The sequence below is a fragment of the Xanthocytophaga flava genome, assembly GCF_030068545.1.
GTDB lineage: Bacteria > Bacteroidota > Bacteroidia > Cytophagales > 172606-1 > Xanthocytophaga > Xanthocytophaga flava.
This window is the reverse complement of record NZ_JASJOR010000039.1, coordinates 1-57,671: the sequence shown is the minus strand read 5'-3', so window position 1 is coordinate 57,671 and position 57,671 is coordinate 1. Positions and strand designations below refer to the sequence as shown.

Annotated in this window: 45 protein-coding genes and 1 tRNA gene (1 of these 46 running past the window's edge); 33 read left to right on the top strand and 13 right to left on the bottom strand. The window is 38.1% G+C overall.

Annotated elements, in window-relative coordinates:
- Both QNI15_RS34515 and QNI15_RS34510 read right to left on the bottom strand, forming a co-directional pair.
- Positions 1-495, bottom strand: partial view of a xanthine dehydrogenase family protein molybdopterin-binding subunit gene (locus tag QNI15_RS34515; protein WP_314036390.1) — the start only. 1,662 nt of this gene lie to the left of the window's left edge; the window shows 495 of its 2,157 coding nt (coding positions 1-495); its start codon is at positions 493-495; its stop codon lies off the left edge, out of view.
- Between the two features lie 37 nt (positions 496-532).
- Positions 533-1,042 (bottom strand): (2Fe-2S)-binding protein, encoded by a 510-nt coding sequence (locus QNI15_RS34510; RefSeq protein ID WP_313988010.1) that lies wholly within the window; start codon positions 1,040-1,042, stop codon positions 533-535.
- 509 nt (positions 1,043-1,551) lie between these two features.
- Between QNI15_RS34510 and secA the strand changes: the two genes are divergently transcribed.
- The 10 genes from secA to QNI15_RS34460 all read left to right on the top strand — a co-directional run bounded on the left by secA (position 1,552) and on the right by QNI15_RS34460 (position 17,154).
- Positions 1,552-4,920 carry a preprotein translocase subunit SecA gene (gene secA, locus QNI15_RS34505; RefSeq protein ID WP_313999312.1) on the top strand — a complete coding sequence of 1,123 codons (3,369 nt, stop codon included), beginning with the start codon at positions 1,552-1,554 and terminating at the stop codon, positions 4,918-4,920.
- A gap of 141 nt (positions 4,921-5,061) precedes the next feature.
- Positions 5,062-5,595 carry an SPOR domain-containing protein gene (locus QNI15_RS34500; RefSeq protein WP_313999310.1) on the top strand — a complete coding sequence of 178 codons (534 nt, stop codon included), beginning with the start codon at positions 5,062-5,064 and terminating at the stop codon, positions 5,593-5,595.
- A gap of 278 nt (positions 5,596-5,873) precedes the next feature.
- Positions 5,874-8,117, top strand: coding sequence for a GH92 family glycosyl hydrolase (locus tag QNI15_RS34495; protein WP_314036388.1), 2,244 nt, complete (start codon positions 5,874-5,876; stop codon positions 8,115-8,117).
- A gap of 183 nt (positions 8,118-8,300) precedes the next feature.
- The gene (locus tag QNI15_RS34490; protein WP_314036386.1) at positions 8,301-10,415 is read left to right on the top strand and encodes a glycoside hydrolase family 3 N-terminal domain-containing protein; all 2,115 of its coding nucleotides are present in this window, start codon (positions 8,301-8,303) and stop codon (positions 10,413-10,415) included.
- 98 nt (positions 10,416-10,513) lie between these two features.
- On the top strand, positions 10,514-11,617 hold the full coding sequence (locus QNI15_RS34485; protein WP_314036384.1) for a carbohydrate-binding family 9-like protein: 1,104 nt from the start codon (positions 10,514-10,516) through the stop codon (positions 11,615-11,617).
- 230 nt (positions 11,618-11,847) lie between these two features.
- On the top strand, positions 11,848-12,960 hold the full coding sequence (gmd, locus tag QNI15_RS34480; RefSeq protein ID WP_313999300.1) for a GDP-mannose 4,6-dehydratase: 1,113 nt from the start codon (positions 11,848-11,850) through the stop codon (positions 12,958-12,960).
- 160 nt (positions 12,961-13,120) lie between these two features.
- Complete coding sequence (locus tag QNI15_RS34475; protein ID WP_313999298.1) at positions 13,121-13,501, top strand: co-chaperone GroES; 381 nt, start codon at positions 13,121-13,123, stop codon at positions 13,499-13,501.
- A gap of 143 nt (positions 13,502-13,644) precedes the next feature.
- Positions 13,645-14,805: a glycosyltransferase family 2 protein gene (locus tag QNI15_RS34470; protein WP_313999296.1), complete on the top strand. Its 1,161-nt coding sequence runs from the start codon at positions 13,645-13,647 to the stop codon at positions 14,803-14,805.
- A 16-nt stretch (positions 14,806-14,821) separates the two neighbouring features.
- Entirely contained in the window at positions 14,822-16,468 is a 1,647-nt protein-coding gene (locus tag QNI15_RS34465; protein ID WP_313999294.1) for a hypothetical protein, read from the top strand.
- On the top strand, positions 16,465-17,154 hold the full coding sequence (locus QNI15_RS34460) for a methyltransferase domain-containing protein (protein WP_313999291.1): 690 nt from the start codon (positions 16,465-16,467) through the stop codon (positions 17,152-17,154). The genes QNI15_RS34465 and QNI15_RS34460 overlap by 4 nt, the downstream gene beginning before the upstream one ends.
- Before the next feature lie 64 nt (positions 17,155-17,218).
- Here QNI15_RS34460 and rseP read toward each other — a convergent pair whose 3' ends face one another.
- The 3 genes from rseP to QNI15_RS34445 form a co-directional block, all read right to left on the bottom strand.
- The gene (gene rseP, locus QNI15_RS34455; RefSeq protein WP_313999288.1) at positions 17,219-18,622 is read right to left on the bottom strand and encodes an RIP metalloprotease RseP; all 1,404 of its coding nucleotides are present in this window, start codon (positions 18,620-18,622) and stop codon (positions 17,219-17,221) included.
- 164 nt (positions 18,623-18,786) lie between these two features.
- Positions 18,787-19,950: a 1-deoxy-D-xylulose-5-phosphate reductoisomerase gene (locus QNI15_RS34450; protein ID WP_313988043.1), complete on the bottom strand. Its 1,164-nt coding sequence runs from the start codon at positions 19,948-19,950 to the stop codon at positions 18,787-18,789.
- A 77-nt stretch (positions 19,951-20,027) separates the two neighbouring features.
- Positions 20,028-21,530, bottom strand: coding sequence for a GH3 auxin-responsive promoter family protein (locus tag QNI15_RS34445; protein WP_313999285.1), 1,503 nt, complete (start codon positions 21,528-21,530; stop codon positions 20,028-20,030).
- 86 nt (positions 21,531-21,616) lie between these two features.
- On the opposite strand from QNI15_RS34445, the gene QNI15_RS34440 reads away from it, so the two are divergent.
- Positions 21,617-22,513 carry an archaemetzincin gene (locus tag QNI15_RS34440; protein WP_313999283.1) on the top strand — a complete coding sequence of 299 codons (897 nt, stop codon included), beginning with the start codon at positions 21,617-21,619 and terminating at the stop codon, positions 22,511-22,513.
- 5 nt (positions 22,514-22,518) lie between these two features.
- On the opposite strand, the gene QNI15_RS34435 is transcribed toward QNI15_RS34440, so the two are convergent.
- The gene (locus tag QNI15_RS34435) at positions 22,519-23,244 is read right to left on the bottom strand and encodes a hypothetical protein (protein ID WP_314036382.1); all 726 of its coding nucleotides are present in this window, start codon (positions 23,242-23,244) and stop codon (positions 22,519-22,521) included.
- Positions 23,245-23,486: 242 nt separating this feature from the next.
- Here QNI15_RS34435 and QNI15_RS34430 point away from each other — a divergent pair, with 242 nt between their 5' ends.
- The 5 genes from QNI15_RS34430 to QNI15_RS34410 all read left to right on the top strand — a co-directional run bounded on the left by QNI15_RS34430 (position 23,487) and on the right by QNI15_RS34410 (position 31,717).
- Positions 23,487-24,899 (top strand): trypsin-like peptidase domain-containing protein, encoded by a 1,413-nt coding sequence (locus QNI15_RS34430; RefSeq protein WP_314036380.1) that lies wholly within the window; start codon positions 23,487-23,489, stop codon positions 24,897-24,899.
- A 317-nt stretch (positions 24,900-25,216) separates the two neighbouring features.
- A complete protein-coding gene (locus QNI15_RS34425; protein WP_314036378.1) occupies positions 25,217-26,557 on the top strand; it encodes a TolC family protein in 1,341 nt (446 codons plus the stop codon).
- 39 nt (positions 26,558-26,596) lie between these two features.
- Positions 26,597-27,715, top strand: coding sequence for an efflux RND transporter periplasmic adaptor subunit (locus tag QNI15_RS34420; protein ID WP_314036376.1), 1,119 nt, complete (start codon positions 26,597-26,599; stop codon positions 27,713-27,715).
- Between the two features lie 121 nt (positions 27,716-27,836).
- The gene (locus QNI15_RS34415; RefSeq protein ID WP_314036374.1) at positions 27,837-31,019 is read left to right on the top strand and encodes an efflux RND transporter permease subunit; all 3,183 of its coding nucleotides are present in this window, start codon (positions 27,837-27,839) and stop codon (positions 31,017-31,019) included.
- A 179-nt stretch (positions 31,020-31,198) separates the two neighbouring features.
- Positions 31,199-31,717, top strand: a complete 519-nt coding sequence (locus tag QNI15_RS34410; protein WP_313988063.1) for an energy transducer TonB — start codon at positions 31,199-31,201, stop codon at positions 31,715-31,717.
- Positions 31,718-31,769: 52 nt separating this feature from the next.
- Here the strand turns inward: QNI15_RS34410 and QNI15_RS34405 are convergent, their stop codons facing one another.
- The 7 genes from QNI15_RS34405 to rpmG form a co-directional block, all read right to left on the bottom strand.
- On the bottom strand, positions 31,770-32,615 hold the full coding sequence (locus tag QNI15_RS34405; protein ID WP_314036372.1) for an SDR family oxidoreductase: 846 nt from the start codon (positions 32,613-32,615) through the stop codon (positions 31,770-31,772).
- An 89-nt stretch (positions 32,616-32,704) separates the two neighbouring features.
- Positions 32,705-33,604, bottom strand: coding sequence for a helix-turn-helix domain-containing protein (locus QNI15_RS34400; protein ID WP_314036370.1), 900 nt, complete (start codon positions 33,602-33,604; stop codon positions 32,705-32,707).
- Between the two features lie 86 nt (positions 33,605-33,690).
- Entirely contained in the window at positions 33,691-35,010 is a 1,320-nt protein-coding gene (gene rimO, locus QNI15_RS34395; RefSeq protein WP_313988069.1) for a 30S ribosomal protein S12 methylthiotransferase RimO, read from the bottom strand.
- A 72-nt stretch (positions 35,011-35,082) separates the two neighbouring features.
- Positions 35,083-35,403: a hypothetical protein gene (locus tag QNI15_RS34390; RefSeq protein ID WP_314036368.1), complete on the bottom strand. Its 321-nt coding sequence runs from the start codon at positions 35,401-35,403 to the stop codon at positions 35,083-35,085.
- Positions 35,404-35,757: 354 nt separating this feature from the next.
- Positions 35,758-36,720 (bottom strand): signal recognition particle-docking protein FtsY, encoded by a 963-nt coding sequence (gene ftsY, locus QNI15_RS34385; protein ID WP_313988075.1) that lies wholly within the window; start codon positions 36,718-36,720, stop codon positions 35,758-35,760.
- Between the two features lie 121 nt (positions 36,721-36,841).
- Positions 36,842-36,994, bottom strand: coding sequence for a DUF4295 domain-containing protein (locus tag QNI15_RS34380; protein WP_313988078.1), 153 nt, complete (start codon positions 36,992-36,994; stop codon positions 36,842-36,844).
- Between the two features lie 94 nt (positions 36,995-37,088).
- Positions 37,089-37,271 (bottom strand): 50S ribosomal protein L33, encoded by a 183-nt coding sequence (gene rpmG, locus QNI15_RS34375; RefSeq protein ID WP_313988081.1) that lies wholly within the window; start codon positions 37,269-37,271, stop codon positions 37,089-37,091.
- A 272-nt stretch (positions 37,272-37,543) separates the two neighbouring features.
- Between rpmG and QNI15_RS34370 the strand changes: the two genes are divergently transcribed.
- The 17 genes from QNI15_RS34370 (at position 37,544) to QNI15_RS34290 (ending at position 57,362) form a co-directional block, all read left to right on the top strand.
- Positions 37,544-37,618 (top strand) — tRNA-Val (locus tag QNI15_RS34370).
- A 138-nt stretch (positions 37,619-37,756) separates the two neighbouring features.
- A complete protein-coding gene (locus QNI15_RS34365; RefSeq protein WP_314036412.1) occupies positions 37,757-38,149 on the top strand; it encodes a GNAT family N-acetyltransferase in 393 nt (130 codons plus the stop codon).
- 251 nt (positions 38,150-38,400) lie between these two features.
- Positions 38,401-38,748, top strand: a complete 348-nt coding sequence (locus QNI15_RS34360; protein ID WP_313988086.1) for a hypothetical protein — start codon at positions 38,401-38,403, stop codon at positions 38,746-38,748.
- Between the two features lie 305 nt (positions 38,749-39,053).
- Positions 39,054-39,413, top strand: a complete 360-nt coding sequence (locus QNI15_RS34355; RefSeq protein ID WP_313999263.1) for a hypothetical protein — start codon at positions 39,054-39,056, stop codon at positions 39,411-39,413.
- 430 nt (positions 39,414-39,843) lie between these two features.
- Positions 39,844-41,226, top strand: a complete 1,383-nt coding sequence (locus QNI15_RS34350; RefSeq protein WP_314036366.1) for a mercuric reductase — start codon at positions 39,844-39,846, stop codon at positions 41,224-41,226.
- A gap of 36 nt (positions 41,227-41,262) precedes the next feature.
- Positions 41,263-41,754, top strand: coding sequence for a DUF4126 family protein (locus QNI15_RS34345; protein WP_313999259.1), 492 nt, complete (start codon positions 41,263-41,265; stop codon positions 41,752-41,754).
- Between the two features lie 375 nt (positions 41,755-42,129).
- Positions 42,130-42,792: an RNA polymerase sigma factor gene (locus tag QNI15_RS34340; protein WP_313999257.1), complete on the top strand. Its 663-nt coding sequence runs from the start codon at positions 42,130-42,132 to the stop codon at positions 42,790-42,792.
- Between the two features lie 290 nt (positions 42,793-43,082).
- On the top strand, positions 43,083-44,087 hold the full coding sequence (locus tag QNI15_RS34335) for a FecR family protein (RefSeq protein ID WP_314036364.1): 1,005 nt from the start codon (positions 43,083-43,085) through the stop codon (positions 44,085-44,087).
- Positions 44,088-44,161: 74 nt separating this feature from the next.
- A complete protein-coding gene (locus QNI15_RS34330; protein WP_314036362.1) occupies positions 44,162-47,716 on the top strand; it encodes a SusC/RagA family TonB-linked outer membrane protein in 3,555 nt (1,184 codons plus the stop codon).
- 16 nt (positions 47,717-47,732) lie between these two features.
- Positions 47,733-49,625 (top strand): RagB/SusD family nutrient uptake outer membrane protein, encoded by a 1,893-nt coding sequence (locus QNI15_RS34325; RefSeq protein ID WP_314036360.1) that lies wholly within the window; start codon positions 47,733-47,735, stop codon positions 49,623-49,625.
- 11 nt (positions 49,626-49,636) lie between these two features.
- The gene (locus QNI15_RS34320; RefSeq protein WP_313999251.1) at positions 49,637-50,344 is read left to right on the top strand and encodes a DUF3823 domain-containing protein; all 708 of its coding nucleotides are present in this window, start codon (positions 49,637-49,639) and stop codon (positions 50,342-50,344) included.
- A gap of 78 nt (positions 50,345-50,422) precedes the next feature.
- The gene (locus QNI15_RS34315; protein ID WP_314036358.1) at positions 50,423-52,927 is read left to right on the top strand and encodes a glutaminase family protein; all 2,505 of its coding nucleotides are present in this window, start codon (positions 50,423-50,425) and stop codon (positions 52,925-52,927) included.
- Between the two features lie 233 nt (positions 52,928-53,160).
- Positions 53,161-53,499: a PadR family transcriptional regulator gene (locus QNI15_RS34310; protein ID WP_314036356.1), complete on the top strand. Its 339-nt coding sequence runs from the start codon at positions 53,161-53,163 to the stop codon at positions 53,497-53,499.
- A 2-nt stretch (positions 53,500-53,501) separates the two neighbouring features.
- The gene (locus QNI15_RS34305) at positions 53,502-54,302 is read left to right on the top strand and encodes a hypothetical protein (protein WP_314036354.1); all 801 of its coding nucleotides are present in this window, start codon (positions 53,502-53,504) and stop codon (positions 54,300-54,302) included.
- An 11-nt stretch (positions 54,303-54,313) separates the two neighbouring features.
- Positions 54,314-55,018: an ABC transporter ATP-binding protein gene (locus QNI15_RS34300; RefSeq protein WP_314036352.1), complete on the top strand. Its 705-nt coding sequence runs from the start codon at positions 54,314-54,316 to the stop codon at positions 55,016-55,018.
- 5 nt (positions 55,019-55,023) lie between these two features.
- The gene (locus tag QNI15_RS34295) at positions 55,024-55,815 is read left to right on the top strand and encodes an ABC transporter permease (RefSeq protein ID WP_313988114.1); all 792 of its coding nucleotides are present in this window, start codon (positions 55,024-55,026) and stop codon (positions 55,813-55,815) included.
- Complete coding sequence (locus QNI15_RS34290) at positions 55,812-57,362, top strand: serine hydrolase domain-containing protein (protein ID WP_314036350.1); 1,551 nt, start codon at positions 55,812-55,814, stop codon at positions 57,360-57,362. Before QNI15_RS34295 ends, QNI15_RS34290 begins: the two co-directional genes overlap by 4 nt.
- Positions 57,363-57,671: the final 309 nt, after the last annotated feature.

Below are 57,671 nucleotides of genomic sequence, written 5' to 3'. Positions count from 1 at the left end.
TTCTCCATAACTCAGGCTTTTATTGGAAGGTTTATGGTAAATTTTTCCTTCTTTGGCATAACATTCACTCACTGGTACTTTCCATATATTGGCTGCTGCCTGAGTCAGCATCTCTCGAGCCGCAGCCCCTGCTTTACGCAGAGGTTCCCACTGTGCTCTAATTGAACTGGAGCCACCAGAAAACTGCATTCTGTGTTTAGCCAAACCTGCTGTCTGTCGTATTTCAACATCTGTAAGACTTACTTCCAGTTCTTCTGCTAATAATGAAGGAACAGACTGCCATGTTCCTTGTCCCATATCCGGACTGGTATTAAATAGGGTGATTTTGCCTTCTTTGGTTAGCAGAATAAACGGAGTCAGTTCAAGCTCTGCTGCCATATGTTCAACTTTATTCAATACTGAACTGGCTTGTCCCGGAAGAGAAAAACCAATGGCTAGCAAGCCTGTAAGTTTCAAAAAATGGCGGCGGGATGTATCAACAGTGAGAGTATCCATAGGCATAAAATTTAAGGTAGAAAGCAAATACTACATCTTATTTATAAGACGTTTTTTGAACAGGCGTTGTTTGGCCTGACTTATCCTGAGCTTGTTTAGCTGCTCGTTTTATTGCTTTGCGTATACGTGGATATGTTCCACACCGACAGATATTACCGCTCATAGCGGCATCAATATCATCGTCTGTGGGATTGGGATTACTTTTAAGTAATGCTACTGCTGACATAATTTGCCCGGATTGGCAATAACCACATTGAGGAACCTGCTCTTCTATCCAGGCTAGTTGCACAGGATGATCTGTGTTGGTAGAGATACCCTCAATGGTTGTAATCTTTTGACCGGATTGAACTACAGATATAGGAGTAGAGCATGACCGAATAGGATTTCCATCCAAATGGACTGTGCAGGCACCACATAGTGCCATACCACATCCGAATTTTGTTCCGGTGAGCCCAACAAAATCTCTGATTACCCATAATAAAGGCATTTGAGGATCTACATCAACCGTATGCGATTGGTTGTTGATAGAAAGTGTGAATGATGCCATATGAAAAGAGGTTTTATGTTATCTTAACTAATTAATTTGTTTGTATTTATCTTTCTGATAATGAGGTGTGATATCTTAATGTATACATGGCAAGAGTGCTTGGGATTGGCTCTCAATTATGAGAGATTTTGAGATAAAGTTAGATTTTTTGATAAAACTATGAAACAGATTGCCAGGTATATTTCACGAATGGTTGGAAAAACACTATGACTGGAACGAGAGAGTGTAGTAAACTGTCACTTTTGGCAACATTGCAGTTATCTGTATTGGTCTAGTTCCTTTGATTTATGCTGTTTCATTATGAATTTTCATGGAAGATTCTATTCTTACTATTTTAATCACAATAGATTCTTCCTCTCAATCTTTCGAAAAAAGCTTTACCTTTGTTGTATTCATGACGATAAGCAGTAGTGTCTATTGAAAAGATATCTGTCGACCTGTCAGATATTTGGTTGTTGGCACAGCTATTGTCAGTAAATCAGAATCAATTACATATCACATCATAAAATATGTTGAATTTTCTAACTAAATCCGTTACCAAATTTTTTGGTACCAAGTCGGAGCGGGATGTAAAGGAGCTAACCCCTTACATAGGAAAAGTGAATGCAGAGTTTGAGAAGCTTAGCTCCCTTACGAATGATCAACTTCGCGAGCAGACTTTTGAGCTTAAGAATATAATCCGTGAAAGACTGAAGTCTACCGAAGATGAGATTCAATCTTTGCGTCAGAGAGTGGCTGAGGATTTTACCATGGGACTGGATGAAAAAGAAGCTATTTTTAGTAAGATAGATGAGTTAGCTAAAGAGGTTAATAAGCAGCTGGAAGTTGTTTTGCTGGAAATTTTACCACGTGCATTTGCTGTAATTAAAGAGACTGCCCGTCGTTTTACAAATAATGAGGAACTGGTTGTTACGGCACTACCTTATGATCGCGAGATTGCGGCAAAAAAGGCTCATGTAAGTATTGAAAATGGAGATAAAGCTGTATGGAAGAACCGTTGGCTGGCAGCAGGAAGTGAGATTGTGTGGAATATGGTACATTATGATGTACAGATTATAGGTGGTGTGGTATTGCATCAGGGAAAAATCTCAGAGATGGCTACCGGTGAAGGTAAAACGCTAGTTGCTACATTTCCTGCATTCCTCAATGCCTTAGCTGGAAAAGGTGTACATATTGTAACGGTTAACGATTATCTGGCTAAGCGTGACTCGGAGTGGATGGCTCCTTTGTTTGAGTTTCATGGCTTAACTATTGATTGTATAGATAAGCATCAGCCAAATACAGAGGCTCGTCGCAATGCATATGCTGCAGATATTACGTATGGTACCAATAACGAATTTGGTTTTGACTATCTGCGTGACAACATGGCACGTGAAGTAGGAGAACTGGTACAACGGAAACATCACTATGCAATGGTCGATGAGGTTGACTCCGTTTTGATTGATGATGCCCGTACTCCATTGATTATTGCAGGTCCTGTAAGTCGTAGTGATGAACAGATTTTTTATGATCTGAAACCTCGTGTACATTCTCTGGTAGAAGCTCAGAAAAAAATCACTCTTGATTTCCTGAATGATGCAAAGAAAAAGATTGCTGCCGGAGATGATAAAGAAGGTGGAGTATCGTTGTTCCGGGCATTCCGTGGTTTGCCTAAGAATAAGCCATTAATTCGCTATTTGGGTGAACAAGGAACAAAAGCTGTATTACAAAAGACAGAAAACTACTATTTGCAGGATAACCAGCGTTTGATGCCTGAAGCAGACGAACCGTTGTTATTTACTATTGATGAGAAAAACAATCAGGTAGAGCTTACTGAGAAAGGGATTGATTATATTACCCGCTCAGGAGAAGATCCTCACTTTTTTATACTACCCGATTTATCTATTGAGTTAGGTAAGATTGAGAAAAATGCCAGCTTAACTGATAGTGAGAAATTACAGCAGAAAGAGGCATTGATTTCTGATTATTCTGCCAAATCTGAACGTATTCACGTTATTAGCCAATTGCTGAAAGCATATACTCTTTTCGAAAATGAGGTAGAGTACATTATCCAGGAAGGTAAAGTGAAAATCGTAGACGAGCAGACTGGTCGTATCATGGAAGGTCGTCGTTATTCTGATGGATTGCATCAGGCGATTGAAGCAAAAGAAAATGTGAAGATTGAAGAAGCAACCCAGACATACGCAACTGTAACTTTACAGAACTACTTCCGGATGTACCATAAATTGGCTGGTATGACAGGTACTGCGGAAACAGAAGCAGGTGAATTCTGGCAAATCTATAAACTAGATGTAGTTGTTATTCCAACTAACCGTGCTATCACCCGTGAAGATCGTGAAGATAAAGTATATCGCAGTGTTCGTGAGAAATATAATGCAGTTGTAGATGAAATTGTTGGGCTCGTTGAAAAAGGGCGTCCTGTGCTTGTAGGTACTACTTCTGTTGAGAATTCTGAGATTCTGAGTCGTCTGCTTACTTTCCGAAAGATCAAACATCAGGTATTAAATGCTAAGCAACACCAACGCGAAGCAGAAATTGTAGCTGAAGCAGGTAAGCCAGGTACTGTTACCATTGCAACTAACATGGCTGGTCGTGGTACCGATATAAAACTGACTCCTGAGTCCAAAGCTGCGGGTGGACTAGCGATTGTAGGTACAGAACGTCATGAAGCTCGTCGGGTAGATCGTCAGTTACGTGGTCGGGCTGGTCGTCAGGGTGATCCAGGTACATCACAATTCTTTGTGTCATTAGAAGATAACCTAATGCGTTTGTTTGGTTCTGACCGGATTGCTAAACTGATGGATCGTATGGGACTGGAAGAAGGAGAAGTGATTCAGCACTCTATGATTACTAAATCCATTGAAAGAGCACAACGCAAAGTAGAGGAAAATAACTTTGGTATTCGTAAGCGTTTACTGGAATATGATGATGTGATGAACTATCAGCGGGAAGCTATTTACCGTCGTCGTCGCAATGCCTTATTTGGTGACCGGGTGCAATTGGATATTCTGGATAGCTTACACTTTATTTGTGAGAATATTGTAGAAAATACGGCAGGTAATACAGACAACTTCCGCCTGGAAGTATTGCGTACCTTAGGCTTTGAAACTACTATTGCAGACGACGAATTCCGCCGTTTGAAAGCAGAATTACTGGCAAACAAATTATATATTGAGGCTGAAAAGCATTATTTCAGCAAAGAAGCGCGTATTGCTGAGAAAGCAATGCCTGTGTTACGGGATGTATATCAAACCCGGGGTCAACATATCCAGGATGTGGTAGTGCCATTTACCGATGGGGTCCGCCAGATTGCAGTATCTGCTGATCTCAAAAAAGTGGTGGAGAGCGATGGTCGTGAACTGATTCGTGCTATGGAAAAGATTACTACTCTGGCTCTTATTGATCAGGAGTGGAAAGAGCACCTGCGCGATATGGACGATTTGAAACAATCCGTTCAGAATGCAGTGTTTGAACAAAAAGATCCTTTGTTGATCTATAAGTTTGAAGCAGTTGAATTATTCCGCAAATTTGTAGCGCGTGTAAATGGGGATGTGATATCATTCCTGATGAAAGCTGAAATTCCTGTGGAAGATAGCAGTGAAGTACAGGAGGCTCGTCAGCCTGTGCGTAAGCAACAGCCTAAGCTACAGGTAAGCAAAGAAGAGTTTCATTCTCCGATAAATCCTGAATATAGTGGTGGACCTGTTGTAGAAGAACCGTTACCCGTAGAAAAGATCAATCCTATTCGGGTGCAGAAGCTTCCTAACAGAAATGATGTAGTAAGTGTCAAATACAAGGATGGAAGTATCAAACGGGATGTAAAGTTTAAGAAAGTAGAAGATGATCTGCGTAATAATCTGTGTGTATTGATTGACTAATCATCATCTCTATAGGTAAAATAAAAACCTGACAGTTATAAGTAACTTCTGTCAGGTTTTTTCGTTTGAAAAGATAGTGTTTTCTTTGTAATCTTTAGTGATAGTTCTGGTAATATAGAATAGGTCTTTAAGCAATTTTTTATGATATCATATCGTGTGTTTGTGCTAGGAATAATTTGTGTTTTTGTGGGTATTCTCGAAAGTTGTGTTTCAGGAAAAGCTGCTAGTAAAACAACTAGTAATGTAGGGTCTTTTAAGGATGATGTATCTGCCTATCGGCCTGTTTATACAGTAAGTAACGAAACAAAAAGTACTGCGACTCCTGTATCCGAACCAGGTAAGCCTGTCACAAAGGGTAAGCCTGTTGGAGACATTACACAAAAGCTGGATGTAATTCTGGATACTATTGCCAATACAAATAAGAATATTCGGTTTGCTCAAGGATATCGGGTGCAAATCTATTCAGGCAACAGTAGTGATGAAGCAAACCGGGCCAGAGATCGATCCTATACATTATTTCCAGATATTACCCCTCATATTGTCTATGTGCAACCCAATTTTCGGGTAAAAGTAGGTGATTTTATTGATCGGCTAGAAGCACAACGTGTGTATGTAGCCTTGAAGGCCGAATTTCCTACAGCATTAATTGTTCCAGAACGCATTGAGATCAGATAGAATACACAGAAAGTAGAAATTGTTCGCATAAGTGTGATAACGGGTAGAAGGATGGTATAAAAAATAGAAGCCTTGTTATATAACAAGGCTTCTATTTTTTATATTCGGCATGTCACCAATTATTATTGGGAGTTCTATCTAAAAGTAAAATATTTTTTATTGTAGAATCTCTTCGTAAAATATTTTATTATTTTTATCGCTTCATAATTCTCATTGTTTGACTTTCGTGTATGACCTGCTCTTCTCTTAAAGTTACCCTATGGTGTATTTGCCTGGGGATGATTGTAGCATGCAAAAGTGCTTACGTCAAGAACTCTTCTGCTTCTTCTGCAGAACAAAACGATCTCACCACATATGTTGACCCTTATATTGGTACTGGTTTCCATGGGCATGTATTTCTGGGCGCCAATGTGCCTTTCGGGGCTGTACAATTAGGGCCTACTCAGATTTCTGAGGGCTGGGACTGGTGTTCCGGATATCATTACTCTGATTCAGTTATTATTGGTTTTGCTCATACTCATCTGAGTGGTACTGGGATAGGAGATCTGGGGGATGTACTAATCATGCCTACTACCGGAAATGTAAAGGTTACCAAAGGTACACCCAAAGATTTGAACAGTGGATATTCATCCTTGTTCTCTCATAGTGATGAAATAGCTAAGCCGGGATATTATTCTGTCCTACTGAAAAGATATGGTATCAAGGCTGAACTAACTGCTACAGAACGAGTTGGTTTTCATCAATACACTTTTCCAAAGTCTTCAGATGCACACTTGGTAATTGACTTGAAAGAAGGTATTGGTTGGGATCTGGCTACTGTTACACGACTAGAAAAGTTGAATGACTCTACTTTGATTGGTTTTCGAAATTCCAAAGGCTGGGCACCCGATCAACGTTTGTTTTTTACAATAATCTTCTCGAAGCCAATTAAGCAGTTTGATTTATATAACGATCAGACACCTGTTAAAGGGACTATGGCTGATGGCAATCGAATCAAAGGTGTGGTTAGCTTTGCTACTACTGAAAATGAAATAGTACATGTGAAGGTCGGTATTTCTCCTGTAAGTGCAGACAATGCACTGGCTAATATTCAAACCGAATTGCCACACTGGAATTTTACAAAAGTAGTAAATAATGCAAAAGCTGCCTGGAACAAAGAATTAAATAAAGTTGCTGTCCAGTCAAACGATACCAAACGACTGAAGATATTTTACACAGCATTGTATCACACTATGATAGCTCCCTCTACCTTTAATGACCACAATGGGGACTACAGGGGTACAGATAAACAGATTTATAGGAGTGCACCATTTACCAATCTGACAACCTTTTCTCTCTGGGATACATATCGAGGAGCCAATCCTCTATTTACTCTTGTACAACCTCAGCGGGTAAATGATATGGTGAATAGCATGTTGGCTATTTATCAACAACAGGGAAAATTACCTGTATGGCATTTGATGGGAAACGAAACCAATACCATGCCTGGTAATAGTGCTATTCCCGTAATTGCGGATGCCTGTCTGAAAGGATTTAATGGATTTGATGTAAATCTGGCCTTTGAAGCGATGAAAGCTTCTGCTATGCTGGATGAACGTGGACTGAACTATGTAAAGAAACAAGGGTATATACCCGCCAATGCTGAGTTAGAAAGTGTGTCCAAAGGGATGGAATATTCTATTGATGACTGGAGTATTGCACAGGTTGCTAAAATGTTGGGTAAGGAAGAAGATTATCAGTATTTCAGCAGACGAGGTGCTAACTACAAAAACTATTTTGATCCTGCAATCCGCTTTGTAAGAGGTCGTATCTCGGATACTGAATGGCGTACTCCTTTTAGTCCTTTTATTACCCGACACATGAAAGATGATTTTGCAGAAGGTAATTCCTGGCAATATACATGGTTGGTGCCACACGATGTAGAAGGACTGGTTCAGTTAATGGGTGGCGAAAAGAAATTCACTGATAAGCTGGACTCATTATTTGTGATCAAAGGTGATATGGGAAATGAAGCTTCCAATGATATTACCGGATTGATTGGTTTATATGCACATGGCAATGAACCTAGTCATCATATTACCTATATGTATGCTTATGTAGGCCAACCTTGGAAGACCGCTGAGAAAGTTCGATATATTCTGGATAACTTATACACTGAAAAGCCTGATGGATTATCAGGTAATGAAGATGTGGGCCAGATGTCTGCCTGGTATGTATTGTCTTCCCTAGGATTTTACTCTGCCAATCCTGCAAATGGAGCCTACGTGATGGGAAGCCCTGTATTTGATGATGTCCGTTTAACTGTTGGAGAGAATAAAACATTTCATATACAGATCAAAAACAATGGTCCACAGAATCTATACATTCAGCGTATGACTCTGAATGGCACATCTTATCCTCAATCATATCTTTTACATAAAGATATGATAAAAGGGGGTGAATTAGTTATTGAGATGGGCAGCAAACCTAGCAAGACATGGGGTGTTGCTAAGGAAAACTGGGCTCGTTCACTGCCAGAATGAAGATTATTCGTTACTTAGTATTCTCCATAGTTAGTGGTTTACAAACCAAAAATTATGGAGAATACCTGTTCTCATTCCGGATATACCACATCACATAGTATTCTTCTATTTTCTTTCAAATCAATAGTATAAATGCTTTTTATTAAACATCAGGCTTACAAGCTGTTGCTTCTATTGTGTTGTATGACTTCAATGTCTTATGCACAGCAGACACCCCTTTTCAGAGATAGTAAACAAACCTTAGCTGTTCGTACTCAGGATTTGTTAAAACAACTGACTCTGGAAGAAAAGATTTCTCTTCTAGGATATCGTAGTCCGGAAATAACTCGTTTAAATATTCCTGCCTATAACTGGTGGAATGAAGCATTGCATGGAGTTGCAAGGGCAGGTGAAGCTACTATTTTTCCTCAGGCTATTGGTATGGCGGCATCTTTTAACGATCAGTTGTTGAAAGATATTTCTTCAGCTATTTCTACGGAGGCAAGAGCCAAGTATAACTTGTCTTTGCAACAGAATCGTCGTATTCAATATATGGGTTTGACATTCTGGTCTCCCAATATCAATATATTTCGTGATCCACGATGGGGAAGAGGACAGGAAACCTATGGCGAAGATCCTTTCCTAACTTCACAGATGGGAGTTGCCTTTATCAAAGGACTGCAGGGAGATGATCCTCGTTATCTGAAAACATCAGCCTGCGCCAAACACTTTGCAGTGCATAGCGGTCCGGAAGCCGGCAGACATTCATTTAATGCAGTGGTAGATGAAAAAGATTTACGAGAAACGTATTTGTATGCGTTTAATAAATTGGTTGATGCAAAGGTTGAGTCTATTATGTGTGGTTACAACAGAGTGAATAATGAACCTTGTTGTACAAGTAATACTTTACTAAACGACATCCTTATAAAGGAATGGCATTTTCAGGGACATAAGGTAACAGATTGTGGTGCTTTAGATGATATTTGGTCGAGACATAAGGTTATGAAAGGCCCGGTAGAAGTAGCTGCAGCTGCAATCAAAGCAGGTATCAATCTGGATTGTTCTAATATCCTGCAAAAAGATGCATTACAGGCAATTAAAGAGGGATTGCTTACTGCTGCTGATATTGATTCAGCTCTGGCACCTGCTTTACGTACACAGTTTAAACTGGGTTTCTTTGATGATCCTTCTCTGGTTCCCTATAGCAACCTGGGTGCTGAAAGTGTTCGTTCTCCAGAACATGTAGCTCTGGCAAGAAAGATGGCACAACAGAGTATGGTCCTTTTGAAGAATAGCAAGGGAGTTCTCCCATTAAAACAATCACAGTATAATAGTATTATGATTCTGGGACCTAATGCGGCATCATTGGACGCATTGGTTGCCAATTATCATGGGGTATCTAAAAATACAGTGACTTTTGTAGAAGGAATTACTGATGCTGCCGGTCCTGGAGTAGGTGTACAATATGATCAGGGATGTGACTATACGGATACAACACGTTTTGGTGGACTTTGGGCAGCGGAAAATAGTGATTTATCTATTGCCGTACTTGGATTAACACCTGTATTAGAAGGTGAAGAAGGAGACGCTTTCCTTGCGGCTAGTGGTGGAGATCGAGTAAATATGAGTTTGCCTGCCAGTCATATTGCTTTTCTGAAAGCGCTCCGCAAACGTCACAATAAACCAATAGTTGCTGTAATTACAGCAGGTAGTGCAATAGATATTGCAGCTATTGAGCCATATGCAGATGCTATTGTTCTGGCGTGGTATCCTGGTGAACAGGGAGGAAATGCATTGGCTGATATTTTATTTGGAAAGATATCTCCTTCAGGCCATTTACCAGTTACTTTCTATAAATCACTTTCTGACCTTACTGCCTATGACAGCTATGTTATGAAAGGAAAAACATACCGATATTTTAGCGGACAGGTACAATACCCATTTGGCTTTGGATTGAGCTATACTTCTTTTGCTTATAACTGGGGTAAAGTGCCTAAAGCTGTTTACTCTGCAAAGGATGTACTGGAATTTACAGTTACTGTAAAGAATACCGGGACAATAGATGCAGATGAGGTAGTACAGGCATATATCCAATATCCAGGTATTGAACGGATGCCATTGAAAGAACTAAAAGGTTTTCAGCGGGTTACTGTGACAAAAAATGGAGAACAGAATGTAACATTCAAGATACCTGTAAGTGAACTGCGTAAATGGGATTTGCAAAAAGGACAATGGAAGGTATATAGTGGTAATTATAAAATCGTATTGGGTAGTCATTCACAGGATGATAAATTGTCTGTAACTATTAAAATAAAATAAGTCAAGTTGGTGCAATAGAAAGAAAGAGTGATCTCTGAAAAGATTTCACTCTTTCTTTTTTTTCATTACTATATACATAAATCGAGCAACATAAATATATGATTAAGAAACTTTTAGCTCTAGTTCTCGTTAGTGGACTTAAAGTGAGCTCTTTGTATGGGCAAACTACATTTGCTGGACTAGAACATCTTTTTACTACACCCAAACAGTATCAGGCTATTTATACTGCCAGGAAACCTGTGATTGATGGAGATATCAATGATCCTGCATGGCAATCAGTATCATGGACAGAGCAGTTTACAGATATAGAAGGTGACAAACGACCCAAGCCTGTTTGGACAACCCGTGTAAAAATGGTATGGTCTGATTCTGCTTTGTTCATTGCAGCAGAACTAGACGAACCACATGTATGGGCAACATTAAAGCAACATGATGAAATTGTTTATTATGACAATGATTTTGAGGTGTTCATTGATCCAGACCAAGATACACATCACTATTTTGAGATAGAGGTAAACGCAATAAATACAATTTTTGATTTACTTTTACCAAAACCTTATCGTAATGGAGGCGATGCCATGATTTCCTGGCATGTAGACAAACTGCGTTCTGCTGTGAAGGTAAATGGGACGTTAAATAATCCTGCGGATATAGACAAAGGGTGGACGGTTGAAATGGCTATTCCATTTTGGGCCCTTACAATTGGAAATAATCGGACTGTACCTGAGCATGGCACTTTATGGCGTATAAACTTTTCACGTGTAGAGTGGGATACAGATATTCAGAATGGGAAATATGTAAAACGTAAGGATGCTAATGGACGAAATCTTCCAGAGCATAACTGGGTCTGGTCACCACAGGGAGTGATTAATATGCATTACCCGGAAAGATGGGGTTATTTGCAGTTCGTACATACAATATCCTCTGGTTCGATTGTTTTACCATATTCCGAACAACAAAAGCATTACCTGTGGCTGATATATTATCGGCAAAAACAATATCATGAGAAATATGGGAAATATGCAGCTCATGTATCTGATTTACAGTTTACGTCTAGTCAGGTGATAATTGATAAGCAAATCAATAATATATTTATAGAGGCTACTACTCATCAGTTTATAGGTAAAATTCAGGGACAAGATAAAGTCCTGTGGTGTATCAATCAGGATGGATTTGTCCAAAAAATTCCACAGACACATTAAATTGGGAAGTGTCCGGAAATAAAACTGTGCATGTTTTTTCAGATTGTACTTAATTTATTTTGATAAAATTCAGAATGAGCATTTACCTTTCTTATACTTTACTGATTAATAAGCATGTGATGATAGCAGAATTGGTGTAATGTTTTGGAAGATTTTGTCCATAAAATTGAATGTCAATATTTTAATTATCATATTTGCACTCTTCAATCGGAAGTAATTTATTAATTTCTATGAAAAAAGCTCTTATTACAGGTATTACAGGACAAGACGGCGCTTACCTAGCCGAGTTATTGCTAAGCAAAGGGTATGAGGTTCATGGTATTAAAAGAAGAAGCTCTCTTTTTAATACGGAACGTATTGATCATTTGTATCAGGATCCACATGAAAAAGGTGTACGGTTTAAATTACATTACGGAGACCTGAGCGATTCAACAAACGTAATCCGTATCATCCAGGAAATTCAGCCAGATGAGATCTATAACTTGGGGGCCATGTCTCATGTTCGTGTAAGTTTTGACGAACCTGAATATACTGCTCAAGTAGATGGAATTGGGACATTACGTATCCTAGAAGCAGTTCGGTTACTGGGTCTGACTAAAAAAACCAAAATCTATCAGGCGTCTACTTCTGAATTATATGGAGGTGTACAAGGACATGCTCAATCTGAAGAAACACCTTTCTATCCTCGTTCTCCTTATGCTGTTGCTAAATTGTATGGTTACTGGATTACAGTAAACTATCGTGAAGCATATGATATGTATGCTTGTAATGGTATTTTATTTAACCACGAGTCTCCATTACGTGGTGAAACATTCGTAACACGTAAGATTACACGTGCCGCTGCTCGTATTGCCTTAGGGTTCCAGGATAAATTATATCTAGGTAACCTGGATGCACAACGTGACTGGGGACATGCTAAAGATTATGTAGAGGCAATGTGGTTGATCTTACAACAAGAGAAGCCTGAAGACTTTGTTATCGCAACAGGTGTGACTACCCGCATTCGTGATTTCGTACGTATGGCATTTGCAGAAGTGGGTATTGAACTGGATTTCAGAGGAGAAGGTATTGATGAGAAAGCCTATGTAGCATCTTGCTCTAATCCTGAATATCAACTGCCAATTGGCAAAGAAATAGTTGCCATTGATGCTAAGTATTTCCGTCCTACAGAAGTAGATCTTTTGTTAGGAGATCCTACAAAAGCAAAAGAAAAATTAGGCTGGAAACTGAAATATGATCTACCTGCCTTGGTAAAAGATATGATGGATGCTGATATTGCATTGTTCAAACGTGATCAACTATTAGCTTCTGAAGGTCATCGTGTATTGAACTACCACGAATAAGATAATCTATAAGATTGTATTTCTTTAATCAGGCTTATCTGCATGCAGATAAGCCTGATTGTTTTTCTGCCATTCTGACACATCTATTAGTCTTGTCTGATTTTTGTAATTGTAATGAATAACCAAGCAAACTGTTTTTATTAATCTCTTGCTATTGTCTATGATGGAAGTAACTGCCAGTAATCAATTAAAAAAGCTTATAATTGTTGGGGATCGGGTATTAATTAAGCCCAAAAGCCCAACAGACAGAACAACTAGTGGATTATATTTACCTCCAACTGTTCAGGAGAAAGAAGATGTACAGAGTGGATATGTTATAAAAGTAGGCCCTGGTTATCCTATTCCGGCTGTTGCAGAAGATGAGCCATGGAAACAAACAGATGAGAAAATCAAATATCTTCCTTTGCAGGCTCAGGAAGGAGATGTAGCTATTTATCTGCAGCGCAACGCTATTGAAGTTGTATATCAGGATGAGAAATATGTAATTGTTCCTCAATCTTCCATACTGATGTTAGAACGTACTGAAGATTTGTTTGATTAGTTTTCCCTAAATAAGTAAAATTGCACATATATCAATTTAAGTTCCAGCTCTGAATATCTTTTAGGCTATCCTGATATATTTTATATCGGGATTTTTTTATGACTTTTATTTATTATTTAGGCTTACTCAATAGTACCACATTTATGAGTCAGGAGATTGAATTAACAATTCTAATGCCCTGTTTGAATGAAGCAGAAACATTAGAAATATGTGTTCAGAAAGCGCAAAAATTCTTAATAGATTACCAGATTGTTGGAGAAGTGATTATTGCAGATAATGGTAGTACTGATGGGTCTCAAGAAATTGCTATCAGGAATGGGGCTCAGGTCGTTGCTATTTCTACTAAAGGTTATGGCGCTGCATTGAGAGGAGGGATAGAGATGGCACGTGGAAAATATATTATCATGGGAGATTCAGATAATAGCTATGACTTTTCCTCTTTGGAATCTTTTGTGAGAAGATTACGCGAAGGATATGATTTGGTAATGGGCAATCGCTTTGAAGGTGGTATAGAGAAAGATGCAATGCCTTTTTTACATCGTTATTTAGGTAATCCTGGTCTTTCTTTTATAGGAAGACTTTTCTTCAGATCTAATACAAGAGATTTTTATTGTGGTTTAAGAGGGTTTAAACGAGATTCTGTTTTAGATATGAATTTAAAGACCACAGGGATGGAGTTTGCATTGGAAATGGTGGTTAAAGCTGGACTTAATGAATTGAATGTAACAGAAGTTCCAACAAAGCTATATCCTGATGGACGAAATCGTCCACCACATTTAAGGACCTGGAGGGATGGATGGCGAAGTTTACGTTTCTTTTTGCTCTATAGCCCTCGATGGTTGTTTCTGATTCCGGGGTTTTCTTTATTGTTAGTTGGAGTACTGCTATCTGTTATTCTTACTTTAAATCCTGTTATTATTGGTGGTGTAAGGTTTGATATACATACTTTACTATATAGCTGCTCCATGATATTTATTGGTTTTCAGTGTATCACCTTTTATTATTTTGCAAGCGTGTTTGCAGTCAGAGAAGGTTTACTACCTGAGCGCTCTTTTCCTGTAAGCTTACTAGATATATTCACTTTAGAGAGAGGTGTTTTTGCTGGGCTTATCTTGATTATATCTGGGATATTTTTAAGTGTTCAGTTATTTAGGGTATGGGTTTATAATGATTTTGGAGATTTAGTAAATCCTGCAAAGACTTTTCGTTTAGCTATTCCTGCTGTCACATTGTCTATAATAGGTGTTCAGATAGTTTTATATAGTTTCTTCTATAGTATTCTAGGTCTGAAGACCAAACCATAGTTAGTGAAATAAGTTTATGAAAAGGCAGGAGTATATTTTTTCTATTATAGGTATAGTAATCTATATAAGTTCTGTTAGTTATTACTCACCTCGCATTATTGATGATACCATTTTGCAAACAGCTCGTGCTGTTTCTTATTTAAGAGGACATGGTTTTACACAAGGATATATTACTACTACCAATTTAGCTGAAGTGATGTATATTCCTGATAAAACGTTTGCTCCAGGAGTAGAATATCTGTTAGCTATTTTGATGTCAGTTTTCTCAATGTCTTTGTCTTTATGGTTTGCAACACTATTTGCTTTTTTGTTAATTATATTAGGGTGTTATTATATAGTACAAAAATATATCTCACAGTTTTCTTTTAACGCTATTTGGATTTTCTGGGCTTTTTTTCTTTCTGCACCTATATTATTTCAATACTGTGGTTTATCTGATCTATTGGCCTTAGGATTATTTCTTCTAGCTGTGGGATTTGTTTTTCAAGTAGTTGAAAGAGAATATTTTTCCTATAGGTCATACCTGTTGGCTTTTTCTATTGGAGCTTTATCCTATCTGACTTGTTTTTTCAGATATGCTTATTATCTATTTTTCTGGATTCCTTTATTTTTATTATTAATTTCTACAATCTATAATAGACGGTTGTGGAAATTTTCTATGGTTGCTTTGCTGACAACTATAGTTTTAGTGAGTATCCAGTCTATCTTACAGAGTGGTAGTGGTGGGGATTATTTAAGTAACAGACACCCGGATGGAATTTTATTTAAGTCTTTACATTGGAAAGATTTAGGGAAGATGACAAATTTTATTGCTGATAGTTCTTTTAGTGTAGAGTTTATTAATAGTTTTCTTTATAAAATTCTTAAATACCCTGCTGCTAACACATTATCTTTTCTATTTCAATTTGCTATATGTATTTTAACTATTGTACTTTTATTGAAATGGATAAATGTTATAAAACATAAGGTTACAGATGAAGATAATAGGAAAAGTGGTAGTATAATCAGAAGAGGAATATTTTATTTAGAATGCCAGGATGGATTAATGGAGATGTTTATCATAATAACCATCTGTGTAAATCTGTGTTCCCTGATCATATTCACTGTTATTTTAGGACCATCTACAACTTTAGCAGGGTGGACATATGTAGCAGAGAAAAGATATTATGCTCCTTTAGCTGTAAGCCTATGGTTGATATTTACTAAAATCTATAATACATCAGTCAAGCGTATATATATTCGTCTACTTACAATATTGGTACTCTTTAGTATAGTAGTAGGGACTGGACAATATTTTTTTAAAATAAAAAAAAAATATGCAAACCCTGATATTATAGATTTATATACAATGAGTCAGTTTTTGTATGAAGAACAACAAGGGGAAAATATTTTTGTTACTCCTCATTATGGATATCGTTTAGCTGATCATGCTGCAATGGGAGGTGCTTATTTATGTTTACCTGAACTAATAGATCGCTCTAATATCATCTCTCATAACACAGTTAATATATATATACCTCTTCCTGATGAGGATATTGGTAAGTTAGAAAGAGAACAACTCAAAAAACTTATTAAACGTTTTCGTGCTCAACCGTGGATAAAAGTTAGAACGTTTGGAGTTACGACAATCTATAAAGTAACCTATAACAGCATTAATCAATGAGTTCGCCAATTGTTAATATACAGAAAGGGATCATAAGAAAACTATTAATACATTTTCATCAAAAGGCTTCACATAACAGACGAACCTGCATTTTAACTCAGTTACTAAAACAGAATATTATTGATTGTTTTTCCACTAAAGATACAAATGTTCATTGCTTGGATGTTGGATGTGGTGATATGATTATTGCAGAATCAATTAATGAAAGCTTGCCTAATACTATTTGGCAGTGTATAGATATTCATCCGCTACCAGAAGGCTTGGAGAACAATGCAAAATGGAAAAAATACAAAACATTTGATGGATCTTATATTCCTTTTGCTGATAAGTCATTTGATGTAATTACTTTTTGCGATGTACTTCATCATGCTGGTGAAAATACACCAGTCTTGTTGACAGAAGCTGCTAGAACAGGTAAAATCGTGCTTATAAAAGATCATTTTGAATATAGTTATTACTCACGACTTATGCTTAAGATGATGGACATTGTAGGAAACTGGGCATATGGAATAAACATACCTGAAAGATATTTTACAAAAAAACGCTTTAGTAAACTGTGTGAGGGTGCGGGTCTTGAAATAATAGATATGAATAATCATATCCAATTATATGAACATCTTCCTATAGTGAGAACCATCTTATCTCCTAAATGGCAATTTATTGCAGTATTAAAAGCTGTTAACTAAATAAAAAAGCGAGAGAATTAATCCCTCGCTTTTTTATTGTATCATTCTTCTCTTACTCTGTTATCTATCTTACTAAGCGATAGAAATCCAGGCCAATTGCAAACGCCATTAAACCAAAGAGGAGTACCATGCCAAAACGAAGAGCTACCTCCATGAATTTCTGAGAAGGCGCACGACCTGCTATCATTTCATATAATAAGAATACTACATGTCCTCCATCCAGTACTGGAATTGGAAGGAAATTCATAAATGCCAGTACCATAGAAAGAGTTGCTGTCAGACTCCAGAACTTTTCCCAATCCCAGATACCTCCATACAATTTGCCAATAGAAATAAAGCTACCTAAAGAGTTGGTAGGAGATAATTCGCCTCTGAAGATCTTTCCAAACGCTTTCAGTTGATTTCCGATTACTTCAAATGCTCTGGATGGGGCTTTGGCAAATGCTTCTCCAAAGCTATAATCTATAGTTGCCGTTTCAATATCTTGTTTTGGAATAAATCCTAATACGCCAGTTGTATCCAACTGAGTTGTAGCTTCTCTTACTGTACCTTTATGGTTAATGGTAAATGTAACGGTTTTACCTTTATTAGCTTTCAGCGTTTCCTGAAGCTCATCAAAGAAACGGATAGGAGTACCATTTACTTTTTCAATCTTATCACCAGACTGCAATCCGATTTTTTGAGCAGGACTTTCTTTTGCTACAGGGTCTTTGCCTTTCATCTGAAGAATCAGACGGGCAAGAAAACCTGGTTGTTCAACAGGAGGAACTGTATCAACCGTGAAAGTCATCCGGGGGAAGATGAAGTTCTGAGGACTCTTCTTATTGGATAGATCGTTTAACAGCTTATCCGGAACCTGCAGGTCAATTAATTGTCCATTACGTTCAACAGTATAGTAACTTCCTGAGTTTAAAAGCGATTTGGAAATATCAGAGAAGTCTTCAAATGTCTGTCCATTTAACTTTACTATTTTATCGCCTGTACGTAGTCCCATGTTCTGAGCAACAGGACCTGCCACAATGCCATATTTCAATGCCTTTGTTGGAATATATTGCTCTCCATAAATTAACAACAGGAAGCCAAAGATTACAATGCCGGTGATGACATTGACAATAATTCCACCCATCATAACAATTAAGCGCTGCCAAGCTGGCTTGCTACGAAACTCCCAAGGTTGGGGTTCACTTGCCATCTGCTCTGTATCCATCGATTCATCCATCATACCGGCAATCTTAACATAACCACCTAAAGGCAGAGGTGATAACAGGTATTCTGTTTCACCATGACGAACACTAAATATTTTAGCAGGTAAGAATTTCAAGCCAAACATTTGAGGAGGCAAGCCTAAGGCAAATTGCTCCACACGCATTTTAAACCATTTGGCAGTCAAGAAATGCCCCAACTCATGTACGCCTACCAGAATGGATAAACCCAACAATAGCTGGGCAATCATTACTACTACATCCATTTAAATTTCAGTGCTAAATTTGATATGTGAAATTACTATATTGAATTAGAAATAAATACTCGTTTTTTATTTGAGAATGCGCATCTGTAAGATTCATATCAGTTCTTCTATTCTATATCTTTCTATATTGAAGACGAATGATAATCAGAAAGATTGTTAAAACTTTACACTGTAAGAGGTTCAGATGCTATCCGTCTGGCTTCTTTATCTGTATGGATATAGTCGTCCAATGTCGGATTGCCAATATACGGTACTTTAGCCATACAACGAATAATCCAGTCAGATATTTCCAGAAATCCTATTTCCTCTCTCAAAAATGCTGCCACAGCCACTTCATTAGCCGCATTCACGATACAAGGCATATTACCCCCTTTATCTAAGGCGTCAAAAGCTAGTTGAAGATTTATAAATGTCTTTTTGTCAGGCTCTTCGAAGGAAAGAGTCGGATAATTGGCAAAGTTAAATCGTGGGAAATCCGCAGAAAGTCGTTTAGGATAACCTAATGCGTATTGAATAGGAAGTTTCATATCCGGTAAGCCCATTTGTGCCTTGAGGCTACCATCCTGAAACTGAACCAATGAGTGAATAATGGATTGCGGATGAACTACCACATCTATCTGAGATGGAGTTATACCAAATAACCATTTAGCTTCAATAACCTCAAGTCCCTTATTCATAAGAGTTGCTGAATCAATGGTTATTTTAGCTCCCATATCCCAGTTAGGATGTTTGAGTGCCTGGGCTTTGGTTACTGTGCGTAGGAAGTCTCTGTCTTTGCCTCGAAACGGTCCTCCTGACGCTGTTAAAATAATCTTCTCAATGGGATTGTGCCATTCACCAGCCAAACATTGAAAAATGGCTGAGTGTTCAGAATCAACCGGATAAATACTTACTCCTTTTTCACGTGCTAGTTGAGTAACCAGTTCACCTGCTACAACCAAAGTTTCTTTATTGGCGAGAGCAATAGGCTTACCTGCTTCAATGGCTTTTATGGTTGGGATCAATCCTGCATAGCCTACTAAGGCTGTTAATACAATGTCAACACTTTCCATCTGAACTACAGACGCCATAGATTTAGCGCCTGCATATACTTTCACCGGATGGTTAATTAAGGCAGCCGCTACTTTTTCGTACAAGTCTTCATTACAGATAACAACTACATTAGGCTGAAACTGTATCGCTTGTTGAATTAGTAAATCTGCATTATTCTGTGCTGTTAATACTTCTACTTCAAATGATTCTGGATTGGCCTGAATTACCTCCAATGCCTGTGTGCCAATAGATCCTGTTGAACCCAGGATAGCAACCCGTTTTTTTTGAATATCCATAATAGGGAACCGAGCTTTTAGGGATGTAATTGCTCAGTAATATATATGATTTCTTTTACTCCTGTATTTCCTAATGCTTAATTGATTCTGAATTTTACCAGTTCATCAGCCAGTTTCCGATCATTGGATAATCGGGGAACTTTATTCTGTCCACCCAGTTTACCCTGGGATTTCATGTACTTACGGAATGTATCTGGTTGTAAGGCAGTAATTTTTAGGGTTTGTAATATACTACCTGAAATCAGATCTTTATAATATACGTTTAGTTGAACTAATTTCTGATCGATATCTCTGGCAAACGCATTCATATCCTGTGGTAGTTTGGCAAATTCTACAAACCATTCATGATAAGGTAATTGATCTCCATCTGGTGTTACCATTGGGGCTACTGTAAATTCAATCAATTCTACTTCCGGATGTTTTTGCATGGCATATTGCATTGCTTTTTCTACTTCTTCTCCTATCACATGTTCTCCAAATGCTGAGATAAAATGTTTGATACGGCCAGATACGATAATACGGTATGGATTTTTGGAGACAAACTTGATCGTATCACCTACATTGTATCCCCATAAACCTGCATTATTGTTTACAATCAATACATAGTTTTTACCTAGTTCGACATCTGCAATACTAAGACGAGTGGGATTGGTATTGAAAAACTCTTCTGCTGGAATAAATTCATAAAAGATTCCACTGTTTAATAACAATAATAATCCTTCATGTATTTGTTTATCCTGATAAGCAAAGAAACCTTCTGAGGCAGGGAACATCTCTATGGAATCTATTTTCTTTCCAATCGATTCAAAAATCTTGGCTCGATAAGGTTCAAAATTTACACCACCATATACAAACAAAGAAAAGTTAGGGAATGTATCTTTGATAGGTTTGCCTGTCTTGGCAATGATACGATCAAAATACATCTGTACCCAAGGTGGGATACCAGATATCAATGACATATCTTCTGATAACGTTTCTCCAATAATTGTATCGAGTTTTGTTTCCCAATCCTCAATACAATTGGTTGTATAACTGGGGAGTTGATTGGTACGCAGATAGCCTGGTACATGATGATTAACTATACCCGACAGCCTGCCTGTTGGAATGGCACCTGACATATCCAAAATAGGACTACCTGACAAAAATATTAGTTTGCGATCCAGAAAGTCTGCTTTGCCTGTCTCATGTACATAAGTCAACAGTGCATTTCTGGCAGAGTTAATATGATTGGGAATAGATTCCTTTGAAATGGGAATATACTTCACTCCAGAAGTTGTACCTGATGTTTTGGCAAAATACAGAGGTTTACCCTTCCAGAGAATATCTGACTTACCATCTTTTACTTGCTGAATATAGGATTTAATATCTTCATAATCCCGTACAGGGACCTGACGTTTAAAATCTTCATATGTACGAATAGAAGAAAACCCATGTTCTTTTCCAAAAAGTGTATCTTTTCCTCCTGCAAGCAGTGACTGAAAAACTGCATTCTGTGATTCTACTGGTGCCGCTGCCCACCGATTTTGTGCTTTTACAACGGATGAGGCAAATGGCTTTGCTAAAAATGAACGAATTCCCATGCGGTAAAAATACACCTTTTTCAATTACTGTTTTATATTTCTACATTTAGATACAATTTTATCTGTAAGCCATCAGTCTGCATTGTATGTTAAATCAGAAGTATGTAAGAACTCTCTTAGTGGGAGGAATTTTATGTTTGTTAATGATTTCGTGTAAAGAAAAGAAAGACAGTCGAGTCGTTATACAACAGAAATTAACTCCTTTACATAAGTTAAAAGAACAACCTATGCCAGGAGAATGGCTGGCAGAACACAAAGAAACCTATCAGTCTTTTGAAACCTATGTGAACAAAAAGCCCACTCGTCTGGATGGTGGTCGTGACAAAATTTATATTATGCGTATTGGAACATTCTCTCCCGCAGAATTACAAATCGTTTCAAAAGCTGCTCGTTATCTCTGGTTATTTTATGGACTTCAGGTAAAGTATGTGTCCGTGCCTGAGAATGCCAACTTTCTGAAAGACTCAAGAGAACGGGAAGATACAGGTATACAACTAAGTGCCAGTCTGATTCTCAATGACGTGTTAGCTCCTGTGCTACCTGGTGATGCCGCTGTTTTAATCGCATTTACAACCTATGATTTATATCCCCGACCAGATTGGAACTATGTCTTTGGTTTAGCATCTTTGAAAAAACGTGTGGGTGTGTGGTCTATTAATCGCTTTGGATGTGCTGATAATCCTAAAGAATTTGATCAGGTGTTTCAACGGACAATCCGGACTGCGACTCATGAAATCGGACATATGTTTTCTATTAGACATTGTGTCAAATATGAATGTTGTATGAATGGGAGTAATAACAAGTATGAGATGGATGGGCGTCCTACTTATTTTTGTCCGGAATGTTTGCGAAAATTGTGTTGGAATCTAAAGCAGGATGAAAAACAGCATTTGACGAGAGTTCGTAGTTTTTGGATAAATGAAAAAAACTACGAACTGATCGGCTTTTATGATAGGAGTATTAAGGCTATTTCTGAAGATTGAAAAGATTATCGGATTTTCCTGTAGACTTTTTCTGTTGTAAATAAATCTTCTTTGATCAGTTTCTTAAATTCCTTTCGACTTGGATTGATAGATGTGAAAGTATAGCTGGAGCTATCCTGTTCGTATGTTGTCACTTTCACGGGTGTGATTTGTTCAATATCTGTGGTGATGGAATCCTCTGCATATAAGTAGCTCACAAGAAGATAATTCTTTTTAGGTGTTAGTCGCATTACTTCCCAACCAGATGGTTCAACTGGAGTATTGATAAAGTAGGAACCTTTGTAGTAGCGAAGTATGGTAGGTGCAGAAAGTTTAAGAATTGTGTCAGAGATTTGTGTAAAACAAAATAGAGTATCTGCAACAAAATATGCTTTGGTCAAACCTTCTTCTTTGGTAACATAGGAGAGTAAAGCTGTGTTATTTAATTTTTTTACCGAATCAGGAAGATCCAAATCCCTACGATGTTGTTTTAGAAAGAATCGGGATACTGAAAGGATTGAATTGGAATATACTTGCAAAAAAGTAGTATCCGAATAAAAGCCTGAAGAATCCTGAGAAATATGAATCTTCTGATTCATATAAGTACCTTGAATTTTTTTGCCAAGCTCCGTTGTGTTTTTGACATCTGCTGGTTGTGGCTGGTCAAAGAGTGTTTGCGTTTGTGACGATTCGAGTTCTCCGCAACTGCTAAAGATTGTAAGTAATACAAAAGCTATTAATGACGTTTTCATAGGTAGGTAGCGTTGTAGTAAAAGATATACATTTTCAAATTTTAATACCTTTGAGATTAGTAGGTAACCTATGTTTAATTGAAAAAATCAGGAAAGAGAGGATATGCGAGATGATTCGGAATAGGGGATAATCCAACCAAAATCTAGGATATAGTTTTTCCGTCTTTCTTTCTATTGCATAATTTTTGATTCTATGTCAGAAAAGAGTTAGTTTACAGTATGTTTGTTTTGTCTGAACCCTAATGAAAACATTAAAAACAGTTTTGTTAAGCTTAGGCTCGGGAGTATTTGGAGCCTTTTTGTTTCAGCACTTTGGAACTTCTTCTACTCCGGTTCTACCAGAAAATACTAATTCTGTAATGCGAACTGTCAGTCAGGCCTATACCAATTCACCAATAAATGCTGACTTTGTGGCAGCATCTGCTGCCAGTACATCCAGTGTAGTATTTATTAAAACCACCTCAACCATTGCCAATCAGTATGATATGTTTGACTGGTTTTTTGGTGGCGGAGGTCGCGAACAAAAAGTTTCTGGTTCCGGGTCTGGAGTAATTTTTACAGCAGATGGGTATGTAGTAACCAATAACCACGTAATTGAAAATGCGAACTCTATTGAGGTAGTACATAATAAACGATCTTACAAAGCCAAGATGATTGGTACTGACCCGTCTACAGATATTGCTGTGTTAAAAATCGAAGGAAAAGGATTACCTGCTATTAAGTTAGCCCATAGCCGGGATGTACAGGTAGGAGAATGGGTACTGGCTGTTGGTAATCCGTTTAACCTTACTTCTACAGTGACAGCTGGTATTGTAAGTGCAAAAGGTCGTAATATTGGTATTTTGGGTAGTCAGTTTCCTATTGAGTCTTTTATTCAGACAGATGCTGCTATCAACCCTGGTAACAGTGGAGGTGCCTTAGTAAATATCAAAGGAGAGTTAATTGGTATTAATAGTGCAATTTTATCACGTACAGGTAGCTACACAGGTTATGGTTTTGCTGTTCCTGTAGATATTGTAAACAAGATATTTAATGACCTGGTGAAATACGGGGAAGTACAGACGGGTTTCCTGGGAGCAGAAGTTTCAGACATCAATAGCCAAACAGCTGAAAAGTATGCTCTGAATGATTATTCTGGTGCCGTTGTGACATATCTTGAAACTGGTTCTGCAGCAGAAAAGCTGGGATTACGTAAGGGTGATGTGATTCTGAAAGTAAATGGACAGACTATCAATAGCAAGGCAGAGTTTGATGAGCAGTTGAGTTTCTATCGTCCGGGAGATAAAATAACGGTGACTTATCGCAGAGGTAATGATACCAAAGAAGGACAGCTGACGCTAACAAATCGAGAAGGCACAACAGGTTTACTGAAACATGAAACCTATAAAGCAGAATCGCTGGGTGCAGAGCTGGAAGCTTTGTCTAAAGTTGAGAAAGATAAGTTTCGATTACAGAATGGGGTACGGATTGTAAAAATTACAGGACGTGGCGTGTTAAGTCAGTTTGATGAAGGATTCATCATCACTTCTATTAACCGTCAGCCAGTAAACGCACCTAAAGATGTGGTTGACATGATGGGAAATGTAAGAGGGCGTTTGATTATTGAAGGATTAGACCCTTCCGGTGAGAGAGTCACCTACCAGATGTATTATTAAATAAGTAATAAGAAGATAACAAAAAAACCTGTCTCTAATGGACAGGTTTTTTTGTTAAAGATATAAAAATTTACAAATAAGTGAAAATGTATTGTGGTCTTATAGAAGATGATTAATTTGCTGAAAATGAGTTTAGTAAAACTATCGAATTTTATTAAACTAGTATTTATTTTTGATAGATTATTATTCTTTTTATCCTCGGAACAGAAAAGGTTACCATAAGTCCAACACTAATTGCACTTTTTTGTAAGAAAGATTGTTGGCGTAAATCATACAGATATAGCTTTATTCATATTCTCTCCACTTATTATCGATTTATGAAAAGATTTTTAGTATCTGGTTGGATTCTATTATGCTCTTTTTATTTACTACCTGATCTGGGTTATTCACAATCGAATAACCAAAATATGACGTTAGATGAATGTATTAAGTATGCACTGCAGAATGAACCAACTCTTCAGCAACAAAAAATAGCAGAACAAATCACCCAAAGAGATGTACAGATTAATCTGGCAGACTGGTATCCACAAATAAACTTCAATTATGACATTACCCATTATATTAAGCTGCAAACGAATATTATTCCCGATGCAGCTACTGGCCAAAGGCGGGCAGTACAATTTGGTCTAAAAAATAATTCCAATCTTATCTTTTCTGCTACACAAACCATCTTTAACAATAATCTAAGATTAGCTGCCCGGACTGCACCTGTGCTTCGTCAACAGGCTTCTCAGAATGTTAGTGCATCCAAAATAGATGTCGTAGTTAATGTGAGTAAGGCATTCTTCGATCTGTTTATTACTATGGACCAACTTTCTATCCTGGATGAGGATATCCTGCGCTTGGAAAGAAACCTGAGAGATACCTATAACCAATATGAAAGCGGTATCACAGATAAGATAGACTATAAAAGAGCTACTATTGCTTTAAACAGTGCTCGTTCACAAAAGAAAGCTGCCCAGGAAAGTATTATTTATAAGACAGCTGTATTAAAACAAACCATCGGATACCCTGCTGAAAATGATTTGGTGGTAGCATTTGATACAGCTAGTTTACGGCAAGCTGCCATTGTTGATACACTTCAAACATTGGAACCTGTAAACCGGATTGAATACCAACAATTACAAACTGCTCTTAAGCTACAGGAGACCAATCTATCTTATTACCGCTGGGCCTTCTTACCTACTCTGTCAGCCATATTTACGCATGATTTTCTATATCTTAATGATAATATATCTGATTTATACAATAGGTCCTATCCATACACTTATTATGGGCTTCGACTTTCTGTTCCCTTATTTCAGGGTTTTAAACGGCTTCGTAATGTACAAAAGGCTGAATTGCAGATCCGCAGTTTTGACTGGCAGCAGAAAGGTTTAAAAAATCAAATCAATTCAGAGTATAGATTAGCCCTAGCCAATTATAAAAGTGCAGTAAGTGATTGGAAGGTGCTTGAAGAAAATGAAGAGATTGCGCGGGATGTGTACAATACTGTTAATCTTCAGTATAAGGAAGGAATAAAACAATATCTCGAGGTTATTGTGGCAGAAACAGACCTACGTAGTGCACAGTTAGACGCCAGAAATGCGTTGTTGCGGGTCATCTCCAGCAAATACGATCTTTTACGTGCTATGGGTACTGTCCCATACAACGAATAAATACTATCTGTTACATGATTCAAAATCTATCTACTATTCATGAAACGTTTATCCATTCTTTTTTTTAGTATATTTTTAATAGGATTCACCTCATGTGGAAAAAAAGCAGCTACAGAGGGAGCTAAGCCAGATGCTGCCATAACTGTAACTGTTCAGGTTGTACAGGAAGGAGATCCAGTCTACTATGATAATTTTCCAGGCACAATTGTCGCGCTTAATGAGGTAACTTTACTAGCACAGGTAAATGGGTATGTAACAGGTATCTTTTTTAAAGAGGGAGAGACTGTAAAGAAAGGACAGAAACTCTATGAAATTGACCGTATCCGTTATCAGGCTGCCTATGATCAGGCATTAGCCAACCTGCGGATTACCGAAGCCAATGTAGAAAAAGCTCAGCGTGATGCAGATCGTTATAATCGCTTACTAAAACAGGATGCTGTAGCACGTCAGATTGCTGAAAATGCCGAAACTGATTTACGAAATGCACAATTACAGGTAACGTCTGCACAAGCTAATCTGACCACTGCCCGTACTAATCTTTCCTATTCTGTTATTCTTGCTCCATTTACAGGTACCATTGGAATTTCTCAGGTAAAGATGGGAGCATTGGTGAATCAGGGACAAACATTATTGAATACAATATCCTCTGATAATCCAATGGCCGTTGACTTTGAAGTAGATGAGAAGACAATGGTGCGTTTTTATAACCTGCCTAAACAAAAGACGACAAGTGATTCTACATTCCGGTTGATATTGCCTGGAGGTATAAAATATGATACACCTGGACAGTTGTCGGTTATAGACAGAGCCGTTAATCCACAAACAGGGACTATTCGAATCCGTTTACAGTTTCCGAATACTGAACACCTGTTGAAAACGGGAATGAGTTCAACTGTTCAGGTTCTCAATAAGTCGGGTAAACGCCAACTGCTGGTTCCTTCTAAATCGGTTATAGAGCAGATGGGTGAATATTTTGTCTATGTGATCAAAGATAATAAGGCTGAGCAACGTAAGGTCTCTTTGGGGGCGGTATTACAGGATCAGACAATTATTACCACCGGATTGAATGCAGGAGAACAGATAGCTGTGGAAGGAATTCAGAAACTTAAAAATGAGGCCCCTGTCCAGACGCAGCCTGCTAAAACAGCCTCCCGATAAGATATATATTCAGGATACTTCTTTCAAAGGGTATCCTTTCATTTTTTAGCCTCTTTTGTTCTGCTGATAAAGTAGAAAGAAGATTTTATGGACAAACATTAACGCCTAAGTCACGATTTATATGATTGCTGATGTATTTATAAGACGCCCCCAAACAGCTATAGTTGCTTCTATTGTTCTTTTATTGGTTGGGATACTGGCTTTGATCAATTTGCCAGTGAGCCAGTATCCGGAAATTACTCCACCTGTAGTACAGGTAACGGGTACATTTACAGGGGCCGATGCTCAAACTGTTGAACAAACTGTGGCTACACCTATCGAATCTCAGGTGAATGGTTCGCCAGGTATGGCTTATCTGTCTACCAACAGTACCAGTGACGGAAGGATGACGATGAACGTTACCTTTGAAGTGGGTACCAATATAGATATCGCTACTCTGGATATACAGAACCGTGTGAGTGTAGCGACGCCTCAATTACCAGATGAAGTACGTCGGTTAGGTTTGACTGTTCGGAAACGGAATCCAAGTATTTTGATGCTGGTTGCATTATATTCTCCCAAAGGGAGCCATAATGTGCCATTTACAGATAATTATACCAATATTTATATAAAAGATGCCTTGTTACGGGTAAAAGGGGTAGGAGATATCTTTACACGAGCTGATGATTTCAGTATGCGTATCTGGCTGCAGCCAGACAAGCTGGCTCAGGTAAATATGACAGCTACCGATGTACTTAATGCGTTGAGAGAGCAAAACGTACAGGTAGCAGCCGGATCAGTGGGTGTGCCACCTCAGAAAAATACACAAGCTTTTGAATATACTATTTATGTGAATGGACGTCTGGCTCGGTCTGAGGAGTTTGAGAAGATTATTGTAAAGAGTGATCCTCAGAGAGGAGCTTTGGTTTATCTGAAAGATATTGCACGTGTACAACTGGGAAAATTTAACTATGCCAGCAACTCATTTGTAGATGGTCGTCCTGCTTCTTACCTACTGGTATATCAGGCTCCGGGAAGTAACTCATTGGAGACCGCCAAGGGTGTATACGCAGCTATGGAAGAATTAAAGAAATCTTTTCCTGCTGATGTAGATTATGTAGTGCCTTTTGAAGCAGTGTCTGTGGTAGAAGTTTCAATTGACGAAGTAGTACATACACTGGTAGAAGCATTGATTCTGGTGGTAATTGTGGTATTTCTGTTCCTGCAAAGCTGGCGAGCAACCTTGATTCCTATATTAGCTATTCCAGTATCTATTGTAGCTACATTTGCCATGTTTATTCCATTGGGATTTACAATCAATACACTAACCCTATTTGGTTTGGTGCTGGCGATTGGTATTGTGGTGGATGACGCCATTGTGGTGGTAGAGGCTGTGCAACACTATATCGATGAGGAGGGACTTTCACCCAAAGAGGCTACTGTAAAGGCCATGAAAGATATTTCAGCTCCTGTTATTGCCATTGCATTGATTCTGGCCGCTGTGTTTGTACCTGTTGGATTTATACCGGGCATCGTAGGCCGATTGTATCAGCAGTTTGCGATAACTATTGCTGTCTCTGTATTGATTTCTGCATTTGTCGCATTATCACTAACACCTGCCCTTTGTTCATTATTCCTAAAACCTATGAAGTTAGATCAAAACTCTCGTGGGTTAAATAAGTTCTTCTATAAGTTTAACCAATGGTTTGGACGTACTACCAATCGATATGGGCAAGGTGTACAGAAAACCATTCAGTATGGACGCTATGCACTTATCTTGTTACTATGTCTGTTTGTGGGTACAGGAGTTTTATTTGTGAATAAGCCAACAGGTTTTATTCCTGTAGAAGACGAAGGAAGGATTATTATTACGTTTGAATTACCTGATGCTTCCTCTTCTGCCCGCACGGTGGCTATATTGAAACAGATGATGGGAATCTTGAAAGAGACAGAAGGCATTGCTCACTTTGCTGGTCTGGGTGGATTGAACGTAGTAAACTTCTCATCTAAATCCAGTAGTGGTACTGTGTTTTGCCAGCTGAAGCCTTGGGCCGATCGAAAAGCCGACTCATTACAGGCAGGTGCTTTAATTGGTACGTTACGGAAGAAATTTGCGGCTATTCAGGAGGCAAACATTGTTGTAATTCCACCACCTCCTATCCCTGGGTTAGGGCAGACCGCTGGTTTTACTTTTGTATTAGAGCAACGACAAGCTACACAGGATATCAAAGAGTTTGAACGAGTGCTGCAGCAGTTTCTGGCAAAAGCAAATCAGCGTCCGGAAATCAGTCGAGCATTTACTTTCTTCACTGCCCGTACACCTGGTTATCAGGTAACTGTAGATCGGGAAAAATGTAAAAAGTTGGGAGTCGCAGTTTCAGATGTATTTAGCACTATGCAAACGTTTATGGGAAGTGCCTATGTCAACGACTTTACATTATATGGGCGTAACTTCCGGGTAGTCGCACAGGCAGATACATCATACAGAGGTACCATCGAAGAGTTAGGAAGATATTATGTGCGTAGCCAGAGTGGAGAGATGGTGCCACTAAGTACATTGACCTCCTATAAAGTTGTAGAAAGTGCACCTCTCATTTCCCATTTTAACTTGTTCCGGTCTGCGGAAATCAATGGTGAATCTGCTCCTGGATTTAGTAGTGGACAAGCTATTGAAGCACTAAGAGAAGTAGCTGCCGAAGTATTGCCTGTTGGATATGGATATGAATTTTCTGCTTTAAGCCGGGAAGAAATCGCTGCAGGATCAAGCACCATTTATATATTTGGTTTATCTATCTTGTTTGTATTCCTGTTTTTAACTGCCTTGTATGAAAGCTGGTCTGTTCCCTTTTCCGTCTTGCTGGCAGTACCTATTGGTGCATTTGGCGCTATATTGACTCTTACTTTCTCTTCGCAACTTACCAACAATGTGTATGCACAGATTGGATTGATTACCCTGATTGGCCTGGCTGCCAAAAATGCCATTCTTATTGTGGAGTTTGCGAAAGAAAGGGTAGATGCAGGCATGGAAGTTGTTAAAGCTACTTTAGAAGCAGCACGATTGCGGTTACGCCCTATTGTAATGACTTCTTTAGCTTTTATTCTGGGAGTATTACCATTGGCGTTTTCATCAGGTGCAGGGGCAATGGCCCGTCGTACCATTGGATGGACTGTGTTTGGTGGTATGTTGTCAGCAACTTTACTGGCTATCTTTTTCGTGCCGGTCTTGTATGTCACTATCACCAAAATTGCTTATGGTAAGAAGAAATTGGCAGAAATGCAGACTCAGAGACCATCAGAAGATGATCCATCAGAGAGTAAACACTAAGCTTTATAAATCTTTACAAATCAGCTTTTTATTATAAGCGTTGAAGTTGAATATTGACAGCCAGTAACTTGTAGAGAGGAGTAGAGTTATTTAAGCATTTATCATACATTCAGCTGGAGTTATAGAAACCTTGACTTAATTTTGTTCGTAAATGATATGTAACTTATCCTTAGTACATTATGCGGAAGATATTTTATTTGATTGGCTTATTTCTAATGGTGGCAGGGCTGGCAATAGGACAGCAGAAAAGCACTAAAACACAAAAGAAAACCACCACTGCTACAAAAGTTAAAGCTAAAACCAGTGAGGCAAAAAGTACAGCTAGTGCAGTAAAGGATTCTTTGACGTTTGAGTACAAAGAAGTAAAGAAAGACACCTTACGAAATGTGAAAGTCAAAGGATTTGTCCCTCCGGAATTTCCAGGTGGCAAGGATAAAATGAATGAGTTTTTATCTCAGAATATGAAGTATCCGGAAGAAGCAAGAACAGACAAAGTTGAGGGCGATGTATTTGTCCGGTTCATGGTAAAAAAAGATGGCACTATTACTACACCTAAAGTGATTAGTGGACTAGGTGCAGGATGTGATCAGGAAGCTGTTCGGTTGTTAACAGTAATGCCTAAATGGAATCCTGGTAAAAAGGATGACGAACCTGTAGATATGCCTTATACTATGTATATTCACTTTGTGTTGAACTAATAGTAATATTAAAGATACGCGAAAAGCCTGGAAGCAATTCCAGGCTTTTCTTTTACATTTCTGTGTTGATATATTCGTCCACTTTTGTTGACATGGCTATATCCTTTTGAGCATCTAAAGAGTCAAGCCTTGACACAAGAGATGAGCGTATCGCTGTATAAGCATCTGGGCCTAGTGCCAATCGCAATGGCGCTGGAGTTACATCCACTGAGTCAATAATTGCTTGAGCTGTCTTTTCCGGATCGCCTGGAATGGGAAATGCATTGTTTTGGATCAGACGGCGTACTTCTCCTGCTGGCGTTTGTGCATATACTTCCATAGGAGTCGTGCTATCCATGTTGCTTACAAATCCATTTCTAAGCGCTCCTGGCTCTACTATTGTCAAACCGATATTAAATATAGAAATCTCTTTAGCTACAGTTTCTGCAAATCCTTCTATACCCCATTTAGTCATATGATAATACCCATAATTAGGGTAAGTAGCTTGCCCACCGGCTGATGAAAGCTGTATAATACGTCCTTCCCCCTGAGCACGGAGATAGGGGAGTGCTGCCCGAATTATCTGGATAGATCCCATAATATTTGTTTCTATCTGCTTTCGTATCTGGTCATCGCTAGCCTCTTCTACTGAGCCAAAAAGTCCATAGCCAGCATTGTTTACGATAACATCAATTCGATCCAAAGCATTGAAGGCATCCTGCATAACCTGATGTATAGCAGGTATATGTGTTACGTCCAGTTGGGCTATCCAAAGCCGATCACCATACTCCGCTTTAAGATCATCAAGAGCATGTGTTTTTCGCAATGTTGCAGCTACCCGATCTCCTCGTTTGAGTAATTTCTCAGTCAGGGTTCTTCCCAATCCTGCTGAACTACCAGTAATGAACCATGTTCTCATTCTTTTGTAAGTTTAATTGTGATTATTTACAAAAGTAAAGAATGCCCTTCGGAGACAACTGACACCATTCAAACCAACACTGACGAAAATCAAACCTGACGTAGAGACGAAGGCGTCATCTGGGTGTGTTTGTGAAAGAAATAGGTAAAGTGCGTAGCTTCTTCAAAACCCAGACAATAGCCAATCTGATTTATGGGCAGGTTTGTATGAAGCAGCAAGACCCGTGCTTCCTGTATGATGCGTTCATTTATTAGCTGAGTGGTTGTTTTGCCAGTGACAGCTTTTAACGTCCGGTTGAGATAGTTGACATGAACAGCTAACTTATCTGCAAAATCCTGAGCAGTCCGGTATTTTAATTTTTGATGTGATGTAATAACCAGGAACTGTTGAGCAAGTAACTCTCTGAATGATTCTGTTAAACGATTGGCGGCTGAAAAATTAGTATCGGTTATGGACGGTTCCATTCTCAATGCTTCATGAATGCATTCCAGCAAATAAATGAATATTAGTTGCTGTTTATGTAGATATGATGATGAGTATTCTTTGATCATCTTCTTAAATAAGTTACTGAATAGTTCTACCTGTTCGGTATTCAGGTAAAAGAGGGATTGTCCATTCGGATCAAAGACTGTCCAGTCACTTGGACGCAGATATGTATGTAAGGGCAAAAAGTCATCGGTAAAGATACATCCATATCCTTGACATGTACCACTGTGTATTTCCCATTTATAAGGAATCTCACGATTGGTGAATAACAGTGCATACTGCCCTGCTTGTAACATAACTTGTCGGTCACCATATGAATACGTGGCATCTCCACTGATGAGAGTAATTTTATAAAAGTCTCTGCGGCAATAGATAGAAGAAACCTGTGCTGTTTCTCTGGAAAAGTCCTCAATGGAGTAGGCAGCAAAGATATCTTTGGACTGATTAGCGGATGACGAAAGATACTGAAACGGGTAATCCTGTAAGGTCTGCTGTTGAATCATAAGTTGTATAAAAAGACTTAGACATGCAACATAAAAAAAGCCATGGTTATTCCATGGCTTAATCTTTATTTCTAACCTATTTTCAACTAGGCTTTTACTAGCTGTCCATATAAGTCAAACTCTGTTGCATCCGTAATAATAACAGTCGCAAAGTCTCCTTGTCGTATATACGTATCTGATGTTGCTTCTACTAGTACTTCATTATCTACTTCAGGTGAGTCATGCTCTGTTCTTCCTATAAAGTAGCCATTTTCTTTACGGTCAAATAAGACTTTGTATGTATGACCTATCTTTGCCTGATTCAAATCATAGGAGATTCCCTGCTGTAGTTCCATGATAGCATCTGTACGTTCCTGTTTGATATCCTCTGGTACATCGTCTTCCATTGTATAGGAATGTGTATTCTCTTCATGTGAATAATTAAATACACCCAGACGGTCAAAACGCATTTCTTCTACAAAGCGATACATTTCTTCAAAGTCCTCTTCTGTTTCTCCCGGATGACCGCTGATCAGTGTAGTACGTAAGGCAATACCTGGAACTTTACTACGAATTTGCTGAATGAGTTCTTCTGTCTTTTCACGGGTAATCCCACGACGCATAGACTTCAACACTTTATTGGATCCATGTTGCAGTGGCATATCCAGGTATTTGCAGATATTGTCACGTTCAGCCATTACATCCAGTATCTCCATTGGAAAGCCAGATGGGTAGGCATATTGAAGACGTATCCACTCCAGCCCTTCTACATCGGAAAGAGCACGAAGCAAATCTTCAAGACGGCGTTTTTTGTATAAGTCTAACCCATAATAGGTAAGATCCTGTGCAATCAGAATAAGTTCTTTAGTACCACGCTTTACCAGACTTTGTGTTTCTCTAACCAGCTGTTCGATCGGCTTAGATATATGCCCTCCACGCATCAGTGGAATGGCACAGAATGAACATGGTCGATCACAGCCTTCAGCAATTTTAAGATAGGCAAAATGAGCGGGTGTAGTAATTAGCCGTTCGCCAACCAGTTCATGTTTGTAATCTGCCTTTAATGTTTTGAGAAGGCGAGGTAGTTCATTAGTACCAAAATACGCATCAACAGTTGGGATCTCTTTTTCCAGATCGTCTTTATACCGATGTGAAAGACAACCAGTGACATAGAGTTTATCAATTAATCCATGTTCCTTGGCATCAGCGTAACGTAGTATTGTATCAATAGATTCTTGTTTAGCATTGTCTATAAAGCCACATGTGTTAACGATAACAATATTGGCATCGTCTTTTTTCGACTCGTGTGTTACATCAAACTGGTTTGCCCTGAGTTGGGTAAAGATTTCTTCCGAGTCCACGAGATTTTTCGAGCACCCCAACGTCACAATGTTGACTTTGTTTTTTACAGATCCTTTGGTTTTCATTTATGTTTCTGACAAAAGAATGACAGTAAGTAAAGAGTGAGCTTATCTGTCAGAGAAATATGATTTGTGTTTTTAGTATTCTGTGAGTGGTTCAACATACCCATTACAGGCGTCAACTCTATACTTTTTTACAATTGAGTCTCCTGTGGTTGTTTCCAATGCAATACAATAATATGGATAAGATGTGGTTGCAGGTTCTACTGAGGTTACCTGATATAATTTCTCATGGTATGCATCAACTTGGTTCAAACTATCTTTTATCTCAGGAAGATTCTCTACTATTCTTTCTGCAACACTATCTTTGATTAAAAAAGTTCGATTGGCGATTTGCCAGGGCGATAAAATATATTCATACTTTGTATAGCGAAACGTTTTTGCCCACACAATCCGCATTACCTAACAAAGGGCATTTCGTTGTATAAAATCTCCCTGTAAAACGAAAATGATGCCATCCATCAGGTTGTTGCCAGTGTTCTGCTGGTATCTTAAGATCAGATGAGGCTGGTACTATATCAATGCAAGTTCCTTCTTTTTCGCAATCATATCCTGATGAATCTACCAGGGCAAGATCTGTTGGTTTTATCAGGGCAATCACATGCCCAGCCTACCCACATCATTTCAATTGTTTGCTCCTGCTCTTCCAATGGAGAACAGCTATATGTGAGAAACAGAAGGCTGAGAATAATATGGGATCTCAAGGAGTACTATTTTTCAGATGCCTTTTGAAAATAAATAAAATAGGATAGTTTATTTTTTAAATAAGGAATTGACAAAAGCAACCTTATCAAACAACTGCAGATCATCAATTTTTTCTCCTACACCTATATATTTAACCGGAATCTTAAACTGGTCTGATATCCCAATTACCACACCACCTTTGGCCGTTCCGTCCAGTTTGGTAATAGCCAGTGCTGTTACATCAGTAGCTTTTGTAAACTCCTGAGCCTGAATAAATGCATTCTGACCTGTGCTACCATCTAATACCAACAATACTTCGTGAGGAGCATCTGGCACCACTTTCTGCATAACCCGTTTTATTTTTGTGAGTTCCTGCATCAGGTTAACCTTTGTATGTAAACGACCTGCTGTATCTACAATAATAATATCAGCCTTTTGTTCATTTCCTTGTTTCACTGCATCAAAGGCAACTGACGCTGGGTCAGTATTCATGCCATGATCAATTACTGGAATACCTACCCGTTGTCCCCACAGTTTTAGCTGATCTACGGCTGCCGCCCGGAAGGTATCCGCTGCTCCTAATACCACCTTCTTTCCTGCTTTATGAAATTGAGCTGCCAGCTTACCAATAGTAGTAGTTTTACCTACACCATTTACACCTACCACCATAATCACATAGGGTTTGGTTGTATCTGGCACATCAAAGTTTTTGATGTCCTGTGAACGATTCTCTGATAGTAACTTTGATATTTCGTCTCTTAAAATTGAATCCAGTTCACTGGCATTTAAATATTTATCCTCTGCAACTCTTTTCTCTATACGCTCAATGATTTTGAGGGTTGTGGCAACTCCAACGTCTGATGTCAAAAGTATCTCTTCCAGTTCGTCGAGTACCTCTTCATCCACCTTTGACTTTCCAATAACTGCTTTACCTAGCTTGCTAAAGAAGCTTTCTTTTGTTTTTTCCAGTCCTTTGTCTAATGACTCTTTTTGTTCTTCTTTATTAGGTTTTAAAAAATCGAAAAGTCCCATGTGTATTTTTCAAATTTCAGGTTGCCAGAATAAGCTAATTTTGGAACCGGGTGAATTAATGGCCTAAAATAACAAAAAAAGTCCCAACAAGGGACTTTTTAGATTTGAAATCAAAATGCGCTTAGCGTTTCAGAGCGGCTTGTACTTCTTCAGTAGATACCATCTCTTCTTTAAATGTATAAGCACCAGTTTTTGGTGACTTTACAGCTTTAATGATTTTGACAAAACCTTTGCCATCATTTTTTTTCAGGGTCGCAACAACTTTCTTTGCCATTTCTTTGTAAACGTTAGTAAGATGAAGAGTTAATTGAGTAATCAGAATGCTATTGTTTAGATAAACTTTTCTAAAAACCAGCTAACACGAACGATTACTTGATTTCTTTATGAACCGTTACTTTTTTCAGGAACGGATTATATTTTTTCAACTCAATACGTTGAGTTGTGTTTTTACGGTTTTTAACAGTGATATAACGAGACATTCCTGCAACGCCAGAATCTTTTTGTTCGGTGCATTCCAGAATTACCTGCACACGGTTACCTTTCTTTGCCATTTTTGTAAATATTTTTAATGAATCGAATGCTTTTTAAAAACAGGACTGCAAAGTTAAAATAATTTTATCGGAATTTGAAAAATTATGAAGAAAGATTTTTTCTGAAACAAGAAGAAATTTTTAAAAATGTTAAAATACTGATAGTCAGTTTGATTTTCTGTGCGAAAATATTTTTTTTGATTTTTTTTTGTTCCAGATATTGCGTTGTAAAAAAAAGACCATACTTTTGCAGTCCCATTGAATGACAACAAGTCCAACAATGGTCAATAAAAGGAGGCTTAGCTCAGCCGGTTCAGAGCATCTGCCTTACAAGCAGAGGGTCGGGGGTTCGAATCCCTCAGCCTCCACTTTTTTAGCAAAAGGTCTTAGATAATCTCTAAGGCCTTTTTTATTTTCTACTACTTTAGTTGCTTTACAGACCATTATTTCAATTTATGAACAATACAATTTCAGAAATTAAAATATGAGAAAAGCAGCAACAGGACATAGCTGAATTACGGACTCTGTTTTGGGAAGTCAGACAACAAACTTTTTTGTGGATAGATACAAGCGTTTTTACTTTATTGGACTTCGACAAGGAAACGAAAGAGGAGTATATCTTAGTTGCACTTGCACAGAATAAAGTGGTTGGATTTGTTTCAGGTTGGTTAGCTGACAATTTCATTCATCATTTATATGTGGATACTACTTATCATAACCTTGGTATTGGAACCCAATTACTGGATGCGATAATAAATAAAATTGGTCTTCCTGTTAGGCTTAAGTGTATAGAAAAAAATAGAAACGCAATGGCGTTTTACACTAAAAGAGGATTTACTGAAAAAGCGAGAGGGCTGTCAGACAATGAAGTCTATATTTTTTTTGAATTACGGCAGTAAGTATTTTGTGGTTTTACTCCATAACTTCTAGGTAAGATTCGAAGTTTATTTCGAAGTTTATAAAGAGAATCAACCCTGGCTGTTAAAGTAGTTAGACAAGCAATAGTAAGATCTCCAGACTACTTATACAAATCTATCATCTCTCAGTAAAATTTAATCAGGCACTGTTATTTATGCAATAGATGCAGGTCCAATCTACATGGACATTCAGTATGTTTTTAAATTTTATTCATAATCACTTATTCATAGACATGGAATCTACTATTCAACTAGTATTGGGATTACCCTTTAGATTAAAGCTAACAGGTAAACTAACTTATCTGCCAAGGGTTGGCGAAGCTATATTTTTAGGCAAAGACGGATTTGAAGTTATATCAGACAAACATCCGGATAAAATAGTAGAGATACGCAATCGAATAGTTGATGTAATCGAACAAGATGCCAAGCTGGTTTTGGTCATAACACATATATATCATGAGTTTGATGAGGGAGGGCAGGATGTATTTATAACCGTTGAGAAATCAGACAAAATAGGAAGAGGGTATAGTGTCTTTGAAGACATTACGGAAACACTACAACTACAAGAAGTCCGGTTATAACCGGACTTTTTCATTTTGTAACTATACATTTCCGGAAAAATAGAATATCCATTATATTTGAGTGTCCTTCAATAAATCAGGTAGAACGTGTACAAACCCAAACCGCCGATTGATCCAGATGCCTATGCTCATAAAATTAAAAGTGTGGGAGATTCCAGGCGAGAAAAGCAAAGAATCGAAGAAGAGGCAAGAAGAAAAGAAGTTCTAAGCAGTCCGAGACCTATAGACGAAGATTTGTCTATTTTAGATATAGGTCAATTAAAAGTGCAGATTCTCTATATGCCTCCTTTTGAAACAAATTATATATGGGATATCCGACAGAGAGAGAAGAGAGTGGTATTCAAGTCTATTCTCTCTATGAAAATGTGCTGATAAATCGGAAGATGATAGCGCCTGGCTATAAAAGAATTCTCATTTCTGTCGAACAGTTAACCTACTTGCTGGAAAAGATCTATGCTACTAGCATACCTTTTCGCATCATACCCATGAATGGAATCGGATTGGATGGAACTTTATATGGGCTAACTATTTTTGAGAATTTCTTTCGCAGGATTAAAGTTTTCTGGTGGGAAGAACCTCAGGAAGATTTACTTGAATTGCACAAGATACTTTTGTCATACATTGAGCTATTTAAAAATAGTGAGCATAAAATTCCTATTGTATGAAGTTGTTGCACTTAGTACACCTCTCCTATGCTACAGGGTAGCTTTTTCTTCATTTCTGGTAAAAAGCACTACATTATATCCATTTTATTATTTAAAAGTTGTCAATAAGGCTGCAAACAACTTGCTTAGATTATTTTCACTGCTCTGGTACAGAAATTTTTTCATTCTCGTTGTTAGTCTGAATAGGTCAGTAGAGCTGGTTTAAGATAAAACCTGTAATAAATTAGTAAGAGTCAGAATGTATAGTATAGATTGATAGGTTAGTAACAGGGTGAATAAGATATCTTAAACCAGAATAAGAATGAGTTATCTGTATTGAGCAATCTTTAGGATAACGAAGACTAATAAGAGGTTACCCCAGTGGTAACCTCTTTACATATTTGTTTATTTCTGACACCTTAATCTGATACTAAACCTTCCTGAGTCAGGTATGAAAATATATGATGCACTGATTATCGGAGCTGGTCAAGCTGGAGTGCCACTGGCTAAAAAGCTTGCTCAATCTGGTAAAAAGACACTTCTTATAGAAAAAAGAATCTTGGGTGGCACCTGTGTAAATGATGGATGTACCCCTACAAAAACGTTGATAGCATCTGGAAGAATTGCTTATTTAGCCAGGCATAGTAAGGAATGGGGAGTGAACAAAGATAGTGTCTCAATTGATATGCCCTTTATTAAAAGGAGAAAAGATTCTATCATCTTGGGTTCCCGCCAAGGGTTGGAAAAAGGAGTAGAAGATACTGAAGAATTGGATTTATTGTATGGGGAAGCTGTATTTACAGGTTTCAAGACTGTTACTGTTCAAGGCCGGGATGGTAAATCACAGGAAATTAAAGCTGAATACATCTTTATTAATACGGGCGCAGCTCCTGTTATCCCAGAGATTGAAGGACTTTCTACTATACATTATTTCACATCCACCTCTATCCTGGATCTGGAACAAGTGCCTGAGCACTTACTCATTGTTGGTGCTGGATATATTTCACTGGAGTTTGCTCAATTATATAGAAGATTAGGGAGTAAGGTGACAATTCTGGAGAGAAGTAACACTTTTTTTGTAAAGGAAGATGAAGATGTTGCAACTGAATTGAGAAAGATATTGGAAGAAGAAGGTATTCAAATAGAACTTAATGCTGAAGTAAGTCAGGTGAAACCATCAGGAGAAGGCAAGATACTAGCAACCCTGAAAATAGGTAGTCAGTCCAATGAAATTGTCTGTTCACATTTGTTACTGGCCAGCGGAAGAAAACCCCAAAGTGGAAACTTGTCTCTTGATAAAACAGGTGTCAATACAGATGAGAAAGGATATATTGAGGTAAATGACCGATTGGAAACAAATGTTAGCGGAATCTATGCCTTGGGGGATGTAAAAGGTGGTCCGGCATTTACCCATATTTCCTACAATGACTATGTAATTGTAAGTAAAAATCTGCTGGATGATGCTAACCTGACTACTCGGGATAGATTGATACCATACTGTATATTCACAGATCCTCAGTTAGGACGAGTAGGATTGTCAGAAAAGCAAGCGCGTGAAAAGGGATATGATATTAAGGTTGCTAAACTACCTATGGAACATGTGGCACGAGCCAGAGAAACTGGAGAGACACGTGGTTTTATGAAGGCAGTCGTAGATGAAAAAACGAAACAGATACTAGGTGCTGCTATAATAGGAGTAGATGGAGGAGAAATTGTGTCTGTATTGCAAGTAGCTATGATGGGTAAGCTCACATATGAGCAAATACGAGATGGGGTTTTTGCTCATCCCACATTTTCCGAATCATTAAACAATCTCTTTATGTCGCTAGATTAAGAACACTTGGTTATTCATATATAATCCTTATATACTATGTTAAGCTCAAATACGAAAGATTTTTTGCAGGCGGCTATTATTGGGGGATTGGCAGGTTCAAGGACCAGTAGTGCACCTGCTGTTACCAGTATCTTATTGTCAAAAAATCCAACTAAAGCTTTTGCTCCTAAACTGATCCGATTCTTAGGTAATCAGTCTGTGTCGCAAGTAATGCAGCTAATGGCGATCCCTGAACTCATTATGGATAAAGTTCCAACTGTTGGAGACCGCATTACACCTATGGGTGTTGCTTGTCGTATGGTATCTGGTACCTTGTGTGGGGCGTTACTTTTCAGATCCAGGAATCAGGATGTAGTTAAGGGAATGCTTATCGGTGGGCTGGCAGCACTCGTCTCTACATATGCTTTATTCTATACCCGAAAGAAGTTAGCAGAGAAAACTCAAATACCCGATGCATTGTTGGGTACTGCAGAAGATGCTATTGTGGTAGCAGGTGGTAAATGGCTTGTAAATTCTGCAAAAAGTTAAACATTGAATCTTAAAAATATAAAAGCCCTGAGATAGTTTCAGGGCTTTCTTTATATATGCATTCCATTCCTACTTCTTTTCCCTTTTAAATCCATTTTTGTCATAGTGACAATTATTTCTTTTGTCAGTTGAGTATAACAAATAATCAACCTTTTTCAATGAGTCACGCAATATGATTATTTTTGCACTATAAATGTTTTATTTTTAAAATTTTTTATAAATGCCAAAAATAGTAATATTGTATCTGCACAACAGCCTGTCATTGTTCAGATGGTTACCTCCCTTATAGAAAGTTTAGACATGAACCATTACAATAGTTATAAAACGGCTGAACAGTAAATACAAGGACCGCTTAACCATAAATAGTGCTAAAGTATGTTCCAAAGAGGGAAATCAAAGTCCGTTAGACATATTGGGGACGCTGCCACCAATGCATACGAACTACTTGCTGATGAGCAACTATGGCAGAAAAGTAAAGCAGGAGATCGCCAGGCCTTTTCTCAGATTTTTCTGCGATACTATAAACCTCTTCATACATATGGTGTAAGCCTTTATCCTGATAAGGAGTTGATTAGAGATTGCATTCAGGAAATTTTTCTGGAGATGTGGTTATATCGGGAGTCTGTGGCAGAGGTTGATTCCGTAAAGTTTTATGTATTTAGAAGTTTTCGAAGAAGAGTTTTCAAACGACTGGAGACTATTCGGAAGAATCCTTTTCTTGAACTTAATGAAATCTCAGAACAGACAAGTGTTCACTCATTTGAAACACTGCTAATAAAGGAACAAAGTGAGGAGGGACAAAAAAACTATCTTCTAAAAGAACTCTCCAGTTTGCCTAAAAGACAACAGGAAGCTATTTATCTAAAGTTTTATCAGGATCTGAGCTATGAAAAAATTGCAGAGATGATGTCACTTAACTATCAATCTGTCAAAAATCTGGTTCACAATGGCGTAAAGTCTATCCGGGAGAAACTTCTACAAAAAGATATTTTTACAATTCTGTGGCTAACAGGTACATTAATATGGCTGTTTTTTTAGATTAGCCTAAACAAACTATTTTTCTTTTACTTTCCGCACATTACTCCCTGGTTTGGCTAATAGATGTCTATCTAGAATCGGATGTCTTTAACCCTTTCTTTCTTAATTCCCTTCTTATATTCTGTCTTTCCTCTTATACAAAGCTTGACATGATGCAGTTCTGGTTTGGATAAGATAATAGATAAAATAATTGAAATTTTTTTGAGTTCTCATGAGTACGCTTTTCAAAAGTCCTTCTCTTTTACTACATAATACCAAAGATCCATTTTTCTACCTTTTTGATACATTCAGTGAAATACACTAATTATTCTGTTGAAGATTTTGTTGCTGATGAATTTTTCCAGCAATGGGTAAAAGCTCCACAGCCAATTCACCAATCATTTTGGTCAGAATGGCTTAAAGAGAATCCGCATAAGGCAGAAGAAGTAGAAGATGCTCGTAGATTAGTAGCTGCTTTCATAGTTGAAGCAGATAAATCTTTGGAGCAGCAGGCAAAAAATGACCTTGGTATACTATGGAGCAAGATTGACGAAACAGAGGTTCGTTCACAATCTTCTTTTCAGTCTGGATGGTTAAAAATGGCAGCTGTATTCATCGGATTTCTTGTTATAGTGGGAGTAGCTATATTCTTTTATTCACGTTGGAGTATGGTGCAATATGCAACGGATTTTGGAAAGACTCAGAAGTTTATTTTGCCAGATGGCTCCGAGGTGGTTTTAAATGGTAATTCACAAATCTCCTTTTCAAAAGATTGGACAGCCATGCAAGATCGTGAGGTTTGGATACAAGGTGAGGCATTTTTTCATGTTGCCAAACAGAAGACTCATAATGGGTATCGCAAATTTATTGTACATACTTCTAATGTGGCAGTAGAAGTATTGGGAACTCAGTTTGATGTAAATAATAGGAGGGAACTTACCCGGGTAGTACTTAGTGAAGGATCTGTTCGGTTACAACCTAAGCAACTCATGAAGCCTTTTCTTATGGTTCCGGGAGATTTGGTTGAATTTTCAGAGAAGCAATCGCTGATGCATAGAAAAGTCAATCCTGGATTGTATTCTGCCTGGACACAGGGTGAATTAAACTTTGAAAAAGAATCATTGGCCGATATTGCCCGGTTGCTGGAAGATAACTATGGCTATCAAGTAGTATTTAATGATTCCACGATTTCTACCAGACGATTCAGTGGATCGGCATCAGTTACCAATATCAATAATTTATTAATCAAGCTTTCTAAATCACACAATTTACGGATTACAAGGCAGGGAAAAACAATTTTTCTGGACAATAATTAATGTCATTTGTTTTTGAATGCTGCCTTTTAGTGCAAGAGAAGAGTAGTCAATTCACTTATTAACCCTCGTTAAGCATGCGAACTTACGCTTTGTGTGCAAAGAATCTGGTATTCTTTGCGACAGTTATCCTTTTGCCTGAACTTTCCCCGGGACAGGTATTAGCCCTGTTTCCTAAATCAAGGCCTGTAAAAAGTGCTGGTACTCAAAACCAGGGCAGTCGTCCTCTCTATCTGGTTTTAACGGAAATGGCTAAACGTTATAAAGTAAAATTTAACTATGATCCGGACCTGATTGGAAGTCAGATGGTAAGTGTAGAAAAATCCAGTCTGAATAACCCTGATCCGGAAGTCGTATTAAATCAGATTCTGAAACCTTTGGATTTGTCTTTCGAGAAGGTGCAGAAAAATGACTATATTATTTTTCCTGATAAGAAAAGAACTAAAGAATCTGATTCCAAATCACAGTTAAACTTGATTGAAGGTATTCATATTGAGAGTTCTCTGGCAACTACAACTATACAGGCTAATCCTGCCACAACACGTGCTATTACATTGAGTACTGTCAGCGGTACAGTTACTTCCGGAGATACTGGAGAGCCTCTGCCTGGTGTAAGTGTGAGCCTGAAAGGAACTACTCAGGGTGCTATTACAGATAAAGATGGAAAATATTCACTCAATATACCTTCTGGACAGGAAAATGGTATTCTGGTATTTAGCTCGATTGGTTATCTCTCTGAAGAGATTCCTCTGAATAACAATACAATTATTGATATAAAGTTGGCCACAGATGTGAAATCACTGGGTGAAGTTGTTGTGATTGGGTATGGAACTCAGAAAAAAGAGTCAGTGACAGGTGCGATCTCCAGTGTTACCAGTAAAGATCTGGAACACGTACATGGATCTACAGTGAGTGCAACACTGGCTGGTAAAATTCCTGGTGCTTCTTTTCGTATGGCAGATGGACGGCCTGGAGCATGGGCTACCGTACAAGTTCGTAATCTGGGAGATCCTTTGTATGTAATTGATGGGATTCAGAAAGATGCTGGACAGTTTAACAATTTGTCTCCCAATGATATTGAAAGTATGACAGTATTAAAAGATGCCTCTGCTTCTGTCTATGGATCTCGTGCTGCCAATGGTGTTGTGATTGTAACAACCAAAAGAGGAAAAGCCGGAAGCAGTAATACGATCAATGTCGATGCCTATTATGGCTGGCAGAACTGGACTCGTTTTCCGAAAACAGTAAATGCCGCAGAGTGGATGACAGGAAAAGTAGAGGCTGACATAAATGGTTCAGTTTTTCATACTACAGATATTACTCCAGAAGAGTTGGCTAAGTGGCAGGCAGGTACTGAAAAGGGTTATCAGAGTTTTGACTGGTATAAGTTTATTGTAAAACCCAATGCTCCACAGTCATCTATTAACATTAATGCAACAGGCGGATCTGACAAAATCAACTACTATTTGTCCCTAACTCGTCTGGATCAAAGTTCAGTCCTTGGTCGGGAATTTACCTTTGCCCGAACCAATATACAGTCTAACATAGATGCAAAAATAAGCAATCGGTTTAAAGTAGGAGTACAAATCAACGGACGGATTGAAACCAGAGATCAGCCAGGAGTACCCGGCTCTGATGATTATTGGGCGCCTCGCTTTGCGCTATTTCGTAATCGCCCTACTGAACGCCCCTATGCGAATGATAATCCCAAATATGTAGCTGATATTGGCCATAATGATACCAACTGGGGAATTATGAATAAGGCTATTTCCGGATACTGGCGTGAAGACTGGAGAGTGTTACAAAGTAACTTTACAGGCGAATATCAGTTGCCCCTCAAAGGATTAGTCGCGAAAGGAATGTATTCATACTATATTGCTGATAAAGTAATGAATGGACATGAATATACCTATGATGCCTATACCTATGATGCACAGAAGGACGAATATATACGGACTGGTGGTAGTACAAATCCATGGCGGGAACGTGGAGTAAATAAGGTCCTTGAGAAAGTTGTACAGGGACAATTGCTTTACAACAACACTTTTGGCAAACATACAGTTGGGGGTACTTTTGTTGTAGAAAGAATCGAACGAAATGAACTGGAATCATGGGTACACTCTGTACCTCAAACGAATGCTCTTCCTATCTTACAGTTTTCAGATATGGACACATACGATGATAAGGATGAGGTACAGGCACGCATTGGATATGTTGGTCGGTTTACTTACAACTATGCTGATAAATATTTTCTGGAAATTGCTGGACGGCGAGATGCTTCATGGAAGTTTGCTCCTACCAAGCGTTGGGGAGTATTCCCCTCGGTTTCTGCAGGATGGCGTATTAGTGAAGAAGGATTTTTTAAAAATCTGGACTGGAATGTACTGAGTGATCTCAAGTTGCGGGCATCCTATGGTGAACTGGGAGATGACAATATCAACATGGGGATTAATGCAGATAACAGCAGGTTTATAAGATACCCTATGTATATCCCAGGTTATAGATATGCCACTTCCAGGGTTATTCTGGATGGACAGGTTGTAACAGGAGCCAGAGATAAAGGTGTGCCTATTACTAATTTGTCCTGGTTTACAAGTAAGATTACAGACATTGGTTTGGACTATGCATTCCTGAATGGAAGAATAACAGGTGCAGTTGACTATTTCTACCGTAAACGTACTGGATTACGAGAAAGAAAATATGACATATTAGTTCCTAGTGAAATAGGGTATTCTTTACCTGAAGAAAACGTAAATACGGATGCTCAGATAGGTGGAGAGATATCTGCACTCTATAGTGGCAAAATCAATCAGGTGACTTTCTCTGTAGGTGGAAATATTTCTTATTCAAGAAGCCGTGCTATTTCCTCTTATAAACCCAGATTTGGCAACTCATGGGATCGATACCGAGGTTCTAATGAAGATCGTTGGAGTGGTACCTATTGGGGATATGAAGTAATAGGGCAATTCCAATCTCAGGCCCAAATCAATGACTATGACGTAAATATTGATGGTGAAGGTAATAAAACTTTGTTGCCTGGAGACTTAATTTATAAGGATGTTAATGGTGATGGGGTAATTAACGGTGATGATGAGAGACCTATTGGCTATGCGAGGGATAAAAATCCTATTGTAAATTATGGTCTTAGTCTTTCTGCAGCATGGAAAGGATTTGATCTGAGAGCCGATTTCTCGGGAGGTACTATGTACTCCTATAACCGACAATATGAGATGCGGGTTGCTTATCAGAATACCGGTAATCTGCTGAAAGAATTGTATGATGATCGCTGGCATCGGGCAGATCCTTACAATATTGATAGTGAATGGATTCCTGGTAAGTATCCAGCTCTTCGCTTTAATGATGGTAGGCACAGCAACTACCGGAACTCTACCTTCTGGCTAACCAATGTCAAATACCTGCGTCTACGCACAATGGAGATAGGGTATTCTATTCCTAAAGCATTAACTGATAAGATTAAAATACAAAGAGCCCGTATTTATGTAAATACCTATAATCTGTTCTCAATTGATAATGTACGCCATTTGGGAGTAGATCCGGAGATTATGGATGAGAATGGTTTGCAGTATCCACAAAGTAAGCTGGTTAATATCGGGGTTAATCTTTCTTTCTAAACAAACGCACTTTACCATGAAAAAATATACACTTCTTTTTTTGTTGCTCTTCATCACCTGGGGATGTAACGATGAGGATTTTCTGAACAGAGATCCTAAAGATGTTCTGCTGGATGAACAGGTATGGCAGGATAAAGGATTGGTCTTCTCTGTACTGGCTGATTTGTATGACCGCTATCCAGATTATCAGACAATTGAAAACTGGGTAGAGTTTACCAATTTTGATGAAGCCTTTGCCTCTGCAAATCCAGATTATGGACGTCATAAAAACCAGAATTATGGGTATGGAGACTGGAGTTACTGGGATTATGGATATATGCGGGAATTGAATCTCTTTATTAAGAAATGTGAGGCAGCCGAGAAGCTGGATCCTGCAGATCGATCCCGTTTTGCTGCTGAGGCACACTTTCTGAGAGCTGCAGCTTATTTTGAGATGGCAAAACGCATGGGCGGTGTGCCCTTGATTCTAGAACCTTTGGCATATGATTTTAGTGGAGATCCTACCTATTTGCAATATCCACGGGCAAAGGAATATGAAATATATGATTTTGTTCTCACTGAATTGGAAACGATCAGTACACAATTACCTGATGATCCAACTATTAAATCAAGAGCTACCAAAGGTCTTGCACTAGCGATGAAGGCACGTGCTGCTTTATATGCAGCCTCTATTGCTCGTTATGGCGTAAATACTCCACAAGTATCACTTCCTGGTGAAGAAGTAGGTATTCCTGCAGGTAAGGCTGTAACCTATTATGAAACAGCACTTGATGCAGCACAGAGACTTATCACGAGTGGAAAGTATTCTTTGTACAATCAGAAGCCTGATCTGGCAGAGAACTTTGCTAGTCTGTTCTATGATAAAGAAAATAACCCTGAAGTCATCTTTGTAGAAGATTACAAACTGAAAAGCGGACATGTGCATGGATGGACAATATCTAATCAACCTCGGTATCAGGCAGAAGAGCAACAAGGTGGACGATTGAACCCTTCACTGAATCTGGTTCAGTCGTTTGAAAAACTTGATAATACCTTTGCTCCACTTACCGCAACCGATTCAAAAGGTTTTTTACTGGGAGCCAATAATCAGGTTGCCTATTTTAACAATCCACAGGATTTGTTTATCGGACGGGATGCTCGTTTGTGGGGAACTGTAATTCTGCCAGGAACACAATTCAAAAATAAAGAAGTAGATATTTGGGGGGGATATATGCTGGCCAATGGTTCTGTTGTCACTGCAGATGTGTTGGGAGGTAAAAAGAAGTTATCAGTACAAGGAGAGCTACAACAGGTAGTAGGTTTTAGCGGACCTATTGATAATCTGGAATTTAGTGCACAAACAGGTTTTTATGTACGTAAATACTTAGATCCAGCTAAAGGCTCTGGACAGTTAGGTACACAAAGCGATGTGTGGTGGATTCGTTATCGTTATGCCGAAGTCCTGCTAAATGCAGCAGAGGCTGCTTTTGCATTAGAGAAGTTCGACCTGGCTGCAACCTACATCAATCAGGTAAGAGAACGTGCTGGATTCACTATACCACTTACTGCTGATCAGATTACGTTTGATCGTATTGTACATGAACGAAAAGTGGAACTGGCGTTTGAAGGGCACCAGCTTTGGGATATGAAACGTTGGCGTATAGCTCATTTGGTATGGAATGGGGTAAGTACAGACCTAACCAGTAACCCTGGTAAAGCGACAGAGTCCAGTACCCGTCCGTTTGGTTTGTGGCCTTATAAAGTATACAATCCAGGAAGTCCTACTGATGGTAAGTGGGTATTCAAAAAGATTGTCCCTGGCCCTGTCACAAATGCAGATTGGTTTCGCATGGGAAATTATTATTCGCAGATTAATAATGATATCCTAAACAACAATCCTAAAATCGTTAAGAACCCCAATCAGAATTAATCTTTCTTTCTATGAAACAGATATTATTTTATCTTACTGGTATCATGATGATCACAACTGTAAGTTCTTGTGCTTTCGATAATTACGATGCACCTGACACTTATCTGACAGGTCGGATTGTATATAATGGTGAGCCTATTAATGTAGCCTATGACAATGTGATTTTTGAATTATGGGAACCAGGCTGGCAAACAAAAATTCCTATTAATGTGCCTGTTACTCAGGATGGTTCCTATTCGACTATATTATTTAAGTCTACATACAAACTTGTTTTTCAATCCGGACAAGGCCCTTTCAGGATGCTTCAGAATGATCAGACAGGTTCTGATACACTTATAGTTGATCTTAAAGGGAGCCAGACATTAGATATTGAAGTATTACCATATTATATGATCCGTAATGCACAGTTCTCAAGTACAGGTGATAGAAAGGTTACCGCCTCCTGTAGCGTGGAAAAAATCATTACAGATATATTGTATGCAAAGGATGTAGAATATGTATCACTCTATGTTAGCAAAACTCAGTTTGTAGATAAAAGCACCCGTGTGGTTGATCAAGAGATAACAGGTAGTACTATCACAGATCTAAATAATGTCAACTTAAGTGTGACTGTACCTTCATCTGCTTCTGCTCAGGATTATGTATATGCCCGAATTGGAGTAAAAATCAGTGGAATAGAAGATATGATTTTTTCTCCGGTTCAAAAGATCGAACTTTGATTGTGTAACCACAATCAAAGTTTATACTAGGTTTCCTATTCATTTTTCAAACCATATCCTTAAATCACTTACTTTATAATGATGTACAAGTTTTTCTCTGTTTTTACAAGTTTAGCACTCTCCCTGGCTTGCATTCAGCTACAGGCTCAGGATCTTCGTTCTCCTGCTGTCCCGTTAATTACCATTGATCCGTATACAAGTGTATGGTCTTTTTCTGATAAACTTTATGATGAACCTACCCGCCATTGGACGGGGCGTCCACATCGGCTAACAGGAAAGATACGGGTAGATGGCAAAACACTTGATTTTATGGGAGCGCCAATAGCTTCTCGTAAGACTATTGTTCCAACAGGTTCTCAAAAGCCTTATGCTGTGAAGTATACTTTTGAAAATCCAGGTGCAGACTGGATGAAACCTACTTATAATGCGACTTTCTGGAAGACAGGTCAGGGTGGTTTTGCACCAGATGCAGATCAGACCATGCGAACCAAATGGAATTCAAATGATCTGTGGGTAAGAAGAGAGGTGGAATTGAAAGATCTTAACTTTAATAAATTGTTGCTATTGTTGAAGCATGACGACAATGTTGAAGTTTATATCAATGGTGTTGAAGCCTATACATGCAATTGCTGGACTGATGAATACAAGGCTATACAGCTTTCTGACCAGGTTAAATCTTCCCTAAAGAAAGGAAAAAATCTAATTGCTATTCATTGTGCTAATACTGCAGGTGGGCAGCATCTGGATTTTGGATTAGCAGATGAAATCAAACCTTCTGTTGCCATTCAGCCTGTTATACAAAAATCTGTCATTGTAAAAGCTACTCAAAGTATCTATGACTTTGCTTGTGGCCCGGTTGATCTGAAAGTGACATTTACCTCTCCGTTACTTATGAGTAATTTCGACGTTCTTTCTCGTCCGGTTTCCTATGTGACATTTGATGTGCAATCCAATGATGGAAAACCACATGATGTACAACTGTATTTTGATGCTTCTGCAGAATTAGCAGTAAACAATTCGGAACAGACAGTAATTGGTAAAAGATCGTCTAATGAAACACTACATATTCTGAGTGCAGGTACTCAGTCACAAAAGATGTTACAGACGAAAGGGGATAATGTTCGTATTGATTGGGGGTATGTCTATGTGGCTGCTGGAAAATCACCACAAACAACTACTGTGATTACAGAGGCTCCTAAGGCACATGCTGCTTTTACTCAGACAGGAATTCTTCCTAAAACAGATGATGCCTTGACGGCCCGTGAAGTGGGTAGCCAACCAACGGTATTGGCTATTAGCTATAATCTAGGAAAAGTAAGTACAACTCCGGCTTCTACACATGTACTGGTTGGCTATGATGACATTCAATCTGTAGAGTTTTTTAAAACGCCTTTGAAGGCATGGTGGAGACGAAACTCAGGAACTAGCTTTGAGAAAATGTTGGTTTCTGCGGAGAAAGAATACAAACAACTTATACAGGAGTGTACAAGTTTTGATCAGCAATTGTACAAAGACGCCCTTCAATCTGGTGGTGAGGAGTACGCACAATTATGTGAACTAGGCTATAGACAAGCAATTGCCGCCCACAAGCTGGTAGCGGGTCCGGATGGAATACCTTTCTTTTTCTCAAAGGAAAACTTTAGTAATGGATCTATTGGAACAGTAGACGTAACTTACCCATCTGCGCCTTTGTTTTTGTTATATAATCCGACTTTGCTGAAGGGTATGATGGACCCTATTTTTTACTATACCGAAAGTGGAAAGTGGACAAAGCCCTTTGCTGCTCATGATGTTGGTACGTATCCTCAAGCAAACGGACAGACATATGGAGAAGACATGCCTGTAGAGGAAAGCGGTAATATGCTTATTCTGGCCACTGCTATTGCTGAGGTAGAGGGAAATGCCGACTATGCTAAAAAACACTGGAAAGCATTGACTACCTGGGCCGAATACCTGAAAAAAGCGGGACTTGATCCTGAAAACCAACTATGTACAGACGATTTTGCAGGCCATCTGGCTCACAATGCTAACCTATCCATCAAAGCCATTCTGGGAATAGCAGGTTACGGAAAGCTGGCAGCAATGCAGGGTGATGCCAGTACTGCTACAACCTACAATGCGTTAGCCAAAGATATGGCACAAAAATGGACTCAAATGGCTCAGGATGGAGACCATTACAGCCTTACTTTTGATAAAAAAGGGACCTGGAGCCAGAAATACAATTTGGTATGGGATAAAATGCTGGGATTGAATATATTCTCCCCTGAAATTGCAAAAAAGGAAATCAGTTATTATCTGACAAAACAAAATAAGTTTGGACTTCCTCTGGATAGCCGGAAAAGCTATACCAAGTCTGACTGGATTATATGGACTGCTACTCTGACAAATTCACCAAAGGATTTCCAGCAGATTCTTCATCCTGTATATGTTTTTGCCAATGAAGGTCCTAGTCGTATTCCATTGAGTGACTGGCATGAAACTACCAATGGCGAGTCTGTAGGATTCCGGGCAAGATCTGTAGTAGGAGGGTATTATATTAAATTGTTAGATGACTACCTGAAAAAGAAACAGTCCAAAAATTAAGAATTACCTGATCGCTGTTCATTTTGATTTTTTAACAGCCAAAGCCATCTTTTGGAGTAATTCCGGAAGATGGCTTTGAGGTTTTATAAATAAATACAAATAGCTTCTTCTCTAGTAAGTGTCTGGCTTTCTGTTTTGTAGTGTAACTGGATATTCTCCTGCAACTTTCTGTAACAACTGATTTTTTTTGAATTATTTCTTTGAATACATAGATAATAATACTATGTTTATCTATGTATTCGAAAGATCTGATTAGAGGTACCCTTACCCCTATTATCCTGAAGTTATTATATCCAGACAGGAAGATGTATGGATATGAAATCTGCCAAAAAGTAAAAGAGTTGACCAATGAGGACTTAATTATAAAAGAAGGTTCTCTGTATCCTGCGTTGCATAAGCTGATGGATGATGGCTTAATCAACGTTGAAGAGGTTTTGATCGGAAACAGACCCAGACGTTATTATCAACTTACAGCAGAAGGGAAGCTAGAAGCAGAACATAGAACAACCGAGTTAAACCGATTTCTTAAAACGATGCAGTTATTTCTGGAAAAAGCTACTAATTCTCTATAGCTATGTTAACAGACAAACAAATAGACATAATAAAGAAAGATCTTAATCAGAATGGCATTAGAATGCCAGGGCTAGAGAATGATTTACTGGATCATTTGCTCTGTAGTATTGAAGTATATATGAGCAAAGGATACTCCTTTGAGGAAGCTTATCGCTGTGCATCGTATGATCTTCATGGGGAATCTACAATCATAACTATTCAACAGGAAACTATTCATCTGATAAATGAAGGTAGGAGTAGAGTAAAGAATCTGATTTATTATGGTTGCCTGTTAAGTTTTTTAATTGCTCCTTTCAATTTATTTACAACGGGTGTAAATCCCGGATTGATTTTGGTTTGTATCTCTTTATCGATCTTTTTTATGTATCACAGTATATTTCTACACAGAAAGCAAAACGATCTTAGACGTAATCTGTTCCTATTTACAATCATAACCAGTCTTGCTGTACTCAGCGTTTTTATTTTTCTATTCATTGAGTTTGAAGGTAAAGGATTGTTAGGAATGCTATTATGGGTCAGTCTGATTCTAGCCATAGCTATTCCTTTTTATTTAAAAGCAATAAAGAGAAGTCTTTCAATGAATAATACAATGATAGACTTCTTTTCCTTCGCATTGGAGCTTACTGCAGTTATCAGTTTGTTGTGGATTCCACTGGCATTATCTATAAAGTTGTTCAGATCAAATGTAGCTGTCGTATTCTTTCTGGATGACCTCGTTTTAATAGCAATTTGCGCCTTCAGTGTATCTATTATGCTGAAGAAGGCAGGAGAGTTGAAACTGTTTCTACAAAAATACCTGTAACTGATTGGAGTATGAATGTAATTGAGACAAAAAATCTGAGTTTCGGTTATAAGAAAGAGAATATACTTAGAACTCTTAATCTTAAGATACCTGAGAATTCAATTTTTGGCTTTTTAGGGATCAATGGCGCAGGAAAAAGTACCACCATCCGACTTCTTCTTGGATTGCTTTCTGCACAAAAAGGTTCTGTATTTTTGTTTGGAAAAGAGTTGTCAAAGAATAAACCAGAGTTATTACATAAGGTAGGAGCGCTGATTGACCATTCTTCCTTTTATCCTCATCTATCTGCCCATAATAATCTAAAAATTCTTGCCGTATTACTAGGGATAAGTAATAGTAGGATTGAGCAAACACTTGAATTAGTGGGATTAAGTACAGAAGGCGATAAACGAGTTGGGAATTATTCTGTAGGAATGAAACAACGGTTAGGGCTTGCAATGGCCTTGATTAATGATCCCCCTTTACTAATTCTGGACGAACCAGCTAATGGATTGGACCCTCTTGGTATCATTGAACTAAGAAATTTATTGATTACTCTTCATAAAGATCATGGCAAAACAATTTTTCTTTCCTCACATTTATTGGATGAGTTAGATAAGATCATAACAAATGTAGCTGTTATTCATAAAGGTGAAATTCAATTTCAGGGAACAAAGGAAAAGTTGATCGAACAATCTGGAAATCTGGAAAAATCTTTTCTAGCACTTACCACCTAACGAGGATGCATACTTATCTGATCCTATTTCGCAATGGATTTATTTCTGAGTTTTTAAAACACAGAAATACTTTTCTTCTATGGTTTGTTCTGTTAGTACCTTTAGTTATCACTACTGTTACTTTTCTGACTGTTTGGGCCGATCATGCATTAGATGTCATAAATCCCTGGCGTTGGTACGTTGTCTTTAACTATAAACCCTACTTTCATATTTTCGTTTTTCTTCAGATTCTTTTGATATGTCATGTCAATTATATAGAACACAGAAATAATACATGGAAAAATCTGAGGGTTTTATCAGTACCATTTGAAGTTGTGTTCTTTTCAAAAATTGTGTTTGCCTATTTTATTTTGATCATAAATGTGCTGGAATTCTATTCCTTTATCATGTTAAGCGGCTATGTGTTATCAAAACTAAGACCAGAACTAGGCTTTCAGGATACCAATTACTGGATTGAGGCATTTATTCCTTCTTGCAAGTTTATTGCAGCATCTGCAAGCATTACTTCTATCCTATATTGCGTTAGCTATTATGTCAAATCCATACTTGTTGCAATCATTATTGGATTGCTGGGATATGTCTCTGCCTTTGTTCTTTTTTTATACACTAATAGATCTGGATATACAGGATTTCCTTATGCACAATGGCATCCTTTTAATTTTTCTGCATTGGCTTTTGATTCCTTTGGTACTGGAAATCATCTTTTGAACATGGAATATGTTTACTATGGCTTTATTGGAGGAGTATTGCTTTTATGTATGCATTATCTGTTGACCCGTTACAAAAGTGTCATATGAACATACGTTATTTTTATACTATACTTTTGAGTCTATGGCTGTTATTTCCCGCATGCAACAAGTATGATGCAGATATTGGAAATTATAAATATGGAGTTTCAAGTTGGCAGGGTACCAATGTATACTCAGAAAGATATAGAGGAGCTATAGAAAGGGCCAGAAAAATAGTGACTGAGTCAAATCGAGGCAGTGGCCTGCCTGGAGCTCAGGTTGCAATAGCTGTAGATGGCCAAATATGCTGGTCTGAGAATTTTGGATTTTCTGATCTTAGCAAGGGAACACCTGTAAATTCCACAACTATTTTTAGAATTGCCAGTGTATCCAAGTTATTTACAGCAAGTGCGCTAGGCAAATTGATTGAAAAAGGAAAAATACATCTGGATTCAACCATCACCTATTACTTACCAGATTTACCAGAACACTATTCCCATATTACAATCAGACATCTGGTAAGTCATCAATCTGGAATACGGCATTACTATGGGGCTGACAAGTCAGAGAAAACAGAGCATTATACTCATGTAGAAGACGCATTGAGGCTTTTTTCTAATGCTCCTTTGTTGTTTTCTGCCGGACAGAAATGTGAATATTCCTCTTACAACTTTTCAATAGTAAGTGCTATTATTCAACGCGTTTCCGGCAAATCATTTTTAAAATACTTACAGGATGAGATTTGGATTCCGGCTGGACTAAAGAATACCTTTGGTGAGATTCCAGTGAACCGGATCAAAGATATAACTAAGTTCTATATAAAAAATTCTTCTGATGCGAGTTGGGTGGATGCCCCCTTTCAGGATTTAAGTTTCAATTGGGGTGGTGCAGGATTGAGCTCCAATGCCAATGATCTGGTATTATTTGGAAATGCATTACTAACAAACACATTGTTTAGTAAAGAAACGATGAAGATGATGTGTACGCCTCAACTAACCTCTCAAAAAGACACTACAGGTTTTGGAATTGGATTTATTTTGTATGAGACAGCAGATAATGAAGTGATTATAGGTCATGGAGGATTTATGCCTACTGCAAAGGCATACATATTACTATTTCCTGAATCCAATCTTGTTATTGGATTTACTTCAAATACCGCAATGGTGAACTTTGCCGATGAGACATTGGTAGAAATTGCTCATATTTTTTTAAAGGAGAAAAAGGATGAAAATCATTTCCTGTTTAACAGGATGTTAAATCAGCGTTGGACTGGTTTGTGGCAGATAAAAATTGAAAATGGAGAAGAAAAATATGATAATGCCTATTTATATTTCTATGAAGTCTCCAATATGTTGAAAGGAACCATCCTTTTTGATAACAGGGAACCTGTACCATTTGAAATAACAGACTTAAAAGAAGATTCTATTCAACTGATAGCTCCTATGAGATCACATACAGCTATGATTCAGTTGGTACTAAAAAATGGGAAGATATCTGGTAAAAGCTATTACAATAAGCCCTTAACATATCTTTTCAAAAAACAGTTATCAACGGAGCCTGAACTAGCTAAAATGCTTAAGCCGAAAAATATGAGAGATGGGATACGGGTAAACTAATTAGTCCTTTCATCATTACTTGTAGAAGCCCTGATAGTTCATGAAATTAGTATGAACAATTTCATGGCTAATTAAAATAGAAATAAGTACTTTCGCTATGATAGTTTAACTTATTAAAGAGCATTGTTTTGAGGTTATTTTATTGATAAACAAGTGGTTGTATTGATAAAAAATAATATGAGCTGACTGCTGGACAAATATTAATCAGGTAGGTTTAGGTTTAGTTGTGATGCCTACATTTAAAAATAGCCATTGCAGCAAAAGTACTACTTTCTGAGAGTGTATACACAGTAGACTATATCCTTTCCT

Excerpts from the sequence above, each read along its gene's own strand:
- QNI15_RS34380 (WP_313988078.1), bottom strand. The coding sequence starts at position 36,994 with ATGGCAAAGAAAGTTGTTGCGACCCTGAAAAAAAATGATGGCAAAGGT.
- rimO (WP_313988069.1), bottom strand. The coding sequence starts at position 35,010 with ATGAAAACCAAAGGATCTGTAAAAAACAAAGTCAACATTGTGACGTTG.
- QNI15_RS34500 (WP_313999310.1), top strand. The coding sequence starts at position 5,062 with ATGATATCATATCGTGTGTTTGTGCTAGGAATAATTTGTGTTTTTGTG.
- secA (WP_313999312.1), top strand. The coding sequence starts at position 1,552 with ATGTTGAATTTTCTAACTAAATCCGTTACCAAATTTTTTGGTACCAAG.
- QNI15_RS34300 (WP_314036352.1), top strand. The coding sequence starts at position 54,314 with ATGAATGTAATTGAGACAAAAAATCTGAGTTTCGGTTATAAGAAAGAG.
- QNI15_RS34405 (WP_314036372.1), bottom strand. The coding sequence starts at position 32,615 with ATGAGAACATGGTTCATTACTGGTAGTTCAGCAGGATTGGGAAGAACC.
- QNI15_RS34445 (WP_313999285.1), bottom strand. The coding sequence starts at position 21,530 with ATGGGAATTCGTTCATTTTTAGCAAAGCCATTTGCCTCATCCGTTGTA.
- QNI15_RS34325 (WP_314036360.1), top strand. The coding sequence starts at position 47,733 with ATGAAAAAATATACACTTCTTTTTTTGTTGCTCTTCATCACCTGGGGA.
- rseP (WP_313999288.1), bottom strand. The coding sequence starts at position 18,622 with ATGGATGTAGTAGTAATGATTGCCCAGCTATTGTTGGGTTTATCCATT.
- QNI15_RS34490 (WP_314036386.1), top strand. The coding sequence starts at position 8,301 with ATGACTTCAATGTCTTATGCACAGCAGACACCCCTTTTCAGAGATAGT.
- QNI15_RS34350 (WP_314036366.1), top strand. The coding sequence starts at position 39,844 with ATGAAAATATATGATGCACTGATTATCGGAGCTGGTCAAGCTGGAGTG.
- rpmG (WP_313988081.1), bottom strand. The coding sequence starts at position 37,271 with ATGGCAAAGAAAGGTAACCGTGTGCAGGTAATTCTGGAATGCACCGAA.
- QNI15_RS34330 (WP_314036362.1), top strand. The coding sequence starts at position 44,162 with ATGCGAACTTACGCTTTGTGTGCAAAGAATCTGGTATTCTTTGCGACA.
- gmd (WP_313999300.1), top strand. The coding sequence starts at position 11,848 with ATGAAAAAAGCTCTTATTACAGGTATTACAGGACAAGACGGCGCTTAC.
- QNI15_RS34310 (WP_314036356.1), top strand. The coding sequence starts at position 53,161 with ATGTATTCGAAAGATCTGATTAGAGGTACCCTTACCCCTATTATCCTG.
- QNI15_RS34440 (WP_313999283.1), top strand. The coding sequence starts at position 21,617 with ATGTTAAATCAGAAGTATGTAAGAACTCTCTTAGTGGGAGGAATTTTA.
- QNI15_RS34415 (WP_314036374.1), top strand. The coding sequence starts at position 27,837 with ATGATTGCTGATGTATTTATAAGACGCCCCCAAACAGCTATAGTTGCT.
- QNI15_RS34345 (WP_313999259.1), top strand. The coding sequence starts at position 41,263 with ATGTTAAGCTCAAATACGAAAGATTTTTTGCAGGCGGCTATTATTGGG.
- QNI15_RS34340 (WP_313999257.1), top strand. The coding sequence starts at position 42,130 with ATGTTCCAAAGAGGGAAATCAAAGTCCGTTAGACATATTGGGGACGCT.
- QNI15_RS34320 (WP_313999251.1), top strand. The coding sequence starts at position 49,637 with ATGAAACAGATATTATTTTATCTTACTGGTATCATGATGATCACAACT.
- QNI15_RS34295 (WP_313988114.1), top strand. The coding sequence starts at position 55,024 with ATGCATACTTATCTGATCCTATTTCGCAATGGATTTATTTCTGAGTTT.
- QNI15_RS34450 (WP_313988043.1), bottom strand. The coding sequence starts at position 19,950 with ATGGATATTCAAAAAAAACGGGTTGCTATCCTGGGTTCAACAGGATCT.
- QNI15_RS34485 (WP_314036384.1), top strand. The coding sequence starts at position 10,514 with ATGATTAAGAAACTTTTAGCTCTAGTTCTCGTTAGTGGACTTAAAGTG.
- QNI15_RS34460 (WP_313999291.1), top strand. The coding sequence starts at position 16,465 with ATGAGTTCGCCAATTGTTAATATACAGAAAGGGATCATAAGAAAACTA.
- QNI15_RS34355 (WP_313999263.1), top strand. The coding sequence starts at position 39,054 with ATGGGATATCCGACAGAGAGAGAAGAGAGTGGTATTCAAGTCTATTCT.
- QNI15_RS34435 (WP_314036382.1), bottom strand. The coding sequence starts at position 23,244 with ATGAAAACGTCATTAATAGCTTTTGTATTACTTACAATCTTTAGCAGT.
- QNI15_RS34495 (WP_314036388.1), top strand. The coding sequence starts at position 5,874 with ATGATTGTAGCATGCAAAAGTGCTTACGTCAAGAACTCTTCTGCTTCT.
- QNI15_RS34430 (WP_314036380.1), top strand. The coding sequence starts at position 23,487 with ATGAAAACATTAAAAACAGTTTTGTTAAGCTTAGGCTCGGGAGTATTT.
- QNI15_RS34290 (WP_314036350.1), top strand. The coding sequence starts at position 55,812 with ATGAACATACGTTATTTTTATACTATACTTTTGAGTCTATGGCTGTTA.
- QNI15_RS34465 (WP_313999294.1), top strand. The coding sequence starts at position 14,822 with ATGAAAAGGCAGGAGTATATTTTTTCTATTATAGGTATAGTAATCTAT.
- QNI15_RS34420 (WP_314036376.1), top strand. The coding sequence starts at position 26,597 with ATGAAACGTTTATCCATTCTTTTTTTTAGTATATTTTTAATAGGATTC.
- QNI15_RS34425 (WP_314036378.1), top strand. The coding sequence starts at position 25,217 with ATGAAAAGATTTTTAGTATCTGGTTGGATTCTATTATGCTCTTTTTAT.
- QNI15_RS34400 (WP_314036370.1), bottom strand. The coding sequence starts at position 33,604 with ATGATTCAACAGCAGACCTTACAGGATTACCCGTTTCAGTATCTTTCG.
- QNI15_RS34315 (WP_314036358.1), top strand. The coding sequence starts at position 50,423 with ATGATGTACAAGTTTTTCTCTGTTTTTACAAGTTTAGCACTCTCCCTG.
- QNI15_RS34475 (WP_313999298.1), top strand. The coding sequence starts at position 13,121 with ATGATGGAAGTAACTGCCAGTAATCAATTAAAAAAGCTTATAATTGTT.
- QNI15_RS34360 (WP_313988086.1), top strand. The coding sequence starts at position 38,401 with ATGGAATCTACTATTCAACTAGTATTGGGATTACCCTTTAGATTAAAG.
- QNI15_RS34510 (WP_313988010.1), bottom strand. The coding sequence starts at position 1,042 with ATGGCATCATTCACACTTTCTATCAACAACCAATCGCATACGGTTGAT.
- QNI15_RS34305 (WP_314036354.1), top strand. The coding sequence starts at position 53,502 with ATGTTAACAGACAAACAAATAGACATAATAAAGAAAGATCTTAATCAG.
- QNI15_RS34470 (WP_313999296.1), top strand. The coding sequence starts at position 13,645 with ATGAGTCAGGAGATTGAATTAACAATTCTAATGCCCTGTTTGAATGAA.
- QNI15_RS34390 (WP_314036368.1), bottom strand. The coding sequence starts at position 35,403 with ATGCGGATTGTGTGGGCAAAAACGTTTCGCTATACAAAGTATGAATAT.
- ftsY (WP_313988075.1), bottom strand. The coding sequence starts at position 36,720 with ATGGGACTTTTCGATTTTTTAAAACCTAATAAAGAAGAACAAAAAGAG.
- QNI15_RS34410 (WP_313988063.1), top strand. The coding sequence starts at position 31,199 with ATGCGGAAGATATTTTATTTGATTGGCTTATTTCTAATGGTGGCAGGG.